This is a genomic window from uncultured Dokdonia sp. (genome assembly GCF_947492535.1).
GTDB lineage: Bacteria > Bacteroidota > Bacteroidia > Flavobacteriales > Flavobacteriaceae > Dokdonia.
In genome coordinates this window covers 1-57,671 of the sequence record NZ_CANLNH010000003.1, presented here as the reverse complement: position 1 = coordinate 57,671, position 57,671 = coordinate 1, and the positions used below count along the sequence as shown (strand labels likewise).

Below are 57,671 nucleotides of genomic sequence, written 5' to 3'. Positions count from 1 at the left end.
GGGATTTGCATAGCACTTGCTTGTAATACTGTATTTGGAAATCCTTCTCTATAACTCGGAAAAGCGAGTACGTTAGATATTGCTAAAAATGGACGAACATCTTCTTGCCATCCTATGAGAATAATACTCTTATTGGTTTCTATTTCATTTTCTGTTTCTAAAAGTAATTGTGCTGTTTCTTGATCATAGTATCCTACTAAAAGTAGTTTTGCATTTGTATGTTCTTTTTGAATATTCTTAAATGCTTTTACTAGTTCATTAATTCCTTTATCCTTTACTATTCTTCCTAAAAAGGTATATACAAAATCTGATGGGCTAATCGTTAATTGTTTGCGGAGTTTATGTTTATCGGCTTCTGAATAGAAAGAAGGCGTGAAATGGGACGTATCGATACCATTTGAACTTCCAGTTCCTATTACTTTTATTTTTTGGGGGTCTGTAAACTTATTGTTGAGAATAATCTCTCTAAGTCCGAAGGAGTTTGGATATACTTTTGTAGCACATGCATAGGTTATTTTTTCAACAAAATTAAGTAAACGTCTTCGTGCTCCTGTTGCTTCTACTAGTGGTAAACCTGCAACCGTATGTAATCTATTTGGAACTCTAGCAATTTTTGCTGCTAGCATTGCAAGTGTTCCAGCTTTTGGAGTATGGCTATGTACAATAGCGGGTTTTTCTTTTTTGAAAATCTTATAAAGTTGAAATAATGCTTTTAAATCTTTAAGAGGTGTTATTTCCCGAGTCATCTCTACAGGAATCACTCGGACATTTTCTTTCTTTCCCAGCGTATCAATAACTGCTTCTCCATCGGTTACATCACCACTACTGCCTATGCCTATCATTTCATAATAGGCAGACATAAAATGAAGCTGTCCTTGTAACAGGGTTCCTAATGAACCTGAATGTGTTGCTACTCTAATTATTTTTTTCATCACTGGATGATATTCACTCTAATTTATATTACAAATAAACTTCACATCAATGCACTATACATTATAAAAGAATGTGAAACGGAAAAAATAGGTTTTAAAAGGAATAATTGACCATTGCTTTACAGCCTTTTATATAAATTCACATAGGCATCTATCATTATTGACAAGTCGTACTGTTGTGCCCTCTCAATACATTGTTTCTGAATTTTCAGATAGTATTCTTTATCATAAAGTAATTGTTCTATGTTATTTTTTAATTGCACATGATTTCCTGGTTCAAATAAAATTCCTGCTTCACCAATAACTTCAGATAAGCCACTAACATCAGATCCTATACATGGATTTCCAGAAGCCATCCCTTCTACAATAGCAAGTCCAAAACCTTCATAATGTGAAGAAAGTACACTCACATCTGCTAATTTCAAGAGCTGGGGAATATCTGTACGATATCCTAAAAAATGAACTCTATCATCTATTTCTAAAGTACGGGCAAGTACTTCTTTTTCTTCTCTTAACACTCCATCTCCTACCAATAACACATGTACTTCTTCTGGTAATATAGACATTGCTTTAAGAAGAGTATCTTGGTCTTTTTGTGCTGTAAAACTAGCCACCTGAATGATCACTTTTGCATTTTCAGGAATACCTAAATCACGCTTTGAAAGACCTATAGATTCCCTAAATATTTCAGTAGGTATACCATTAGGGATGGTAATAATACCTTCACTTCTTTCCTTAAGGTGATTGTATAGGTTTTCTTTTACTCCTTTAGAAATAGCGATCACCTTGTCATACTTTTTATAGATATATCTATCTAGATACTTTAGAAGAATAAAATTCCTTCTTCTATTATTTGTATTATGCTCTGTTACAACAAGTTTTGCGTGATTCTTTAAAAATAATGTTGATAATGCTACCCAGTACAAACTTGGAAATAAGTGTACATGTATAATGTCATATTCTTTACTATACTTTCGTAATTGAATACTGTGAAGCGGGCTGTAAAGATTACGTTTCTTTATAGTGACTATTTTTACTTGGTATTTTTGCGCTAACTCTTTATAAAAAAATGTCTTTTCAGCATGTAATACTAGGACATCTGTAGCTATACCACGCTCTATAAATTTAGGAATCGTATCTACAAGTAGTTTTTCTGCTCCTCCAAAATGAAGTGAATTAATGACATGTAAAAGTTTCATATATCCTTCTTTTGGGTGAGACAATCTTTTAGATAAAAAAGCATTCCTACAGGAATCCACAAAAAAGAGACGTATTGCTTTTTTAATAATTGTATATGGTGAAACATACTACTCTTATCACAAAAAAAGAATCTCCAAAAATTGATATACGCTTTGCATCTATTTACTAGACCAATTTTAATGATAGCACCAAGCTCTGCGTATAAATGAATAACTCCTTTTGGGTATTTTCTTCTTAAAAGTATAGATCGTGCAGATAGTCCATCTGCTAAATATTCACATTCATATACATTTTCATTAAAAAACAACATTTGATAGTGTTGTCCTATTCGATTCCAAACAATACTTTCTGGAAGGAATTTTTCTTCTGCAAACTTTGGAAATGGGTATTGCTTTAAAATAGATGTTTTAAAAACCTCTGCTCTATCGCCTTTGACTTTATGTGTATAGCGATAATCAAATATATCGCAGATGGTATCCCTTTCTAAAGAAGAGGATCCTACAACTTGTTTGTTAAAATAGCATTTTAGTCCTACTACTCCTGCTATTTCAGTATGGTCTTTTATGTGTTGCACTTTCTTACTAAGAATTGCTATTGCATCTGAGGGTAATCTATCATCACTATCTACGATAAAGAAGAATTCTCCTTTTGCTTTAGAAACCCCAGTATTGATCGCAATATGTTTTCCTTGATTTTCTTGTTTGTAATATTGTATTGGGAAAGATGCATTTTGTATAAGTTCATTCAGTACCTGATCTGTAGTATCTGTACTTCCATCATCTATTACAATCCATTCAAAATTGGTAATTATTTGCGCTTCAAGACTTCTATAGAGTATTGGGAGGAGCTCACTTCTATTATAAGTAGCGGTACAAATTGATATGAGTATAGTACTATCCATCGCTTATAAATAGGTGAGTAACCAAACAAAAAACAGACTTACAAAGATAGCGCCTGCCATAAAATAGGATTGGTTTTTTAAATTATTAGCATATATAATTGGGTATACTATGAGTATTGGTATTAAAAACCAAGATAAATAGGCTACTCGGTTTGTGTATGGGAAATATATAAAATACAGCCAGATGGTATTTGAAATGATATAGAGGTTAAGAAGCTTTGAATAAAAAGCGTTTTTAAAGTGATATTTATAGATAAAATAATACCCTAAATAAATAACAATCCCGCTATAGATAATAAAATCTATCCTAAAAGACGATCTCGCAAATACCCCGCTATCAATAGCACTAAAATCTCCTCTATCATCTACCAATCCTATAGAGGAAGTGACTAAGAAGTTAATCACGGTAAGCAATCTTTTACCAAATAAGAAGCTTATCGGGATACTTACTAACCAAAGACCTAATAATACTTTTGTATTCTTATAAAATTGAGCAATAATAAGTGCCAATGTTGGCAGCAACATACTGGTATGAAAGCTAATAGACAATGCAATTATCGCATACATTATCCATTTTCTATTATAAAAAGCTAAAGCGAAAATAAAAAAAGAAGTTGCTAATCCATTACGCATTCCATTAATTCCAAATGGCCAGAAAGACATAGAAGTAACATACATCACCACCGCAAAAAAAGCATATTTTTTAAACCATTTTTGAAATGAAAAGTAAACTGGAAACACATACAATATGGCAGTAATTAGATAAAATGTTTGTATACTAAAAAACTTCGCCAGTAATTTCATATAGTAATAGAAACCAAAATCTTTCCCTGATTCCCATAGAGGGTCACGTTGAATATTCAGGTAAATTGTTGTGTATTTATAGGTGTCACCATAATAACGCCAACTCCCAAAAGGGTTTCTTAATCCTATGAACAGCGTTACGATAATGAGTAGTAGTATGGTTCCTACAAGCAAGTTACCTTCTGGGAATTTTTCAAGCGTTCTATAACGTAATAGAGGTAAAACCCCAATAAGAGACAGCACTGTAATTACAGTAAAGAACGTGGTCATATAATATTGATCTGCTATCACTCCGAAAGAATTTTATGTAATTGTTTAGCATAAAGTTCCCACGTACTTTTTTGAAGTACGCGCTCTCTTGCTTTTATAGCTTGTTTATCTATAAGCTCTGGAGTATCTATAATGGATGTGAGTATATCCTGTAATGCCTCCCGATTGTCTTGTTCAAATAACCACCCTCCATTTCCAGCATCTATCGCATCAGAAATTCCACCTGTGTTTGTTCCTATAGCTGGAATCCCGCAAGATTGTGCCTCTAGAAATACTAATCCAAACCCTTCTACTTGATTGGATGTTTCTTCTTCTCTTGTCGCTAGTATAAATACATCTTTTGTATTATAAAAGTTAGGAAGTTCTGCATCTGGAATAAATCCATGAAGATGAATTTGAGGTTTTATAGGAGAAGCATCTATCATTCTTTTAAGCTCATTTAGATAAGGACCTGTGCCTGCTATATGCCATTCTATTTTAGATTGTACTTTTTCAGGAAGGGCTTCAAATGTTTTTAAAATAAAACCATGGCCTTTAAATTTTAAAACCCGAGATACTGTTACAAAACGTATAACATCATCATCAGTTTTTTGCTTAGATTCCTGAGGTGTAAAAAATGTATGGTTTACTGCAAGAGGTAATGCTTCGACACGAGCATTAGGTCGAATATATGTTACCAATCCTTTTGTATAATGACTATTCGTAATGATTTTTTTGGCTTTTCCTAAGACCCATTTTGCATATATCGGCAACCAGAATCGTTTTCTAATCGTAGCATTTCCTGCTAAAAATTCAGCGCCATGTCCTAATATGTATATATTCCGCATTCCTCCCAAAAAAGCAAGCAATGCTTCTGGATGCCAAATACCACATATAACATCATAGGATTGCTTGTTTTTAATCTTACGTATAGTGCGTATGGTTGCTAATTCGCATTGTATACGTTTAGGAGGCAAGCGTATGATTTCTACTTGAGTTGTACTATAAGGTGTTGCAGTAACCGGTATATCTACTGTTAATATTGTTATCGTATCATAAAAAGAAGACATCCCTATAGTAATCTCATGACATAAACGAGCAATACCCCCAGTAGATGGAGGATAATCGTATGATAGAATTAATAGGTTTCTTTTGTCCATGATACCTTTATACGGTTCTTAATGAAGGTTGTTTAGCAACTTCCTTTCCTTCTTTCTTGCCATTATAATAACTTTTAAAAATACTAAGGTCTTTATATGCGATTGTGTAGGAAACGATCAGTTTTATGAGATATAAACCTGCTGTTATTTTATGATGCCACGGTAAATGCCTATGAATAACAATAGTACGATTTCGCGAAAGCGAATATATATATTTACGAATATCTAATACTCTGCAACCCCCAGTTTCAGCAGCTAGATGTGTCATATGCGCTTTATGATTATAAAAAATGGTATGACCTGCTTTTTTTAAACGCAAACAGAAATCTGTCTCTTCATAAAGGGCTGCTCCTTTGGTGAGTTGCTCATCAATACCACCGACTTGCGTATAGATACTTTTCTTTACAGAGAAATTTCCTCCCCCTGCGTGGTCTACTTCTTTTTGTCCTTCCAGATGAAAGCCTCGTAGGGGATTTGCAGTCAGAGACACAAATTTCCCTATCTCACTTTCTGTATTTGTTTTAAATTTTTCTGTGATTCCGCCTGCAACCATACTAATTTCTTTAGCATCTAAAAAAATAAAGTGCTGCGTCAATAAATCAGAGCCGCACCTGATATCATCATCAAGATATAAAAGATACTCATACATAGCCATAGTAGCACCATAGTTCCTAGCTTCTGGAAGTCCTTTAAAGCTTGTGATATGATGGTATTTAATAAAATCAAAATCATTGATATAGGTGAGCACCTCTTGATCTTTTTCTTCTGACTGATCTACAATAACAATCTCAAAAGGGTGCTCAAAATGCTGCACCACAAGATCTTTTAAAGTATCTAACAGAAAAGCTGTTCTATTCAGGGTTGGTATGATTATAGAAAATCCTTTCATGAGTGTAATGCTTCAAATATGTTGATAAAAGCTTGTACCTGAGAGGAAGCTAAATAACGTTTGCAGTAGGCGGTATTTGGTTTTTGAATGGTTTGTGGATTTTTAAAAATAGCTCTTAACTTCTCAACACTATCTTCTTCATTAAATTTCAAAAACGTAGCTGTATTTGCTTTCATAAGCTCTTTCTTCGCCTCACTAATTTCTGGTACAAATGCCAACACTTGTTTTTGAAGAGCTATATAGTCTATAAGCTTTGCAAATACACACCACCAATAGGCCTTATCGCCATTAATCAATAAAACATATGCCGCTTTTTCTATCATAGTATACAATTGTGATTGCGGCATATGATCATAAAAAGTAACATAATCTGAAAGTTCTAATGCTTCTACATAAGGCAATCCAACACGTTCATTGATCTCTTTATTACCTATAATTTGTATTTGAGGAATTTGCGTAATTGGGAGATCTTTTATTGCTTGTTTATAAATCTTAAAAAAGGAATCTTTGTATTCTTTTAAGTACTCTCCTACAAATACTAAGGTATTTGCTTTTTCTATTTGTGGTGTTGGAATATAATCATCATCAATTCCCGTAGGAATGAACTCAAATTTTTCATCATATTCGCCTGCGTATTGGTCATGAAATATCATTCCATAAGATGATGAAGTACCTACTATCTTATCTGCATATTGAAATGTTAGATCTTGAATACGTTTTTGTTTTGCATAGACCTTAGGAATAGATGAATGAAATCTCTTTCCATACGTAATAGGATCTCTAAAATCTGCTACCCACTGGATAGGCATTGTCTTTTTTAATTCAATTCCTATCTCATTTGCTGTAAACGGGAGTGTGGTTGTAAATACCGTACCTATATCTTCTTCTCTTATTAATTTTTTAGCGAGGGTAATAGCACCTCTTTTCCATGTCCAAAATCGATCAGGATTTTTTAGATATCTATTAAGAATATAGTGATAAAGTTTAGAGGTAAGCGTTGGTTTTGATACAGCAGTAGTATTGCTATTCGTTATATCGTTAGGTTGATCAAATATGCCTTGTTCTTTTAATGTTTTATAAGTTCTATCTGCGCCTCCTAAAGCCATTTTCACACCACGTATACTAGGTTCTATATATTTTGTTCTGTAAATAGGAATGTCTTTCAATTCTTCTAATAAAGACGGGTCTTCATTATACTCATAATTAGTCGCTACTGTAATAACATATGGTTGCCATCCCATGCGTTTTAGGTACTTCACGAGTTTATGTGCTCTAAAAACAGCAGCATGTGTTTCTGGAGCAAAGAATGGTGTGATGACTAGTACTTTCTTATTCATGCCCTATTACATTTTTGTATACATCTATATTCTGTACAACCAGCTTTTTCTGATCAAAGAAATCTATCACACGTTGTTTTGCATTTTTGCCCAATCGCAATGCATAAGAGGTATCTGTGAGTAATCTATTTATTTTTTGAGCAAAGGCTTGGTATTTATCTGGATATTCTAATAACCCAGATTTTGTATCTTCTATAGACTCGTTTGCCCATCCTATAGAGGATGCTACAATGGGTTTTTCCATCGCCATAGCTTCTAACCAGGAAATAGGAAATGCTTCTGCAAAACTTGGAAATACACAAATAGCCGATTGAGAAATCATTTGAGACATCTCTTCATAAGGAACAACTCCTTTATAATGAACATTACATAACGCAGATGGAGTTAAAATAGTTTGCATCACTTCCCAAGTAGATTTCTTTTCTATAAAGTCTACCGCATCTTTCCCTACTAGCGTTAAGGTTGCTTTGGGGTTTATGGTATGAAGTATATTAAAGATATGTGCTAATGCCATCATTCCTTTTTTACGAACTAAAGTGCCAAAATAGAGAATGTTTTGATTCTCTGAAGTATTTGCCAATAACGTACCAAAAGCATCTGTATCGATTCCATTATATACAACTTCAAAATTAAGACACGGAAACTCAAATACACTTTCAGTAATTTTTCCAGAAAACTCACTCACCGCAATTACTTTTTTAGACTTATTTATAGCCATTTTCTCTAAGTAATATAGTAATCTAGGTTTTGATATTCCTTGAAGATGGTTAAAGTATGTAATAGAACCATGGATTCTTGTTACTACCGGAATTTTGAAATTAAAAAAGGCATGTAAACCTTCCCAATCAGGAGCTTCAATAAGGTCTATCTGGTCTGCTTTGATATGTTTTTTGACGCGACTACGTATTCTAAAACGATCCTTTATTGCTGAAAATCGTGAAGGAGATACTCCTTTAATTTCTACAATACGTATGGCTTCATCAAACCATATCTTATCTCGTGAAGACAAACATAAAAAAATAGTAACCTGATATTCATTTTTCACCAATGAGGTAGCCATCATTTTTATAAATGATCCTATCCCTCCTGCTGGTGGTGTATCAGGATGTGGGTATTCTGACGTTATGTAGGCGATATGATTCACTTATGAATGTATTTTTTACGTAAATAAATATTGAGCGGTTTTTCAAAATAACGATATAGGAGTCCGCTGCCTAAAATTGAAATTATCAATGCTATAGCAATGAGTACATATCCATTTTCAAAAAGACGAAACTTATAGTTAATAATCCATAATACTTGGATCACTAACTGATGTATCATATAAAAAGCAAAACTTATTTCTCCTAACCAAATAAGTACTCTTTTCGATAAAATATGAGAGATATACCCGCGTTGGATTGAAAATATAAAAATTAAGAACGTCATAGGAATCCAATAATAAATAGACCACCTAAAATCTTGAGAAATTCCTGAACGGAAAAAGTAACAAGCTAAGAAAAAAACAATCGCAAAACTCTCAAGTAATGTTGCATTATGCTTCACCCATGCATTCTCCTTATATCGCAGATAAAAATCGTATAGTAAAATTCCCAAAATAAAATCAAATACTCTAAAAAATGGATTGATATAATACACCCAATGATGTGTATCTGTAGTAGGTTGTATCGCTATAATAACGACGGGTAATAATAGAATAAAAACGATGTATTTCCTCAATACAGCAACGGTAAGAAGTAATACAGGGAAAAGGGTATAGAAAAACATTTCATTAGAAATACTCCAAGAAACCCCATTAAAAGAAAAGAAATACTCCTTTACAGGAATAAAGCTTTGTACTAAAAGAGTATTAGATAATGACTTTAACCAAAATGTCAAATCTCCTAACCTACCATAATACGAAAGAAAAAATGCAATCCCAAAGGTGAATAGATGTAATGGATATATTCTAAAAACCCTTGCCAATATGAAATCCTTAAATTTTATACTTTTTTCTAGAAATGCTTCTTTGTATTTATAAGATAGAATAAACCCGCTTAGGATAAAGAAAAAGCTCACCCCTAAATATCCTTCGCTCATAGATAAGTAACTCGCAAAGGTGTCTGTTAAAAACCCTTCGTTATAAGAAAGAAATAGTCCTCCTAAATGGCCAGAAAAAACCATGTAAGCAAATACAAAACGAAGCGATGTTAAAGGTTTTAGCATGTTATCTCTTAAAGAGGATTTTTTTAATAAGACTTTTTAAAGGCGGTTCTAAATAATAGGTAATAACTGTCGCTATCAAAATAGCAATAGATGTAGTAAGCAAAATACTTATAGACCTAGGCATATATGCATCAAAATATAGCATCAAAATATAGCCAACAAGTTGATGTACTAAGTATAATGGGTACGATATAAATCCAAGAAATAACAGGAATTTACTTCTTCCAAATAATTCAAATTTTAAATACACAAAAACGTAGAAAAACAAGACGATAATAGGAAATGCTATCAGTAAAATTGTAAGCTCTAAATGAGGTCGCACTACACTATACAACGCAATTGCCAAAGAAAGATTTGCTATAACAAGTCCATGTAAATACAAGGGTGGTTTCTTTTTAGAGGTATACATTTTGTAAAAGCAAATACCAATCATAAACAATAATACATAATTAAGATCCAGTAATCTACTTATGATAGGAATTGGAAAAAAGTAGTGAAGTAAACAAATAACTAGTAATGCTCCATTATACCATAATACCTTATCCACTTTCTTAATTATAAACAAGAATGCCATTAATAAATAAAAAAGCAATTCGGGTAATAAAGACCAATAAGCACCATCTACATGATGAAATTTGAGTAATTCATGAAACATTGTAAAGTTGAGTATGATATCAATTATATGCCTATCAAACATTGGATCTATAGACTGAGATTTTGTAATCCAAGTAATTCCTAGAGTTATTACAATACAGATCCAAAACGTAGGATACAGACGTACAAAACGTTTCTTCAAAAACTGCCATCCACTTGTGCATCGCTCTATAGTAAGGGTAATAACAAAACCACTTAAAATAAAAAAGAAAGGAACCCCTAACCATCCATGAGGAAAATATATAGATGACTCTATACCAAAATCTTTACTGTAGATCGTTGTATAATGATACAATACAACACCTAATGCCGCTAATCCTCTAAAAGCATCCAGTTCTTTAATTCTCATGGCTAGACGTTTTTTTTATAGTAGGAATAGACTTTATACGCTTTCGCGAAAGCGTACCCAGAAAAATTCCCATTAGAAATGTGCGCTCTGTTTTACTTAGGAGCATATACACTCCAATCACAAAGAATAGGGTATATAAGATTCCTTTTAGGATAAAGAACCCCCATCCTATTTCCAAAGGTTGAAATATATAATATGAGATCAAACACACAGGAATGAATAAAAGTAGGTATGGAAACAAGGCCTTTGTAAAGTATTGTTTCATATCCAACCCTAACTTAAATTGGTAATAGCACAACACCATGACTTGAAGTATGATAAGTGCTCCAAAAATTCCATAAATAATTCCTTTGAGTCCATATAATGTAGATAAATAACCTCCTACTATGATCCCAATAATGGTCAATATTAAAGACGATAACGACTTAAATCGCATAAGTTTTTTAGCCTCTAAAATAGCGTGAGCATATCCTTGTGATATAGGCATTACATAAGCTATCATAATAAGTAATGCAACAAGCCACGCATCTTTATACGTCTCTCCTACCCATAAAATAACAAACTCTTGTCCCAAGATTAAGAAACCTCCCAGTATATAAAAGAGTATGATCATAGTAATTCTTGAAATGCGTATCATCTCTGCCGTAAGAAGTGCTGTACTGTTATTTTTATAAATAGATTGCACTGCTTTAGGCAACACAAGTCCATTAATGACATTACCAAATGTTAGAAAATATAACCCAAGTGTAACTCCAACTGCATAAATCGCGACAACAACAGTACTTGTCGTTGCTCCAAGGATCACTTGACCTGTCCGCCATTGAAACTGGTATACCATCCCAAATACAAAAATCCAAATGGAGTAACTGAAGATTTCTTTTAAAAATTTAGTATTAAAACTGTGTAACTTGATCCTTACCTTAAGTTTTGTAAATACATAATAGACGGTCGCCACTATAAATGCTACATTTAATATGCTATCTAAAATCACTAATCCCAATGCATCTGCACCTCTGTACAGAATGACAACTATCAGCAATGCCCTGATTACATATTTACAAATAGTTAATACTCGTGGGAAAACAAAGTGTTCATATCCATTACAGATTCCTGTAAAAGCACCTCCTGGCAATGCAATCGCTATATTAAAGATAAAAATCAATAACATAATCTTTGCTTTGCTCATTTGATCTAGCGTTAAGGTATCGCCAAATAAAGCATCAACATTAAGGTACATTACTATTCCTAAAATGACAACAACACTACTTATAGCAGAATAGATAATAAGACTTACGGCTAAGAAGTTTTCTTGTCCTTTATCATCTTGTTGCGCTCTATATTGAGCAACAAATCGCACAACAGCATTGGTTAAACCTAAATCTAATATAGATAAGTACCCAACAAATGCTCCAATAAGTGCAAACAATCCATATTCTGAATCTCCAAGCATTCTTACGATAAAAGGAGTCATCACAATCCCAACAATATTGGAAATCCCAAGATTGATATAAGAAAGTAAGGCTGCTTTTTTTAATTGACTCAAAATAATTGGTTGGTTTTATATTATTTTCAAGATACGTTTACAGGTGTTCTTTCAATGATTTCGTGTATAGATCGATTATCAGGTTGAATAGGAGTTGTATCTCTTAAACAGATATAATCAGGTCTATTTTTTTCTTTTCTATCTTCTGGTAAATTAGAAGTTACATTGTAGGTCATAATAGCTGTATTTCTATCATAAGGAGAAATATTTGCATTAGAACCATGATATACATTAGGGTGAAAAAAGATAGCAGTTCCTATCTTTCCAATACCTGGTTGAATTCCATCTTGATCTACCATTTTTTTTATTAATTCATTTTTAATGGTAAATTTTAAATCCCCATTCAAAGAGTTTTCCAAGTCTACATTCTCTCCTGTTAAATGCGCTTTATACTGAAAATCTGCAATACCTGTTTTATGAGATTTAGGAATAAACATCAAAGGTCCTTGCGCATGATCAGTATCTTGTAGCAATACCATTACAGAAAGCATGTTTGCATCTTTTACACCGTCATCTATATGCCAGAACGGATAATCCTGATGCCATTCCCAGATTCCGCCATCAAAGGCTTTTTTATTATTAAGCTTATACTGATAGAGATATATAGAAGGATCATTTAGTAACTGTTGCGTGGGAGTTACTAATCGTTCTTGTTTATATAACCAGTTAAACTCTTCTCTAATCGTTTGCGGTGCAAAAACAGAGCGTATCGCACCATTTTCTTCTCTAATGATGTTGGGCATAGGCTTATCATCTATTTTATGAATTCCATCTCGTATGCCTTGTACTTCTGCTTCTGTAAATATCCCATCAACGATGAGAAATCCATTTTCACGATAGTCATTTATTTGTGTTTCTGTCAATTTCATTTTCTATTTTTTATAGAGGATTTCTAGCTATTGATAACTCCATGAGGTAATACCCGCTACATTTCCTTTTACAGAAACAGCTCCGATATAATCTTTTCTAGGTTCAATAGCATGTAACATCCATTTTTCTTTTTCTTCTTTATCCCATTTTGTATCTATAAGCGTTGCTTCTTTGGTAGATTCCAAACTCACTACAAATTGATCTAGCGGAAATGCGAGTCCGCTTCCTACTGCTTTTATAAAGGCTTCCTTTCGCGTCCAGCAATTATAAAAAGCTTGGGTATGATAGTCTTGATCTAGTGCAAATAGGGAACGTACCTCTTCTTCAGAGAAAAAGTGTTCTGCAATTTTTTTAACATCTACTTCTCTCTTGGTATATTCTACATCTACTCCTATACGATGCTTTTTAATAAATCCTAATATTATAGTATCTCCAGAATGTGAGATATTAAACTTTATATCGTTAGAATGTATCACATAAGGCTTTCCGTTAGGACCAAACTGAAACTCAATGTGCGCTGGAGCTATTCCTAAATAATTTCCTAATAGCATTCTCAACACCCCTCTTGCAATGATAAAACAAGAGCGATCTTTTTGAAATCTAAACTTCAATGCTCTCTCTCTTTCTGTAGCGTTAAGAATATCCCAATAGGTAGATATTCTATCTTCATGCATGTTTTTGCACACAGACCAAAGATGTAATTGATCTGATGGCAAAGAGAGGTCTTTATTTGAAAAAGCAGTCCACATACTGTTTAGTTTTCTACAATTACTTCATCCATAGCCTGTGCTGTATATAGTACATCAGGATCTTCAAAAAATGTAGCATGTTGTCCTTTGGTGGTTTTTACATCAATTTCGCCTAGTACTAAAGGTTTCCATGAGCGTACAATCTCATTATTATAATGATCATCTCCTTTTTCTGTAAGAACAAGAGATACATTATCAATATTGGTATTCCATTGGTAGGCAGTAAATAAATCAACGAGATGTAATCGCATCTTTTCGGTGTTCTTTTCGGCTTCATTTCCAAAAAGCTTTACACGCAAAGGTTTTAAATAGAACATCACTCTAAATCCAATCATTGCATATAATGCTTTGAAAGGGTTTGAGAAAAAACGTTTTAAAAATGCTGTAGTTCTAATAACCAATCGTTCTTTATTGAACAATAATCGATGTTCAGCGATGGTATCTGCTACAATAAGATGTGCATTTCTTCCTTTAGATTTTAAATGAGCTACCATTTCTAATCCTACTGCTGTACTAAAACAATAAACTACTATATTCAAAGTTCCTTCCGGTTGTACAAGACTGATCTCATCTGCATAATCTCTTGCCATCTCCTCAATACTTTGGTGCTTATTATCTTCCCCGAAAATCCCTACAGGTTGTAATGCATATACAGGTCTTTGCGCATCTACAGCATCTGCCAAACTTTTATAAAAAAACACGTGACCTCCTCCTGCATGAATACAAAACAAAGGTGCTTTTTCTCCTTTTGTTTTGATAGGAACTAAGTATTTCCACGCTACGGTATCTGTATCCCCTTTGGTATTAATAACTTCTGCTAATGCTTGAATAGTAGGTGATTCCAACAATGTAGTTGGAGATAATTTAACTCCTAATTTTTCCTCTATAAGCACAAACATTTTGACAGACAATAATGACTTCCCGCCCAAATGGAAAAAACTATCGGTAATACTTATATAATTCATACCAAAAAGCTGTTCCCAGATTTCAACCAGTGTTAATTCCACTTTATTTCTAGGAGCGACATAGGTTGTTTCTTTCTTTTCAAAATCTTCTTGAACTTGTAAGTCATCCAGTATACGCTTTCGCGAAAGCGCACTAGGAATTATTTGAATTTGTTGCAAGGCATCATTTACTGAAGTATCTTTATTTAAAAGTAAGGTGACTGCTATCGTAGGGATCACATTGAGAAACCACTCTATGATAGAGGTTGGAATCACATCGGTATTTACTAATATATCATACTGAATACAATCTTCTATTTTAAAAATTACGGTCAAAGGATAGGTCGTAGTGATACCACTTTCAAAACCACTCACCGTAAGATCACCACTGGAAATATCTTCCCAAGGAAAATTTTCAAAAACAAATAAATTATCAAATAAAGGTTGATCTTCAGGCACATTTGCCCACGAAACAATCTCATCTATTTTACAATATTCATAGTTACGTGCTTCTTGCTGCTGAGACTGCAATTCCTGTAAACAGGATTGGAATGAATGGGAAACATCAAAAAGCGTACGTACGGGAAGTACATTGGCAAACATTCCTGCCATACGTTCTATATTTGGGAACGGGATAGAACGTCCAGAAACTGTCGTTCCAAACGTCACATCTTTGGTATTAAAACACTTAGCAAGTGCTAATGACCAAATTCCTTGAAATAATGTATTAAGCGTTACTTTATAATATTTAGCTAGTTTTTTTAAATCATTAGAGGTTTGTTCTGTAAACTTATTTGTATATGTCGTAGGGCTTTTTCCCAATGACTGTGCTGTACTTTGTTGAAATAAAGACGCTTTTGTAAAGTTGTCAAAAGTAGTTTCCCAAAAATTTGCTGCGCTATCTGATGTATTTGCCTTTAACCAATTTCTATATGATTTATAATTTGGTATCGTTGGTAATTGTGGTGATGTTCCCGAAGATAAACTTCCATAATAGGCAAACGCATCTTTTAAAATAATAGTAGATGACCACCCATCTAATAATAGATGATGACATTCCCATACCAGATAATAGCTATCTGTTGCTTTTTGAATAACAGTTATTCTAGAAAGAGGATTTTCTTCAAATGCAACCCCAAGATCTTTTCGTTCTTTTTTATACGCCTCTAGCGATACCCCTTGTTCTTCTATAGGTTGATCTCTCCAATCCAAAAATGACCACTGAATTTCTTTTTCTGGTCGTACCAAAAGTACTGGGCGTTCTACCTTTTTCCAGTGTACAGAAGTACGCATGACTTCATGACGCTTTGTAACTGTTTTCCACGCTTGTTTAAATACGTCTATATCTAGATTTCCATCAATCACACACTGAACAGTCAAAAAGCCTTGGTCTTCTCCCTCTGTTAAGTGATGGAAAAGTAACCCTTGTTGCATAGCTGTAAGCGGGTAGATCGCATCTATTTTAGGTTTTTTGATTGTTGTTTCCATGTGTATTTTCTTTTATATGATGATCGTACGTATACGCTAGATTTATTCTAAAAAGTCGAGCAGACTATCCAAATCATCTTGACTTATCTCTGCATCAGAAAAATCAGAAGGAGTATACCCACCATTTTCTATTTGGTTACAATACGTACCAATCTCTTGAATACGTTCTTTAAAGTCATTCATTAATAGTTTAATTGTTTCAGATGAGTGTACAGTACTTCCATAACTACAGCTACCATATAATTGTTCATCAATAATCTGTACATTTATTTCTAATTTATAATGACGCTCACTTCGTAAGTCTCTAAGGTTTTCAGAGAGCGGTGTCACTATAATTCCATGATCGGCTGTAGAAGTGGTTTTAGTTCCTAAAAAATTAAATACAATCTCAGGATTTCCAATAGCTCCAAATGTATTTTTGAGATAGCGTAATGCACCGTATCCTATACCTCCATTGGGAATGCTTCGCATTTTTTCTTTTACTGATACTATTTGGCTTTCTAAATCATGATAGGATGTGTGAGCAAATTTTACTGGAAAATAAGAAGTAAACCATCCTACTGTTTTAGACACATCGAGTTGTGATTCTGCAGTTTCTCTACCATGTCTTTCAAAACCAATAGCGACTTCATTTTGCTGACTCCACGTACTTATAGCTGCTACAAATGCAGTAATAAGCAGTTCTTCTATCTTTGTATTATAGGCTTGATTTGCTTCCTGTACCCCCTTAGTAACCTCTTTATCTAATGTGAAATGAAGTTGTACAATGTCTTTTTCTTCAATCACTGTATGATCTTCTTTATCAAAAGGTAAGGCTGCTACAGGTGTTATTTGAGACTTCCAAAAATCAAGTTCATTAGTAGTTATCGTATCTACATACGTCTGGAGATATGTATTCCATTCGGTTATGGAATTAGTTTTTGGTTCTTTTTTAATACTTTCCGTTATCGCTACCTGTTGTAAAGCACTTATAAAATCGTCTGTAATAATTTGCCAAGACACCGCATCTACAATTAAGTGATGTGCAATAAGTAGGCAGAAATTTGCAGTCGCATTCCCTGTATTAAAATAGAGACACTTAAATAAAGACCCTTCAGATAAGATAAAGGCATCTTGAACACGCTGCATATGTTGGGATGCTACTTGCTCATAGTTTTCTGGAGCAACTCCTGTACAATCCACATATTCTAATGCAAAAATTTGTTCTGGCTTTCCTATATCCTGAATCCATGTATCATCTTCGAGTCTAAATCGAGATCGCAATGTATCATGTTGGATAATCATATAATCGCACACTATTTGTAATTGCTTCTCTGAAAAAGCAGCTAGTGCATCTAACCGAATGCCTTGATTCCAATAATGAGGTGCATTTTTATGATCGTCAAAAAACCACTGTTGTATAGGAGATAAAGAGACCACTCCTTGTAACAATTCGTTTTTAAATTCTTTTGTTTCCGCTTTCGCGAAAAGCGATAACTCAGCAATCGTCTGGTGTTCAAATATGTGATTAGATTCGAGAATAATTCCTTCCTTTCTAGCCTTTGCTATAATCTGAATGCTTAATATTGAATCTCCGCCTATCTCAAAGAAATTATCATCTTTATGAATAGGAGAAAAACCAAGTGTCTCTTCCCATATTGTAATGAGTTTTTCTTCAACAGAAGTATCGTTATTTTGAAGAGTTTCTGCAAAAAGACATAACTCTGCAATGGTTTGATGCTCAAACAATGCATTAGATTGTAATACAACACCTTCTTTTCTTGCTTTGGCGATAATTTGAATACTCAAAATAGAATCCCCTCCTATTTCAAAAAAGTTATCTTCTTTGTGAATGGGAGAAAAACCAAGTACTTCTTCCCAAATTGTAAGTAATTGTTGTTCTGTTTTATTAGAAACACTCTTAGTTGCATCATTTGAAATAGATGCTGGCGATGTTGTTATAGATGCAGTACGTAATTGTTTTCTATCTATTTTCCCATTAGGTAATACTGGCATATGGGCTACAGGAACAAACTGTGACGGCACCATATAATCAGGGAGTTTGCTTTGAAGCTCTTTTCTTAATTGATCTGCCGAAAACGGATCACTTCCTTGCACATAAGCAACAATACGCTTACGACCTGAGGTCGTTTCATTTTTAGTTTGCATTGCAATGGCTTCTTTCGCTTTAAGCAATAACAGCTTTTTCCCTTTTGGGCTTAATGCTTCTATTCTGTCTTCTATATTTCCTACCATTACTTTATTGCTTTTACAACTACAATTGAATTTGCCCACCAGATGTCTTTTACATCTTCTGGCATGGTAAGATCAACGATTTGAATACTAAACGATGAAAAGTGTTTTAGTAATAATCGTTGATGCTCTCTACTTAATGAATCTATCTCATTAGAAAAATATGTAAATGATCCTCCTGGATTAAGATGACTAGATGCATACGGGAAGAAGTGCTCTGCAAATGTGATACTCTCCTGGACATACTTCATATACTCCTCTTCGTTTAATGGATAGGTATGAAAAAATATCCCATCAAATAATCCTAAGTCATCTATTGTATCTTGCCATAAGCCTTTTACCATACGTATATCAGCTCCTGTAAACTTCTCTTTCCATTCTTGAAAGTAATCATTGATTACAGCGTCATTACACTCAATAATTGTATGAGATTTCACACGATGTTCTTGAATCATATCTGAAGAAATACCGCGCCCAAAACCTATTTCTAGAATATCACCCTGAGTCTCACAAATCACATCAGCCATACCTTGCATAAGTGGTATTTGCCAATCTTCCATAATCTCTTGATCAGAAAGCTGTGTATGGGTTCTATCTTTTATTTCTCTAATCTCAGTAGCGACATTTCCAGGTACAAAATGCTTTGCTTGTTCATCTATCGCTTCTATATCTGCCGAAAATTCTTTGAGTGCTCTATTAATTACTGCAGATCGCTGAATAGCTCTAGGGGGGGTTATAAAATTTTCCTCCTTTATAGTAAGCTGTACTTCGTATCCTTCTGATCTTCTAACTCTTCGCATGATCTGTATTTTTAATCTAATGTATCCAGTATTACTGCTATAGCTTCTTCTGGAAGTGTTTCTATAGAAGCTAGTAACTGATGCACTTCTGTATTTGATATATATTTTGTGAGGGTGTTTGCTAGTTGTGATGCATTCCCAGACGTTAAGGTCTCCCAATCAATTGCGTCTGTTTCATTCTGTACCATGACTATAGCTTGTTGTACTCCTGTGGCGATATTAATCTGTTCTGCAATCTCATCAAGTTCTATGCGATACCCTCGTATTTTTACTTGTTGATCCTTCCTTCCTAAAAATTCTATCGTACCATCGGCTCTATACTTGGCTATATCACCTGTTTTATAAAGACGTTTTGTAACATCTGTATTAAAAGGGTGTTGTGTAAATGCTTGTGCTGTTTTCTCTGGATCATTCAAATATCCAGATGCAAGTCCTAAACCGCCTATATATAATTCACCTGGAGTACCATAAGGAACTCGCTTTGCATCATCATCTAGAATGTATACTTGTATATTTTTAATAGGACGTCCAATAGGAATGCTATTTGCATTAGCATCTGAAGGTTGTAATTGATGTGCAATACACCATACAGTACTTTCTGTAGGGCCATATTCATTGTATAACTTCACCTCAGGTAAAGTATCAAAGTGTAACCTTGCAAGTTGTGTAGCACAAGCTTCCCCAGCCACAATCACTGTATCTAATGAAGTAAGTTTTTCTACATCTCCATAGTTTACAATATGCGTATATAATGAAGGGAGCATTAACGTATGTGTTACCTTATTTTGATGTATTGTATGTACCAAACGATCTATGTCTTGTTCTAGATGTTTTTCTGATATCACTAAGGTCCCTCCTGTACATAAACTCCAGAATATTCCTGTTTTAGAACTATCAAAAGAAACCGAAGACATCACTAAAAATGCTTTAGGATCATAGCCATAAAAATCGGTTCTGGACAGTGTAGAGTTGATAATATTCTTATGTGTGATAGGAACTCCTTTAGGCATTCCTGTGCTTCCAGAGGTATATATTACATACGCAAGATCACTACTCTCTACTTTTGGTAAATTCACCTCAGCATGATTTGTTTCTAAAATGGCTTCGAGTGTGAGCGTTTGTACTGGTACATTTTCAAAGCTAACTACTAAATGTTGTTGGGTGATAACCGCTTTCGCGAAAGCGTTATTAAGAATATACGAAATGCGATCTGAAGGGTACTCTGGATCGAGCGGAAGATATGCAGCGCCTGCTTTAAGAATTCCTAACAGTCCTATAATCATATGTTCGGAACGCTCAATACACACCCCTACAATATCATTTCTCTGAATGCCTTGTTCTAAAAGTTGATGTGCAATTTGTGTTGCACGCTCATTTAACTCTTTATAGGTGATTTTTTTATCTTTAAATGCAACCGCGATAGCATCTGGTTGCTGTAATGCTTGAGCTGTTATAATTTCATGAATTCCCTGATGTGGAATTTGATATTCTTGTACAGGAGCTTCTAACGTCGTATAAAACTGTGTTTCTTGTGGTGTTTGTACTTCGATTTCTGAAAGAATCACCTCAGGATTTTGAATTACTGTTGTAAGAATTCTTTCAAAATGAGTATGCATACGCTCAATGGTTGTTGCATCAAACAGATCTGTTGCATATTCCATCAACGACATTAATGCACCTTCGTCTTCAGATATATAGAGTGTTAGATCAAATTTAGCAACACCTGCATCATAAGGTTCATAAGTGATTTTTATATCATCTCCTAATGTTGGTGTTTCTGGAACTTTGTGATACAGAAACATCACTTGAAAGAAAGGATGCACACTTAGCGACCTTGTAGGTTTTAGCGTATTTACTAGGGTATCAAAAGAAATATCTTTATTAGAAAAAGCATCTAAGGTAGTTTTCTTAACTTCTTTTACCAATGCTCTAAACGAAGTTTCTTTCTCAACTTTAGTTCGTAAGACTAAGGTGTCATTAAAAAATCCGATAAGGTTTTCTAAACGCGTCTGATCTCTTTTGGTGATAGGCGTACCTACCAAGATATCTTCTTGACCAGCATATTTTTGTAATAAAACGTAGTAAATACTAAGCATCGTCACATATGGAGTTGCTTCTAGTTTTTTACAGGCATCAAAAAAGGCTTTGGATGTTTGATCACTATATACTTGCTTATGAAATGTTCCTTTATAAGAGGGTTGTGCTTTTTTTGGATAATCGGTAGGTAGATTTAATGTTGGCAAATCTCCTGAAAGCTTTTGCTTCCAATAGTCCAGGTGTTTGTTATTGACTTCTTGACTTCCTTGCCAATGTGCATAGCTCGCGTATTGTATTTCAGGTTTTTCTATATCTGGAGTCATTCCTTTTACTAGACTGGCATAATGTGCAGCTAGTTCTTTTCGGAAAACCTTCATAGACCACTTATCAGTTATAATATGGTGCATGACTATTAAAAATAAAAAGTCATTCTCTGCAACTTTTATAACAGTAGATTGTAATAAGGTTTCATCAGAAAGGTGAAATGTATGACTTGCATGGGTACGTATTAACGCATCTGCTTTTTGAGATGCTACTTCGTAAGATGCGTCACTAAAATCATAATATGAAAACACCGAGTTTGAGGTAGGTGTTGTATGTACTTTAGGAACCCCTTCTTCTACCTGGAAATTTGAACGTAGAATATCATGCTTGTCTTCAATGAGACGTATACTCTTTTCAAATAAGGACACTTGAAGATCGCCTTGTAATCTGTATAATTCAGAATAATTATAAAAAGGATTATCCGGAAATAATTGCTGTAAAAACCAAAGTCGTTTTTGTTCTCGAGATAAAGGCACAGCAATCTCTTCTGGTATTTTTGTAATCTCAGTCGTTTCTACAGCCTTCTTATCACGATTTTTCCATCTAGATAATAAAGACGCTTTAGAAGAGAATGTGCTTTCTTTTTTCACAGTAGTATTCATTTATGATTTTATTTCAATCCAAGTTTGACAGCAAGCTCATATAACCAATAGGTAATCGTATCTTCTACTCCGAGGTTTACATCAAATACTCTTTCTATGATCCAATAAATAGAAGCTAGAATTAAAAAGATAGATCCTCCAACAAGTATTTTTGGGTATGATTTTCTATTTCTAATAAGAAATAGAATTGGAAAAATAAGTGCGATGATAACGAGTTGACCTATTTCTACACCAATATTAAATCCTAAAAGGGAATACACTAAAAATTCATCCTTAAGACCTATATCTCCTAATACACTCGCAAAACCAAATCCGTGAAATAATCCAAAAACAAAAGCAATTACCCAATCTCTTCCTTTAAAAATAGGTTTGATGTTATGAAATGCTGCCAGTCCAATAGAAAAAGCGATAATAGATTCTACAATCCATCCTGGTAAGCTAATAATTTGTAACGCAGCAAGACTTAATGTGATGGTATGTGCAATTGTAAAAAATGTTACAATTTTTATGATATATGAAAAAGCAGGTTTAAAACGAGTCACGGGTTTCCAACTCTTAAGAGGTGATAATTTCTCATCACGTCTACGCCATACAACTGCGGGTAGTATAAGAGCAATTAAAAAGAAAATGTGATCTGTACCAATCCATATATGCCAAACTCCTTGTTTGATCATCGCAACAAATCCTTTCCAAACAGAAACCTTTGTTAGATCTAATGTATCTGTAGGACTATCTGGTGTAAAGTATAATGAGATATTAGACTCGTTATTAATAACACCAGCTTTCCAATTATACTCCATCGTAAGAAATCCTCTGTGTGTAGGAGATTCTTTAAATGCAATATTATAAGTAACATCCATGGTATCTGGAAGAGGATCTACATTATCGAGATCAAAAAATACCTGTATATAATCTCCTAATCCTGTGGATAAAACATCTATCCCTTTAAATGTGACATTATGAGCCCCTGCAGATGAAGAGAAACTCGAATGCTCGAGTAAATATGCTCTCAATTCCTTATAAAGAGGTTCTATAACCTCTCTGCTATTTCCTTCTTTAAGAAGTTCCCAATTAAAAATTTTATTCAGGTCTTCTGCTTGTATTTCAAATCGACCTTCTATACCATCAGACTCATAAATTCTAAGAAATATAAAACCTTGCTCTGGAGCATGCGCATTTGCAAACAGAGAATTCAACAGTATAAAAACAAAAAGAAAACGGGTGATTATTTTTTTCATTAATAGGAATGTTTTGTTTTTAAAAAATAGAAGAGTGTGTTTTTAGCATCATAAATCAAAGCATCAATACTGCTTATTTTATTTCATTTTGACAATTACAGAAAGCTATATTCTATCCGAAATTGTTTTACCAAAAATTGCTCTTTCACTCAAGTGTTTTTAATTATCATATCAAAAGAACAACATAAAGACTTCTTATTCTATTAAATATAGATGAAGAGGAAAAAAAGAGCCTGAAAGGGAATTATATCCCATGAAAGAATTATAAAAAACCAATATTTCTATTCTAAATTTTATTCCTTTTTAGAGTCCGTTATTCTTAATTGAGAAATGAATTTAAATTATCTTAAAATTCTACTCAAATAGAAAACAAATAAACAAACAACTGAATATCAATTATTTAAATAAAAAAATGATTCTAAAAGGAATATTGATATTATGATTTAGTGATGTTTAAAGAATGTCGTTTTTTCCTTTTTAAAGGGAAAAATTCCCATTGACATAGTTTTAATTTATAATAAGGAGAGGCTGTTGTTAATTTGCTTAAGTAATTACTCAATGAGTGAAAAACAAACTTTAAAAAGGATACTATTTTGGATTTTTCTTGGACAGAAGAACAGCTACAATTTAAGAATGAAGTCATCAGTTTTGCAGAAACAAAATTGAATGATTCACATCTTGCCAATGATCATCAACTTGAATTTACAAGGAAGAATTGGCAACTGTGTGCAGATTTTGGTTTGCTCAGTTTATCGGTTCCTAAACAATATGGTATCCATACAAAAGACATCGATATTCTGTCTGCGATATTAGCCATGGAAGGGTTGGGATATGGATGTAGAGATAATGGGTTACCCTTTGCAATGAATGCACAAATATGGACCGTGCAGCTTCCTATCGCGCATTTTGGAACAGAAGCTCAAAAGGAAACCTTTTTACCAAAACTAACTTCAGGAAAATGGATTGCATGTCATGCACTTACCGAACCTGAAGCGGGTTCTGATGTTTTTAGTATGCAAACCACCGCTACCAAAGTAGAAGGTGGGTATCTACTTAATGGAAAGAAACACCTTATTACATTAGGTCCTGTTTGTGATATCGCATTAGTATTTGCTGTTACAAATCCTAAAGTAGGTAAATGGGGGCTTTCTGTTTTTATCGTAGAAAAAGGAACCGAAGGATTTGAAACCAGTCCTAATAAATCAAAAATGGGCTTACGTACAGTCCCTATTGGTGATCTTACATTCACAGATTGCTTTGTAAAAGAAGAAAATAGATTAGGAGCTGAAGGTGCGGGTTGGAGTATTACAAATCACTCATTAGAATTAGATCGTTGTAGTGTACACGCAAGTCAAATAGGTGCAATGGAGCGTCAACTAGAAGCATCTATAGCGTATGTAAAGCAACGCAAGCAATTTGGGCAGTCTGTAGGGCAATTTCAATCGGTTTCTAACAGAATTGCAGATATGAGATTACGTCTAGAAACCTCACGTCTTTTATTATATAAAGTAGCTTGGTTAAAAAGCCAAGGGAAATCGGCGATGCTAGAATCAGCCATGCTCAAATTACAAATAAGTGAAAGCTTTGTTGCATCTAGTCTCGATACAATAAGGAATCATGGTGGATATGGGTACTTAACCGAAAATGAAGTAGAACGAGATTTACGAGATGCCGTCGGGGGTGTTATTTATGCAGGAACCTCCGATATTCAACGAAATATAATTGCTAAAACTATTGGGCTATAAGCTTTCGCGAAAGCGTAAAAAAAAGATATATGTTAGTATACACACTTCCACATATTATAGAAAATGCCGCAAAGCAGCAACCTGAGAAGATTGCTTTTAAATATCTAAATGATACGATTACGTTTTCAGAATTAAACACAAAATCAGATCAACTAGCGCAGTATTTTATAAGCCAAGGAGTTCAAAAAGGAGACAGAATTGGGATTTACATGCCTAGATGTTTAGAGACTACTATTGCTATATATGGGGTATTAAAAGCTGGTGCAGTATATGTGCCGTTAGATCCTTTTGCGCCAATATCACGAATAGAGTTTGTTTGTCAAGATTGCAATATTAAACACCTTGTTAGCATTCCGCAACAATTAAGAAAGCTAAAGAAATTTTCTAGCGATGTAGGTTTGGTGTCTGTTATAGGAATTCATCAAGAAGTATCATATGCTACTTCTATTTCTTGGGAAACTATTTTTCAGGTTTCGCTAGTTCCATCAACTCCTGTAAATATACTAGGAGATGATCTCGCGTATATTTTATATACGTCAGGATCTACAGGGACGCCTAAAGGGATTATGCATACACATGCAAGTGCATTGGCTTTTGTAAAGCTTGCAGCATCCATGTATGAGATGCAAGATGCAATTTATGGAATGCATGCACCTTTACATTTTGATCCGTCAGTACAAGGATATTATGCGGCACCCTATGCACTAGCGACAACAATTATAGTCTCTGATGCACATACAAAAATGCCTGCTAGTCTTTCAGAACTTATAGAAAAAGAAAAAATAACGATTTGGTTTTCTGTGCCATTAGCATTAATACAGATGCTTTCACATGGAAATCTTGATCAAAGAGATATGTCATCATTAAAATGGGTGTTATTCTCAGGAGAAGTGTTTGCTACAAAGCATTTACAAGCGTTAATGAAGCGCTGGTCTTTTGCTACGTTTAGCAATATATATGGGCCTACAGAAACCAATCAATGTACTTATTACCACCTTAACACACCGCCTGTAGAGGATACACCTATTCCTATAGGATATACTTGGGGAGATACTGCATTTAAAATTATAGATACACAAGATCAAGAAGTTCAAGATGGTGATACAGGAGAGCTTGTGATACGTTCTGCTACTATGATGAAGGGCTATTGGAATAATCCAACCTTAACACAAGCTTCTTTTTATAAAGATGAGACCATCATTGGTGCACCACACATCTATTACAGAACAGGAGATCAAGTATGTCAAGACGAAGAAGGAAGGTTACGGTTCTTAGGAAGAAAAGATCATCAAGTAAAAATAAGAGGATATAGAATTGAATTAGGAGAGATAGAAAGCGTGCTTACCTCCTATCCGGATATTGAAGAAGCTGTTACTATTGTAACTACAGATGTGAAAACAACGCAGAAAAAACTTATTGCTATCCTTTTGCCTTCTCAACATACTACAATTGATATAGAAGCACTAAAGGCATATTGCCAAAAGAAATTACCCGTATATGCGATTCCCGATAAGATAGACATATATCATCAGTTCCCAAGAACTGCTTCAGGAAAAATAAATCGTAAAGAAATAGAAAAACGAATAACGTCATAAAGATGCAGGAAAAGATTATAAAATATATAGAAGAAGAACTTGCTAATGAAGAGATCGATGGTGGTTTAGAAATCACAGAAGATTTATTAGGAAGTGGCATTTTAGACTCATTAGGAATGATGAAACTAATTGCATTTCTAGAAGAAGAATTTGGGTGTAAAGTATTACCAGAAGAAATGGTGATCGAAAACTTTATGACCGTAGCACATATGAAAGAATATTTAATAAGTAAACAGTAATCTATTTTCTAAACGATAAAACAATAGTTATAATGAAAAACAACTACGAATCTCTAACACAAAGTCAATCACTACTTTGGATAGGACAGGAAATGAATCCTGAATCTCCTATGTATAATATGGTGATGACTTATGAGTTAAAGGTTCCAATATCGGTAGTACATTTTAAGATGGCTTTCCAAGCGCTTATCAATAGATATGATGCACTACGATCTGTTTTTCAAATAAAAGAAGGAACACCAACACAGGTGTTTTTACAAGAGCACACGCATGAACTTGAGATTATTGATTTTTCTAAGGAAGAAAACCCAATACAGGCATACAAGCATTGGCAACAAGCTAGCATCATCAAACCATTTAATATATCTGTTAGTGTACTAGATAGTGCACTTATCAAATTGAACAAATCACATTATATCTGGTATATCAATCAGCATCACTTAATAACAGATGCATGGAGTAATAGCCTTCTTTTTTCTGCGATTACACACTATTATCAAGAATATAAAAATGGTGCAGACCTCTCGGAAATACAAAATGAGACTTCGTTTAAAGCTTATATACAACAAGAGAGATTAGAAAGAACACTCTCAAAAAATGATACCGCTAAGGAGTATTGGGCTCAAAAAATAAGTAATTGCCCTCCTACTCCAAACTTATATAATAATCCTCAAAGCACTATAGGTACAGAATCCACTCGACTATATATAAATTTAGGTCTTGAACGATCTAAAAAATTAAGAGCTTTAGCTAACGAAAAAGGAGTTCGTGTCTGGACGGAACACTTATCCTTATACAATATATTCTTAACGACTCTCTTTGTTTATTTATATAGAGTAAGTGGACAAGAACAATTAACTATTGGTTCTCCAACACATAATAGAATATCAAAAAAAATCAAAGAAACAGTAGGTTTCTTTGTAGAGGTATTCCCGCTGTTTGCTACTATTGATAAAGAAGAAACATTCCTCTCCTTATTACAAAAAATACAAGTAGAGAGTAATCACTTTCTAAAACATGCTAAGCCCGGTATTTCGACATCAGATGCGCATAGAAGTTTTAATGTATTATTCAATTATATACATGCAGATTACACAGATTTTGATGGGGTTCCTGTACGTTCAGAATGGGTACATTCTGGTCATCATGACCCAAGGCATCACATACGCTTGCATGTACACGATTTACATAATACTGGAGAGATTCAATTGTATTTTGATCTGAATGATCATGTTTTTGATACCCAAAAACAAGCATTAATACCACAACATTTCAATAGGCTTTTAGATGCATTTATTACTCATAAAGAACAAGCTATAGCACTACCTTCTATCGTAAGTAAACAAGAACAAGAAAATACATTTAGCGCTTTACATCAAAACATAGATGCCACTACTGCTTATGATAGTATCCTAAGCCAGATAGAACAACAAGTCGTAAAAACACCTCTTGAACCAAGTATTGTTTTTGGAGAAGAAATAATTACGTATCAAGAACTCAATGAAAAAGTAAATCAGTTTGCGCATTACCTACTAGAACAAAATATAGGTGTGAACTCTCAAGTTGCTATATGGCTTAAGCGTTCTCCTGCATATATCATAAGTGTACTTGCCGTTCTTAAAACTGGTGCTACCTATATCCCAATTCCCTACAACTATCCAATAGATAGAGTTGCATATATGATAGCAGATAGTGAGGCTTTGTTACTTATTGGACATGAAGACAAACAACTGAATGTTCTTAAAGATTCTCAGGTAAATACGCTCTCTATTGATTCATTAGACACGACGGTACTTTCTACATATAGCAATACAAACCCTTTAATTAAGATTCCTAAAGAAACAGTAGCATTCTTGATTTATACCTCAGGATCAACTGGACATCCAAAAGGAGTTAAAATCACACATGGTGCATTAAGTAATTATATACAGTGGACAAAAGAAGCATACATCACAGCACATGATATTCAAAAACCATCTATCCCCCTATTTACAACAGTTGGTTTTGATATTACGGCAAATGCGGTATTCCTCCCGCTTATTTGTGGCGGAAGCATTCATGCCTATCAAGAACGTGATACCGAAGTAGATCTTTCAATCATTGATGTCGTAGAAGACAATAAAGTTTCTTTTATCAAATTAACACCGGCCCATGTAAATTTTATAAAGGACAAAGAACTTTCTCACAGCGCAATTGAAGTTATTGTTGTTACTGGTGATGAGTTTAAAACAGCTTTAGGTATTGATATGCTCAGTACTTTCAATAATCAAGTACATATCTACAATGAATATGGACCATCAGAAGCAACGATAGGTTGTATCTATCATAAATTCAATTCTGAAATAGACATAGCTGCTAGTGTTCCCATAGGACTCCCTATTCGTAATATGCAGGTCTACATACTAGATCGTTTTCTAAATCCAGTACCACAAGGTGTCATAGGAGAGCTATATCTAGGAGGAACAGGGCTGTCAAGCGGGTATTGGAATAGACCAGAACTTACCCGTACTAAGTTTGTTCAAAACCCTTTCCAACCCAACACTACGCTATATCGTACAGAAGATCTTGTAAGACTTAATGATCAAGGGATTATTGAATTTTTAGGGCGTACCGATTTTCAGGTGAAAATTAATGGATATAGAATTGAATTAGGAGAAATAGAGGCGTGCCTTTTATCCTATACCGCTATAAATGCATGTACTGTTATCGTTTCAAAAAATGAAGAAGGATTTAAAAGCTTAGCAGCATATTTCTCTGTAACAACAGTCGTTGACTTAAAAGAATTACAACAATTCCTTAGTCAGAAGTTACCAAAATATATGGTTCCGATGTATTATAAACAGTTAGAAAACCTTCCACTTTCACCTAATGGAAAGGTAGACAGAAAAGCATTGGCACTTATAGATGCAGAAGCGGTACAAAGTACACATGAATATATAGCCCCAAGAAATGAAATAGAAGAAGAAGTGGCTAGTATTTGGTGTTCTGTTTTTAATCTAACAAAAATTGGAGTGTATGATTCTTTTATTGAATTAGGCGGAGAATCACTTATGGCTATCCAAATCACTACAAGAATTAATGAAACTTTTGAATTTAAAATGCCGCTTAATAAAATATTTGAGTTAAAAACCATTGCCCATATAGCATCATATATAGAAGAAACATTGATTAGTTTATTACAAGAATAATAAAGTATAAAATAGTAAAAGTACAGGGTACGCTTTCGCGAAAGCGTATAAAAAAATGAAAACAACAGCATCAAAAGGCATTAAGCCATTCATCCTTAACCTCATCATAGTCACTATGAGTCTTTTGTATGTGTTTGCTCCTGTACACGTAGAAGTAAATAAACTGTTACATGCTGTAAGTCATAGTTTGGAAATGCCCGACTATATTCTCACACACCAAGATACGTCTGGTATTCATACACCAATAAGTACACATGAAAGTGAAACCCATAAAAACATCATAGCACATCACGATCATAAAGTCATCGCGCTTCTAGACAACATACTAGAGGGTGCTAACCAAAATAGCGATTCATCAGATGCGCAAACTAGTACATTAAAAATAGATAAACACATAAATAATTATACACATAATGCCAAAGAGCCCTTTGAAATAACGTTTCTAGAAACAATACAACGCTTTCCAGAAGAGATAAAAAGGGTTTGCAAAGGATATTTACAAGGTTTTAGAAAACCTCCCAAAGCATAATTACGTATACACATTTATAAAGCTTAAAAGTATCTGAATACATAATTGAGGATACACTCATTTACATATTTAAAAACACTACTCAAGCTAGTTATATCACAAGAGAAAAATCAGTGATATAGGGATTGTATTGAGTAAAAATTAAAAAAACCATGTTTAAAAACATACTTTATGTCGTACTATTCTTAGTGATGAGTACTACATATGCAACCGAAACCGAGACTAAACTAATAGATCCAATAACGACAGCTTTGCATGAAATAAATGGAGTTGTTAAGGACAGCCAGACTGATCTCCCTCTTGAAGGCATCGTTGTCTATAATAAAACATCAGGAACATATGCATCATCCAATATTTCTGGATATTATAAATTAAATGATATTTCTGTAGGTGATGTTATTACTTTTTCAGGATTGGGTTATGCAAGCCAGGAAATCACAATTACCGAAACACAACTAGATACGATATTAGACATTCGTATGGAGGAAGCTGCGGTATCTTTAGATCAGATAGTATTAGTGTCTGAAGTAAATTCATTGACAAGTCTTGTCGATATAGATGTTCAGAATAATCCTGTAAAATCTGCTCAAGAGATTTTACGTAGAGTCCCTGGATTGATCATAGGGCAGCATGCTGGAGGAGGAAAAGCAGAACAACTTTTCTTACGCGGATTTGATATAGATCACGGAACAGATGTAGCCATAGATGTAGATGGGTTGCCTGTCAACATGGTTTCGCATGCACATGGTCAAGGATATGCCGATCTTCACTTTGTCATTCCAGAAACAATAGATAATATAGATTTTGGAAAAGGCCCTTATTATGCAGATAAAGGGAACTTTAATACTGCTGGTTATGTAAGTTTAAAAACTAAAAAAGCAATAGATGAGAATTTGATTTCTTTAGAAGTAGGACAGTTTAATACTGTGAGAGCTGTTAGTCTGATTAAGCTATTAGATGGAGAATATAGCAATGCTTATTTTGGATCAGAACTGGTACTTACTGATGGTGTCTTTGACTCTCCTCAGGATTTTAACCGTATCAATGTGATGGGACGTTATAACTTCAATAATTTTGACGATGAAGAATTAACTCTTTCTGTTTCTCACTTTCAAAGTAAATGGAATGCTTCAGGGCAAATTCCACAGCGAGCTGTAGATCAAGGATTAATTTCTAGATTTGGAGCTATTGATGATACTGAAGGAGGGCTTACAAGCAGATCAAACATATGGCTTAATCATAGAAAACAGTTGAGTGAGCATCAAGAATTAAAGACAAAAGCATTCTTATCTCGATATAATTTTGAACTCTACTCTAACTTTACTTTTTTCTTAGAAGATCCAGAAAATGGAGACCAGATTCGTCAGCAAGAAGGGCGTACTCTCTTTGGAGCAGAAACGGTCTATGAACATACCTTTGACCAAAAGAATGAACGTAATAGATTGCGCTTTAATGCTGGATTAGGGTTTAGATATGACGACAATAATGATGTAGAATTATCACGTACACGTGATAGAAGAGTACTCTTAGAAAGACTTGCATTTGGTGATATAGACGAAGTAAATGCATATGGATTTGCAAGTGCTACGTATAAAGTAGGAAATTGGACATTCAACCCTGGACTACGTATTGATTATTTCGAGTTTGATTATGTAGACTTTTTAAATCCTTTTGGTTTCTTAAATCCTGATTTAGATATAGATAATATAAGTGAAGATGACGTTATTTTCAGTCCAAAATTTAATACCGTATTTACACCAAATTCGCAATTACAACTCTTTGCAAAAGCAGGTTTTGGATTTCATTCAAATGATTCTAGAGTTGTGACTGCAGGAACTGGAGAAGAAACGCTTCCTTCTGCTTTTGGAGTAGATTTAGGTACTATTGTAAAACCAGTAAATGGATTAGTATTAAATGCAACATTATGGGGACTTTCACTTGAGCAAGAGTTTGTATATGTAGGTGATGCTGCTGTAGTAGAACCAAGCGGTAGATCAAGACGATTAGGTGTAGAATTTGGAGCGAGATATCAAATTAACAAGTGGTTATATGCCAATGCAGATGTTAACTATACCTATGCCAGAAGTATCGATGAAGTAGATGGACAAGACTTTATTCCACTAGCTCCAGATCTTACCTCATCTGGAAGTATAACAGTACAAAACTTAGGAAAGTTTTCTGGAAATTTATCGTATAGATATATCAAAGACAGACCTGCAAATGAAGATAATTCTATTGTAGCAGAGGGCTACTTTGTCACCGATTTAAATGCTAATTACGCGTTTGCGAAAGGTTGGAATATAGGTTTAATTGTAGAAAACCTATTTGATACCGAATGGAACGAGACACAATTTGCAACAGAGACTCGATTATTTAATGAAGCAAATCCAGTTGAAGAGATCACGTTCACTCCTGGGACTCCATTTTCCGCTAGAGTCAAATTATCTGTGACATTTTAATAGAAGTCTAGATATTGCATCATATATAAAAGTATAAATATGGCAGTAGTAACTATAAATAACAAAACATATACAAATACAACTGCCATCTTTAAAAAAGATAAACAATCCTCATATACGCATTTTCAGGAACATCTAATGACAGAAAAAACTAGACATAGAATCATTAAAAAAAGCCTCCTTATTCGTTCGGTAGAGCAAAAGCTTTTAGAACTTTTTCAAGATGGTAAAATTAATGGAACTGTACATACTTGCATAGGGCAAGAATTGATAGGAGTATGTGCTGCAGAATTTCTAAAAGATGATGATCATGTGTTATCAAATCATCGCGGGCATGGGCATTTTTTATCTCGTAATGAAGATTTAGTGAGTTTCTTCTCAGAATTAATGGGAAGAGAAGGTGGTGTGTGTGCTGGTATTGGGGGGAGCCAGCATTTCTACACACACAATCATATTTCCAATGGTATTCAAGGAGGAATGACACCTATTGGTGTAGGTATCGCATTAGCTAATAAGATTAAGGTAAATGATAACCTTGTTGTATGTTATATTGGTGACGGAACGTTAGGAGAAGGTATCATTTATGAAGCCTTTAATTTAGCCTCCCTATGGGAACTCCCTATTGTATTTGTTCTCGAAAATAATAAAGTAGCACAATCTACTTCTATAGAACAGACATTCTCTGGATCTATAAAAGATAGAGCCATTGGTTTTGGGTTAGAATACCTAACATCCAATACGTGGGATATTGCACATTTGCTTACCACTTTTGAAAAAGCTACTACGCTTTCGCGAAAAGATAAAAAGGCCGTTTTTGTTGAAGTAGATACCTATCGTCTATACTCACATTCTAAAGGAGATGATAACAGAAATCCTGAAGAGATTAAACAGTATGAAATAAAAGATATTCTAAATAAAGAATTAGAAAAAAACAGTGACGCGTTAGTGCCTGTACTTCTAGAAATAAATACTCAAATTAATGAAGCATTAGATAAGGCACAACGTTCTCCGTTTACAAATAATATTCTTCCTATACCTTCTGCGCATAGCAAGGTAACCTATTCAAAACAAGAAGAAGTTCAAAGTGATAAAAGAATAAATGAATTAATTCATGAAGCATTGCGAACACAATTTGAAAAGGAAGAAAACACCATTATGTTAGGAGAAGATATTGAATATGTAACTCCATGGACATCATCTCCATATGGAGGTGCATTTAAAGTTTCTAAAGACTTAAGTGAGCACTTTAGTAATGTAAAAAACACTCCTATTTCAGAGGCAGCTATTACGGGAGTAGGTACTGGTTTATCAATAGGAGGCATGCTCCCTATTATCGAAATCATGTTTGGCGACTTTATGACGCTAACATTTGACCAATTGTATAATCATGCATGTAAATTTCATAGAATGTGTAACGGTCAAGTATCTATTCCTTTAATAATTAGAACTCCTATGGGAGGAAAACGAGGGTATGGCCCTACGCATAGTCAATCACTAGAAAAACATTTTTTAGGAATTACGGACTTATCTATAGTTGCGCTTAATTATAGAATTCCGCCAAAAGATATATATCAAGCTGTTTTTACAGAGACCAATCCTACCATTGTTATTGAAAACAAGGTATTATATACCAAACGTATCCAAAAACAAGCACTTATAGGCTATGACGTTGTAGTGAGTAATGAAAAGTATCCTACGGTGAAAATAACTCCTCAAAATAGAGTGCCAGATATTACTGTACTCTGTTATGGAGAACTATTAGAAGATGTTGAAAAGGCAGTAGAGCTTGCTTTTGAAGAAGAAGAAATTCTTTGTGAGATTATTTGCACTACGCAAATCAATCCTATAAATATAACACCTATTATACAATCTATAGAACATACACAAAGTCTATTAACTGTAGAAGAAGGAACAAATATCGCATCCTATAGCTCAGAAATTGCAGCATTAATTATGGAACGTAATATACCTCTCAAAGCATTTAATAGAATAGCAAACAACAATATTATACCTAGTTCATATCAATCTGAATTGAATGTCATTCCTAATGAAAATTCAATTTTAACAAAAATAAAAGAAACCTATTATGCAAAATAATGTAGCTCCCATTATTGTACGTAAAGAAGGCGTTAACGACGATTTTTATAAAGTGATAGAATTATACACAGATCATGGATCATGGGTAGAAGAAGGTGATCTAATACTCTGTTTTGAAACATCTAAAACAGCTATTGATATAGAAGCTCCTACTAAGGGATATGTATTTTTTGATGCCAATGAAAATGAAGAAATATCTATTGGTCAAACGATTGCTGTCATCGCAGAAGAAGAAACATTTTCTTATAACGACTGGTTTCGGTTTGTAAATAAACCAAAAGAAATTAAAAAAGACACCCAAGACAAAACCATAAAAATCTCAAAACCTGCACAAAAATTAATAGATCAACATACTATTGATATTGCCGTTTTTAAAGGTCTATCTATGATTACTCGTGCAGATGTAGAAGATTATATACATAGTTTACATTCCCCCAGTACTGTAGATGACATCCAATTAGATAAAGGGAGTGTGCTCATATTTGGTGGTGGAGGTCATGCAAAAGTGTGTATTGAAATTATTAAACAAACTAAAACACATACTATGATTGGAGTGGTAGATGATAATATTCCACTAAACACTCCTGTTTTAGATATTCCTGTTATTGGAAATTTACTAACCGTAGATCAACTTGCACAAAAAGGACTTCAAAATATTATTTTAGGAATAGGAGGTGTTTTACGTAAAGGAATGCGAAAAAAGATATTCCTATCGCTAAAAGAAAAAGGGCTCTACGTACCTAATATTATACACCCATCTGCTTCGGTTGAACCTTCTGTACAATTAGGTGAAGGAAATCAAATCATGCAAGGAGCCATTATAGGAAGTAATGTAACAGTTGGTAATAATTGTATTATCAATTCTGGAAGTATCATCTCTCATGACACTGTTATAGGTGACAATGTACATATTGCTCCAGGTGCTATTATTGCGGGAGGAGTTACAATCAAAGAAGATAGTATTATAGGAATGGGGGCTACTATCTTTTTAGGGCTTACTATTGGTAAGAATGTAGTTATTCAAAATGGAACCCATATATTTACTGACATCGAAGATCATAGTCATATCAAAAAAGATATTACCGGATTAGATGAATAGTTATAGGGATTCCTTTTTATGATGTATTCTAAATATTTATAACTTCCCCATAGAACTATTTCTAGTTAAAAAGTATACCTATACCCTATTCCTACACCGAAAAATGTATCTCGATTTTCGTTAAAATCGGCGCCTATCTCTGCACTAAAGACGCCTATATTTTCTACTGGAAGTAGTGTTTTAAAATAACTATACACAAAAGTATCTCTAGGAGATCTAGGCACTGCAAATGTTCCTAAATTCTCAAGATATGTAAGCTTTAATTGATAGTTTAGCTTCCAAAAACCTCCTGCGACTCCTAAATGGTGCGCTATACTTCTATTATTCGTGGCATTACTTAACCCTTCTACACTTGGAGCTATTGTTATAAAAGGCAAGCCTATAGTTCTCCCTTCATACGTCCATCCAGATCTATATGTGCCATTGATAAAGTAGTTATCGCCTCCGCTTTGTTGCCCTCCATTTTGAACAGCTCTAGGACTACCACTTTGAGATACTGTTTGAACATATTCATATAAAAATGTTTTAAACAATTTAGAAGATTTAGGAGATACAGAAATACCCCAAACCCCATCAGGGAAGTTATTGAGTTCTATACCAGAACGGTCTTCAAATAGTGATTGATAGTAGACATCAAAATCTATTCCATCAGTATTTCTTTTCTTATACTCAATACTATAAGAACCTATATGGTTTCCTAATGCATTTACTTGATCTCCAAAGCTAGCATTTTCTCCTCCGCCACTTCCAAAAAAGATCTTTACTAAATCAGATAACCCATCAGGTTGTTCTCCCCGCAAAGGAGAATTCCCTCCCCATTGTGCAACATGTTGCAATCCAAAACGTAAACTACTACTCGTACTGATATCCCAATTAAAATATATGTTTTTATAATGTACATTTACATTATCTACAAAACGATCATCATTAAGCATAAAATGTGCAATAGCACCATCTACCGATACATTTTTAAACAATGTAATTGGAGATGCATTTTGAATGATAATACCTGGTAATGCACGTGTATTTGATGAAAATAAAATATTTCTTCTTACACTAGATAATTCATAGGTGTTATCAGTAAAATCTTTGGATCCCACTGTAATATCAATCCATGAATTTTTAAAACGTGCATACAACTCAGCTCTTTGCACACTAGGATCTATTCCATCACGTCCAACTCCCGATGCTTTAATAACTATAGAACTATTAGGAGATAAGGCGTAGTCCGCTTTCGCGAAAGCGTATACCAATCCATTTGTCTCGGGTCCCAATCGTCCATATGTATTTGTAAATGTCCAAAATGGCAATTCTTCGTTAGATAGATATCCGAAGGCCTCAACGCCTCCGCTAAAGACAATATTATCCTGTTCTTGTGACCATATAAAAGTGCTAATTCCTATAGTGAAAAGTATTGAAAGGAGCCGTTTATGCATATGTAGAAAATTTTTCTAAATATAGTAATACAAACTTTTAAAATAGGTTTTTTTAGTATTTTTAAAGATGTATAGATTGTGAATAATTAACAATGCGCCACCTTAGCATGCATTTATACGATACTTTTACAAAGACTCATGACACGTGATTTTATACATATCAATGACTTTATCATTTTGGTAGAAGAAGCCCAAGCTACTACTCAAGAAGTAGATGCATGTCATTTTGAAGAGCCTCTTATTGCTGTTGCATTTTATGGTTCTGGAAATGTAGATCTTGCCGTTAAATATGGTCAAAAAAACAAAGAATTTAAACATACAAAAGGCTTGGCTCTCTCCTTTTATGCAGATGACCAAGTAACCTTTGAACATACTATCTCACCTCATAAAAACTTAGAATGTATTGTTGTGGCTACGGCATTGCGTAATCTGGATCAATTACCTCATCAAGAAGGTGAAATTTTTAAAGATGTATTGCAAGAGTTAGTGCATCCCAAAGATCATTATGTAGAAGGACCAAGCTTCTTTATGACCCCAGACATGCAACGCATTGTAGATAATATCTTTGCAAATCAATATGAAGGGAAAACAAAAATGATGTTTTTTAGAAGTCAGATTACGGCACTTCTCTCTCACTTCTTTGGTCAGCTAGCCCTTTTGCAAGAAACATCCTCAAGATCAAATCACTGTGACAAACTCAATCAAGTGAAAGATATTCTTATAGGCGATTTAGAAAACCCGCCATCACTTACAGAACTTTCTAAACAAATTGGTCTCAATACGACCAAACTGAAAAAAGAGTTTAAAGCAGTATTTGGAGTTCCTGTGTTCAAATACTTACAAAATGAACGTCTTTCTACAGCACACTCCCTTATTAGTGAACAAAAAGCAACAGTGCAAGAAGCTGCTTGGCAAGTAGGCTATGATAGTTTGAGTTCTTTCTCTAATGCGTTTGCTAAAAAATTTGGTTACAGACCCAGTCAAATCAAATAATGCACTTTTCGAACAAATCAAACTTCCGCCCGAATAAATGATTCGAGTCATCTCCCCGCATCTTTGTATCATCAAAATAACAAACAAATACAATGATGACAACACTGATAAAACTCATAATTGGGATTACACTATCACTCACTACCTCTTCTGAAACTTCTTATATAAGATCAGAAAATATAGCCGCTATAGCATCTAAAAGTACGAAAGCAGACACTACAAAAGTAGCAGCATATCGCATACTCGATAACAAATGCAACACCTGTCATATAAAACGTAATAAGAGACGTGTATTTACTCTAGAAAACATGACGTCTTGGGCAGATGATATCTATACGCAGGTATTTGTCAAAAAGAGAATGCCTAAAGGCAAGAAAATAAAGCTCACTCATACAGAATATCAACAATTACTAACGTGGATTACGACCGCACAAAATCAATAACTATGGAAGTTTCATTCAAAACCTGGATACTATTAATAAGTACCTTATGCACAGGACTAACCGCGGGTTTATGCTTTACCTGGTCTAATGCCATAACACCTGGGATAGGAAGGCTAGATGATCTTAGGTTTTTACAGTCATTCCAAGCCATGAATCGAGCGATTATCAATCCAAGCTTTCTGATTGTATTCTTTAGTCCTGTAGTATTACTTTTTATAAATGTTTTTCTACATAAAGGCACTAGCAAAGCAGCATTTTGGTCCTTCTTAGTAGCTGCTATTGTCTTTTTTATAGGCATAGGATTGATCACTATTTTCAAGAATGTTCCGCTTAATGAAATGCTGGACAAAGTTTCTTTAGAAATGCTATCTACTATCGAGTTGAAAGACTTACGAGAAACCTTTGAAAAACCATGGAACCGTTGGCATATACAACGTACCATCGCTTCTTTTACGGCATTTGCTTTATTAGTTGTAGGAATTATATACACAAAATAATAACGCTGTATACGCTTTCGCGAAATCGAGCTTGCGAGACCTGCCTGCCGGCAGGCAGGTTCACGACCAGAGGGAGAGCAAAGCGATAAAGCGTACTCAAGAGGATTCATCATTCACATCAAAAAACAAATTACATCAATTCATATTTATAAAAACGAACAAACATGAAATCAGAAAACATCTTAGTCATCGGAGGAACTGGAAAAACAGGAAAAAGAATTGTACAACAACTTCAAGAACTTGGACATCACGTACGTGTGGGATCAAGGTCTAGTGAACCATCATTTGACTGGCATCAACCAGAAGGTTGGGCAGAAGCATTAGAAGGAATGGACAAAGTGTATATTACCTATCAACCTGACTTGGCTGTTCCTGGCGCTTTAGCAGCCATAGAACAATTAGTAAAAGAAGCAAAAAAAGCTCGTATTAAAAAACTGGTATTATTATCTGGAAAAGGAGAACGTGAAGCTCAATTGTGTGAACAAGTAGTGATTCATTCTGGAATAGCATATACCATTGTACGTGCTAGCTGGTTTAATCAAAATTTTAGTGAAAGTTTCTTATTAGAGCCTATCTTAGAAGGTGTTGTCGCATTGCCTCAGGCAGAAGCTCAAATTCCATTTGTAGACGTACATGATATTGCTGCCGTTGCTGTACAGGTATTACTAGACGAAAAGCATAATGGACACATTTACCAGCTCACAGGATCACGTATCTTAACATTTAAAGATGCTATCACTGAAATTGCACACGCTAGTCATCGTGAGATTACATTTATTCCTGTATCAATCACTGAATATAGAGAAGGAATGCGCAAAGCAAATCTTCCTGAAAACTTCATATGGCTCATTGAATATTTATTTACCGAAGTATTAGGGAATCCGAGCAACTCAGAAATTACATATGATATTGAAAAGATACTGGGTAGAAAAGCTATTGATTTTAATGAATATGTACAACAAACAGCAGCTACAGGTATTTGGAATAAGGAATAACCCGATACCAATCAAATGAATGACATCCAGAAACAGCTGTATAGTTTCTGGGTATTTTTTAAAAGATTATATCATGAGAATTAAGGCTTTTCGTGATAAATAATATAGTTTATCAACGATGATGATAAATTAACCAATCTTTTACGACTAACCGAAAAATCATGTTTGATTATTAATATCTTTAGCGTATGCCAAAATCTTTACTCTTCATTCCAGACATTTCGGGATTTACAAAATTTGTCCAAACTACAGAGGCAGAGCATAGTCAGCATGTAATAGCAGAGCTTTTAGAAGTACTTATAGAAGCAAATACGCAACAATTACGACTTGCCGAAGTAGAAGGCGATGCCTTATTTTTTTATAAAGAAGGACAAGTGCTTTCTCAAGAAAAGCTCTTAGCGCAAATTGAAACGATGTATACAGCATTTTATAGTCATCTTAAACTACTAGAAAAAAATAGAATTTGTCCTTGTATGGCATGTGCAAGTGCTATACATCTAGAACTTAAAATTGTAGCACATGTAGCTGATTTACAGTTTATAGAAGTGCAAAATAACCGAAAGCCTTTTGGAGAAGCAGTCATCAAAGCACATCGATTACTCAAAAATTCAGTGGAGAGTGATAACTATGTATTATTGAGTAAAGAACTCGCTACAGAAATTAAAATGCCATTAGATTATAAAAGTTCTTTATTTAGCTTTCGCGAAAGCGTAAACACCTATGATGATTTTCCTGTACATTATATCTATTCTGAAATTGCCGTTAATACACTAAAGCTACAACCCTTTCAACAAGGACAAACAGTTAATTTTTTACACGCTCCTAATCTTCAGTTTGAACGTACATTTCCTATAAATGCAGAGAAATTATTAGAAATGATCACTAATTATAGACATAGGCATTTGTGGGCTGAAGGCGCAGACGAAATTCATTATAATGAAAATGAAGTCACACGATTGGATTCTGAGCATATGTGTGTGATAGGAGGAAAACATTTTAATTTTAAAGTAGTGAGTAAACCGCCTAAAACAAATGAAATCGTGTATGGAGAATTTACAACAAGTCCTCCTCCTGTTGATGCTTTATATCAGTTTTTTAGTATTAAACCTATTTCTGAAAACAGTGCAACACTGACCGTAGAATTATTCTGGGAAGCGCGATCTATCTTCAAAAAAATAATGATCATATTACTTGCTAAAAAAGGATTCAAAAAGAATATTAATGCCTCCTTAGATAAACTACATGAAGTAATTGTAAGCGGTATTATCTAGCACCTAAATACTATATTACCCCATAATCTTAACAAGCAATTCTTTAAGCAAATCGGGAGTTGCAAAGGCACTTGCTCCTACGCCTTTACTTTTTACATCTGCTTCTCTTAAAAGTGCTATAGCGGCACTTACACGCTTCATAGGATAATGTCGTGCAGCTGTGGTATATTCTCCTATAAAGTAAGGATTCACCCCTAAGGTTTTAGCAACAGTTCCTTTGTCTTTTTGAGGAAGTCCATGATACTTTAATAAGTTAGAGAAAAAACCATACAAAGAAGATATGGTAAGCACCAATGGATTGTCTTTTGGGTTTTGTGAAAAGTATAAACTAATACGTTGTGCTTTTACAATATCCCGTTCTCCAACAGCTTTACGAAGTTCAAAATTATTAAAGTCTTTACTAATTCCTATATTTTCTTCAATCGCTTCAGGAGTAATCTCACTACCCTGAGGAAGGATAAGCATTAGTTTTTTAATCTCATTATTTACTTTACTAAGATCTGTACCTAAATACTCTACAAGAATATGTGCTGCTTTAGGATTAATTTGATAGCCCTTTTTTGTGACTACTCCTTGTAACCAATCCCCTACTTGATTTTCGTATAATTTTTTATTCTCGTAGTGAACCCCACTTTTCTTAAGTGCTTTTGCTAACGCTTTTCTTTTATCTAATTTTTTATATTTATAACATATAACAAGTACCGTAGAAGGTTGCGGGTTTTCTACATAAGAAGCAAGTTTATCTATGTTTCTAGAAAGATCTTGAGCTTCTTTTACAATCACAACTTGACGATCTGCCATCATAGGGTATCGCTTTGCATTACCTACAATATCATCTATAGTCACATCACGACCATATAAGACAACCTGGTTAAATCCTTTTTCAGATTCATCAAGGATATTTGCTTCTATATAATTAGCAATCTCATCAATAAAATAAGCCTCTTCTCCACTTAAAAAGTAAATAGGATGTATGATTCCATTTTGAAGATCTGACAGTATTTTTTTTGCGTTTTGCACTATTGAGGTTTCCTATAAAAAAAGTAATTTGCAGTCATGCAAGCACTCGATTTTCCAGCGTATGACTTTCGACTCAAAAATAGCGAAAACAAACCGTATATTTTTGACCCTATACGTAAAAAATTTATACATCTTACTCCAGAAGAATGGGTGCGACAACACGTATTGCAATTTCTGATTCAAACAAAAGGCTATCCAGCTAGTCTTATTAACGTTGAGAAAGAAATCAAAATCTATGATACCAAAAAACGATACGATATTGTTGTTTTTAATTCTGATGGAAGCATTTTTTTAATTGTAGAATGTAAACGCCCCAATGTGACGATCACACAAACCACATTTGATCAAATTGCGAGGTATAACTTAACATTACAAGCCAAGCTTTTAATGGTTACTAACGGCTTACATCATTACTATTGTGCGATGGATTTTGAACAAGAACGTTATCAGTTTTTAAAAGAAATTCCTAATTATACTATAAAATGATGCTTGGTATGCTTTCGCGAAAGCAAAAACCCTTTTATTTGCAACGTGAAAACAGCAATTGTCATACTTAACTGGAATGGTCGTGAATTACTAGAGCGTTTTTTAGAAGGCGTGGTGATGCATAGTGCTCATCTAGCAACTATTTATGTAGCAGATAATGCTTCTACAGATACCTCGGTTGCCTACTGTCAAGAACATTTTCCTAAGGATGTAAAGATTATTCAAAATAAAGAAAACGGAGGCTACGCCAAAGGGTATAATGATGCTTTACGCCATGTAGAAGCAGATCTTTATGTATTACTCAATAGTGATGTACACGTAGAAAAAGGGTGGTTAGAACCCATGCTTTCTGTTTTTGAAACAACACCTTCTATTGCTGTAGCACAACCAAAGATTAAAGATTTAAAACGCCCTACTCATTTTGAATATGCAGGCGCTGGTGGTGGCTATATTGATGCTTTAGGGTATCCATATTGTCGAGGACGTGTTTTTAATAACTGTGAAGAAGATACTGGACAATATAATGACACAGTAGATGTACAATGGGCAAGTGGTGCTTGTCTCTTTATAAGAGCAACTCAATATTGGGACGTAAACGGTCTCGATGAAGACTTCTTTGCGCATCAAGAAGAAATAGATCTTTGCTGGCGTATTAAGAATAAAGGACATCGTATTGTGGCAGTAGGAACAAGTGAAGTATTTCACTTAGGAGGCGCAACGCTTTCTTCAGCAAATCCTAAAAAAACATTTTATAATTTTAGAAACACTCTTTTTGCTTTAGTAAAAAATAGTGCTGGCATGACATATATAGTATTGATTTTAATTCGTCTTCTTCTAGATGGAATTGCGGGCATTAAATTCCTACTAGAAGGAAAACCAAAACATGTCTGGGCGATTATAAAAGCACATATTAGTTTTTATAGATACTTCCCTAGTTTACTTAAAAAACGAAAAGTACTTGAACAACATCATGATTATTATCAAATAGGGTCTATTGTTTTTCAATATTTCATAAAAAAGAAGAAGACCTATAGCGATATTTTATAAAAACGATAAAAAACTGTTAATCGCTATTTTAACATTTTCCTTTTTGGTACTTTTGAGTATAACTTGAAATACCCAGAATATGAAACGTATACTATTAGCAAGTTGTGCAAGTTTACTATTACTTGCCTCTTGTGTATCAAAAAAAGAATATGCTGCTCTTGAAGCAAGACAACAGGAAACTCAAGACTTACTTAACTCTGCCACTGTAAAATTAAATTCTTGTTTAGAAGAAAAAGCTAGCGCAACGACACGTGTCGCTTCTCTAGAAGAACGTATCGCTGAATTAAGAAAAGATAAAAATGAGCTTATTCAAAGTTCTAAAGATTTAACAGTTCTTACGCAACAAGGCGCTACTAATCTGGAAAAGTCTCTTGAAAGCCTTAAAGAGAAAGATTTAAAAATAAATCGTTTACAAGATGCACTTACAAAGAAAGATAGTGTTACACTAGCCTTAGTAACAAGTCTTAAGAAAGAAGTAGGTCTAGATGATCAAGACATTGAAATAAATGTTGAAAAAGGAGTTGTATTTATATCACTTTCTGATAAAGTACTCTTTAAAACAGGAAGTTATAAAATTACAAACAGAGCCAAAGAGATTCTTGGTAAAGTAGCCACCGTAATTAATGGGAAACCAGATTTTGAAGCCTTAGTAGAAGGCCATACTGATAATGTACCCTATAAGAGTGGTGTGTTACTCGATAACTGGGATTTAAGTGCTAAGCGTGCAACTGCCATCGTACGTGCTTTGGTAGAATTAGGAGCTAATCCTGCACAGCTAATCGCAGCAGGAAGAAGTGAGTATGTTCCATTAGTACCAAATGACACGCCTGAAAACAAATCTACAAATAGACGTACTAAAATATACGTACTTCCTAAGATTGATCAATTCTATACGATGATAGAAGAAGAAATGAAAAACCTAGAGACTGGCGAAGACGGAGGAGAATAAGTATTTCTTAAAAATATAGTGTTAATTAAAAGACGGTTGCCATATGGTAACCGTCTTTTGTTTTATAATTATTGTACTGACTGAATATTAAACAGTTAACATCTATTATTTCTGAATGTTAATACATTTTGTACAAGCCTCACAAAACATTCATTTTTATCGTTGAAATACACAAAAAATAGGTTGAAATACAAATTTTAACATTTTTCATATGTATAGTTTCTAAATTTTATCTAGATTAGCACCACCCATATCATATATATATTATATAGTAACCCCAAATTACTTTGACTAACAACAACTACCTACTTAAAACAACTATGAAGAAAACTACCCTTAAGCGCACTGCTCTGGCATGTGCGCTATCGTTATGTTCTATTACTGGGCTTTTTGCACAAAATGGACATGATCATGATAATCATGATAATTTATCTGGCAAACGTATTCTATTAAAGAATCCAACCAAAAATCAATTAGTACAAGTTGCAGAACTTGGTTTAGACTTACACTGCGGAGCAAAACCAATTGGTGATGACTTAAGACTAGATATTTATGGAAGTGCATTACAAGAAATCAGTGCAATAGGACTTGATTATGAAATAGTAGAAGAAGATCTTTCTACCTTTTATGCTACAAGAGGTAAAGAAAAATTACCATTAGCCATACAACAACTAGAAGCTTTAAAAGTAAACTCACAAGGACAAAACAGATCTTTTAGTGAAATGGAGGCTATTATAGACAACCCAATTCAATATGATGAGTGTGCTGAATTTAATTGGGTCCCTCAAAATTTCCAATTAGGATCCATGGGAGGATGTCTTACGGTAGATGAGGCTTTAGCAGAATTAGACAGAATGAAATTATTATTTCCAGATCTTATTTCTACAAGAGCGTCTGCATCTGCTAACGGACTACAAACCAATGGAAATACAACAGGAAGTGGCACGACCGCTTCTGGTATCCCTATTGATTTTGATCCTCAAGATATCTTTTATGTGCGTATTTCTGATAACCCAGAAACAGATGAAGCAAACGAGCCAGAATCTTTAATTACTGGAATGATCCATGCACGTGAGGCAAGTAGCCTTATGAATATCATCTATTATATGTGGTATATCTTAGAAAATTACGATCAAGATCCTGTGATTAAAAACATGATTGATAATCAAGAACTTTACTTTGTTCCTATTATTAATCCTGACGGTTTAAGGTGGAACGAAATTGTTCAGGATGGAAATTCTGGAGGTGGACAACGTAAAAATTTACGTGACGGAGTAAATGACAATGGTAATGTAAATAATGGAAATGTATTAAGAGGGATCGATTTAAATAGAAATTCTGATTACTATTGGGGATTTGATGAAATAGGGTCTAGTAGCTTAACAAATAGAGACACCTATAGAGGAGACTCCCCTGGTTCTGAAAATGAGATTATGATTATGCAAGAATTTGTAGGTGATCATTCATTTGAAACAGCTATTAATCATCATGCAGGGTTGAACTCGATTGTAACAACTTCGTATAATGGAGATCCAAGTGCTTCATCAGGAAGAGAAGATGAGTTTCAAAACCTTATGCAAAATGTAACTCGTTATAATAGATATGTTCATGGTTCTGCTCCTAATACACTAACCAATGCCAATGGTGATATTAATGATTGGATGTTTGGAGGACCTGCAGTAGTATATGATCCTATAGGTCCACTTACAAGTAATCCATCTACAGGTTCAGGGCAAGGAATTATTACATTTTCACCTGAAAATGGAGATGAGTTTTGGCCAGACCCTACCGAGTTTATAACGATAGCCCAAAGAGCTATGCGTATAAATTTAATTACATCTCTAGCTGCCGGTAGATTTGCAAAATTATATGATCATACTGAAACGAATATTGATCAAATGAATGGTCAATTAGACTTTGCGGTTGAAAACATAGGACAAACCTATGATGATATTCCTAACACAACTACTAATTTCACATTACTTGTTGAAGCTGTTTCTGATAATATTACAATCACAACTCCTAGTGCTACTGCATTAGATGCCATGAATGTATTAGAACAACGTTTAGTAACTGCTGCATATACATTAGATCCTAGTATTCAAGCTAATGATCCTATAGAATATAAAGTAACACTAAGCAATGATATTCATACTATTTATGAAGCCACTTTCATAAAATATTATACCCCATCAGTAATTGTAACTGCAGATGGTATTTCAAACTGGAGTACAACTAGCTGGTCTGAAGTAACGACTGGTTTTAATGGAAGTACCAATGCAATTGCATCTACAACAACGTCATATGGAAATAGTAATGAAACGTTTGTAACCCTTACAAACCCTGTCGATCTAAGTGGTGTTGGCTCTGCAGTCATTCATTACAATGCTACTTGGGATATAGAGCGTAACTTTGACCTTGCACAATTAGAAGCTAGTACCGATGGAGGTGCTACATGGGTAGCGCTGTGTGGTAGACATACACGACCAGCTGCAACGAGAGCAACAAGTTTTCACTTAGCAAAAGGTGAAGCTGAAGAAAATTTTCAATCCCTAAATGGTACGTACATTTATGATGGAGATATGTATGTAGACACTACAGATGATGCCACAAATAATCCTACCGCAAAATGGGTATTAGAAGAGGTATATATAGACCCTACTAATAATCCTGGTATCATTGGTAATAGTAGCGTACAATTTAGATTCAAGTTTGCCTCCGATACTTCTAATAGAGCCGATGGATATAATGTAGAGTTTAGAGGGTTTAAATTTGATAATTTTAAAATTATCAATACGAGCATAGACGATAGAGATTGTTTAAATGGAAGTATTGCTGAATTTCCGTACAGAGAAAGTTTTGAAAACGGAACAGGTACCTTCTTTCAGGCTGGTGGTGATGATGGTGACTGGACATTAAATCTAGCTAGCCAAGGAACGCCTTCTGGTACAACTGGACCTGCTGGAGGCAATGGTGTTAAATCTATACACGAACAAAATTATGTATATACAGAAGCATCTACAAATGGCTTAGGATCTAATGCTACTACTATTTTACAAAGTAATTGTATAGATTTTACTAGTGAATATAATGATATAGACTTAGCCTTCCATTATCATAGATTTGGAACTAATTTTGGAAATAATAATGGAACACTAGATGTGCAAATAAGTGATGATGAAGGATTAACTTGGACGAATATAGTACCTCAGATATCTGGACCATCTGTAAATGCATGGCAAGAAGTCACTGAAGATTTAACGATATACTCAGGTAAAGTAGTTCTTATCCGATTTGTTGCCGTAACTGGCGATGGTTTCAGTAGTGACTTAGCGTTAGATAATATACGTATTACAGCTACTAAACAAGATTACATACATAGATTAGTAGGAGGGGTTCCTACTTGGGATCCTGCTGACCCGAGTGGAGTGGCTGGTCCTAATGATGATATTTTGGTATTATCAGGTAGCCCAACACTTGCAGCTAATACTACAGCTAATGATATTCTAATAAATGATGGTGCGACATTAGACTTAGGAGCAAACACATTAAGTACTACTGGTAATATAACCAATAATGGAACTTTAACAGCAAATAATGCGACAATTATTGCTCAAGGATCATTCTCCCATTCTTTTTCTGGGAATGCATTTGAAGTGGCACAATTAACAATGAATGCTGCTAGTACATCACTTAGTTTAGATACTGGAGTTACAGTGAATCAACTCTTGACATTATCTGACGGAGAATTAGTTACAAACAACAACCTTACCTTATCTAGCAATGCGACACAATCTGCAATGATAGATCAAGTAACTTCAGGAACCATAGCTGGTAATGTTACTATAGAACGTTTTGTTCCTGCGAGAAGAGCTTTCCGATTTGTATCTAGTCCAGTGACCACAACAACAAGTATATTAGAAAACTGGCAAGAAAACGGATCATCGGTTGCTGGCTTTGGAACACACATTACAGGTTCTACTACCGGTGCTAATGGATTTGATGCAACACCCTCTGGAAATCCATCGTTATTTACGTATGACAACAGTGCTACAACACCGGCATTGACTCCTATCTCAGATACAGATATGAACACCCTCACAGCTGGTGAGGCCTACCTCCTATTTGTTCGTGGAGATCGTACCATAGATGTCACCTCTAATAATGCTACCCCTACTGATACAAGATTAAGAGCAGAAGGTACTATTGTTACAGGTACAACAACTATAACAGGTGCTGATATAAACCACACTGCTGGAAATTTCAATCTCATTGGAAACCCATACCAAGCAACAGTAGAAATGAATGGTATCGTTACAGCTGCCACTAACATTAATACTAACCAGTATTATGTATGGGACGCTACATTAGGAGCACGTGGAGCATATGTGACAGTACTCCTTACAGGTACAGGTTCTACAAATGGTGCAGGATCTGATGCAAATCATTTCTTACAACCATGGCAATCTGCTTTTGTAACAACCGCTACAACTGTAGGTGACAATTCTACTTCATTAAGCTTTAACGAAAGTGACAAAATGGTAGGAGAAGACACTACAATCTTTTTATTAGAAGATGATCCTATTGCAAATAATGCACATATTATTGGACAATTATATAGAACTGAAGCTTTTAATGAAGGTGAAAAATTACAAGATAATTTTGTGATCTTATTCGCTCCTGATTTTAGTAATCAAATCACCTTAGAAGATGCGGAGAAGTTCTTTAATATTGATGAAAATATGGCCATCTCAAATGGAGATACTACACTAAGTGTAGAACGTAGAGCGATGCCAACATTAGATGATGAAATCCAATTATTTAATAATGCATATAGAACAGATGCCTATACATTACGTATAGAACAATCTGGACTTGAAGATGTAATTGCATATGCAGAAGATACATTTACAGGAGAATTATATGAGCTAGAAGAAGGAGAAAACTTTATAGAATTTACTGTAGATACATCTATAGAAGCAAGTATTGCTAGCGATCGATTTAGAATCATTTTTGAAGAAGAAGCTTTAAGCACAGAAGATACTTTTGTAGATGACATCACAATGTTCCCTAACCCATTAGAAGGTGATCAATTATTGATTACTTCAACACTATTAAGAGGACAAGAAGTTACTGTAAAGATTAATAACCTATTAGGACAAGTTGTATACAACAAGAGTCGTAGTTTTAATGGAAACAGTTTAGAAATAAACTCGCTAGCTACACTTACTGATGGAATGTACTTTGTTACCATCACAACCACTACTGGAAGTATCACTAAACGTCTAATCAAAAAATAAAAGCAATTATAATCATGAAAAATAAATATAGTATCAAATATCTTTGCTTTCTTGTATTTCTGATAAGTACACTTAGTATAACAACAGCTAATGCACAAATCACATTTCCTGACGACGTAGATGATGAAACACCAACGGCCCCTATCGACGGATTTGTTGGACTAGGAATTGCAGCCGGAATCTATTTTGGCGCTAGAAAAAGAATGACACGAAAAGAATAGCGTAATACATTTTTTCAATACATTTAAAAAGAGGGGGTTCACTATGAATTCCCTCTTTTTATGCTTTCGCGAAAGCGTATAAAGTCAAAATCGCTGTGAGATGTTAACTTTCTATTGTTAATAACTTCAAAAACATCGACGAAATACACAAATCATAGTCAAAAAACACAATTTTAACACTTTTTCTATTGTAGAGTTAAGAATTTTAGTAATTTAGTAGTCCCAAATCACTATAAAGTCCCCAAAGCTTTATAGCAACAAAACCTACAAAATGAAAAAAATTACTTCTTATAGTACGTTGTGTACTTTTATTTTAGTTGTTTTATTTTCAATTCAACCTTTATTTTCAAACAACCCAAACAGTGATTCATCTACAGATACTTCTGAAGATGAAACTTTTGCTTGTACTGGTGGTGGTCCTATCAATGCTTTTCCTTATGTCCAAAGTTTTAATAATACAATTGGCTTATGGACTCAAAATTCAGGTGATGATGACAGAAACTGGTCATTTGAAGTAAATAATACTGGTAGTACAAATACTGGTCCTGATTTTCCTACTAATGGAAGCCATTATCTCTTTTATGAAACTAGTAATCCTGTAAATACAGGAGACCTTGCTATTATAACAAGTCCATGTATTGATCTATCGGCAGAAACATCAGCTTTCTTTTCATTTGATTACCATATGTATGGTGCAAACATGGGAGATCTTGATGTTGAAGTAAGTAGTGATGCAGGGGGTTCTTGGACGAATGTGTTCTCTAGATCTGGGGAACAACAAACTGATGAGACAGATCTTTGGCTTAAAGCAAATATAAACCTCTCTGCTTATTTAGGAAATACAATAAATATCCGTTTTGTAGGTACGGCAGGGAATCCTAGAAGTGATATGGCTATAGATAATGTTAGAATAGATAGTTATTGTAGTTCAGAAGGTAGTATCGATTTTGCTAACGGAATTACTAATGTAAATTTTAATACCATAAATAGTCCATCTGCGCCTGATCCAAGTTATACTAATTTTTTAGCAATGTCTACAGATGTTACAATAGGCGATACACATACACTAACCGTAAATTTAAATACACTAGGTAATAATACTCACGTAACACGTGCTTGGATTGATTGGAATCAGAATAATGATTTTACAGATCCAGGGGAGCAATATGACTTAGGTACTGATACAAACCTAGCTGACCAACCAACATCCATTTCTCCTACTATTACAATCCCTTCTGGTGCTACTGTAGGTACAACCAGAATGAGGGTTGCTGCTCGTTTCAATGCTACCCCAAACCCTTGCGATAGTAATTATTTTGGAGAAGTAGAAGATTACACGATTAATGTCTTATCTGGTGTTCCTCAACCAGAAATGAATATCACTGGAATAGGAAATAATATACTTGATGGAGATACAACTCCATCTATTGTTGATGATACAGATTTTGGAAGTGTAGTCGTAGGAAATAATAATCCAAATACTTTTATTATTGAAAATTTAGGAGATCTAGCACTTAATCTTACGGGTGCATCTCCATATGTGACCATTACGGGTGCTGGAGCAACGCATTTTTCAGTTACTACAATCCCTAGTAATACGATCGCTATAGGAGGCACTACTACATTTGCTATTACGTATACTCCTACAGTAGGCGGAACTCACAACGCAACCATATCTATTGCTAATGATGATGCAAACGAAAACCCATATACCTTTAATATTACGGGTTCAGGTGTAGGTCCTGAACCAGAAATAGCAATTACTGGTATGGGTAATAATATTCTAGATGGAGATGTGACACCAAGTACAGTTGATGGAACTGATTTTGGTTTCCTGCTTCCAGGAAGTTCTACATTTAGTGACTTTATCATAAGTAATACAGGTACTGCAGATTTATTATTAACAGATCCTTCTCCATATGTAGCCATTACTGGTGCAGGAGCTGCAGAATTCACATTAACTACGATTCCAAATCCAACGATAAGTACGAGTGGAGGGTCGACTACGTTTAGAATCACCTATAATCCTGCTGCAGTAGGAACACATACTGCAACAGTTTCTATTGCAAACAATGATAGCGATGAAAACCCATATACTTTTGATATTTTAGGTGAAGCACAAGCTTCTTTAACCCCTGAAATAGATATTACCGGATTGACAAATCCAATTGCAGATGGAGATACAACACCAGCACTTACAGATGGTACAGATTATGGTACTATTGATGTAGGAACTATTAACACTAATGATTTTGTGATTGAAAATAATGGTTCTGGCCTATTAACTTTAACTGGGGTATCACCCTATGTAACTATTACGGGTGTAGATGCAGCACAATTCTCAATAGCGTCTATACCAAGTAACACCATTAATGCATCCGACAATACTACACTGCAAATCAGTTATGCCCCTGCACTAGCAGGTACACACAATGCAACAGTAACGATTCTTAATGACGATAGTAACGAAGGAACCTATACGTTTGATATTCAAGGAACAGCTGTGGTAAACACAGATCCATTAACCACTATTTATTATGAGAATTTTGATGTGAATGATGGAGGGTGGACTGCTACCAACCCTGGAGGAAATAGTGTTTGGACCTATGGTACCAATACAACTGAAACAGGTATAGAAGGAAATTATTGGTATACAAGTAATTATAACAATTACGCACCAAATTCAAATACGATTGTAACTAGCCCTGCGATAAGTACTTTTGGCTATAACAATCTTAAAATCCAATTAGATATACGCCATCTAACAGAATTTGACACACAAGATGGTTTCCATATGGAGTACTCTATTAATGGAGGCGCTACGTGGACACTCTTAGGGGCCTACTCTGCTTCTCCTATTGATAATTGGTATAATGTAGATGATGTAACTGCACTCGGTTCTGGAGCTGATGGATGGGCAGGTCGTAATAATGACACAGGATCTTCTGCTACACAATCATCTTTTGTAGAAGCTGCTATTGGATTACCAACATTATTAAATAATAGAAATAATGTGCGTTTTAGATTAACCTTTGCATCTGATAGTGATGGATTTACAGATGACGGAGCTTGTTTTGACAATATATTCATATTTGGAGACCCTTTAATTGCTCCTGGTGATCCAACTTTAGGACCTGGAGATGTGACTTCAAATCTGAAACTTTGGTTAAAGTCTAATGTAGGAATAGGAGAAACAGATGGGAATACGGTAAGTGCTTGGACAGACGAAGCTTTTGATAATGATGCTAGAGTTGCGAATCAAACAGCACCAACCTATTATGATAATAGTACAGAAAACATTAATCATAACCCTGTATTAAATTTTGACACTACAAATGATACAGAGTTAAAAGGAAAAGGAGGTTTTTATACAGACGAATACTGGATTGTAATGCAAGCCGATGGAAACATCAATAGTGGTTCAACACTAGAAGGTGTTATATCTGGTAGAGTAACTCCTCAGGATTTTGCAGAAGACGGAACAGGTTTCTGGATTAATCCAGGTTCTATACGTTTTAATGGTGTTGATAATATTGTAAGCCACATGATAGGATCTACCCCTGCCAACCTTGCTGGTGTTGATGGATTTAATTATGGAAGAGCGCATACAAGTAGTACAGATAGCTACAATAATGAAGTTATCATTTTTAATGTAAAGTACGATCCCATTTTAGATCAATCAGAAATCTATAAAAATGGTATCAGGATAGATGATTATACAGGTCGTACTTTTGATCAAGGTACTGGTGTTTCGGATGGGGAGTTACCATATGGTACTGTAAGAAATAATCCTTACACTATAGGCGTGGGTCGTATTACAGTAGCAGGAACACCTTTTGATTCTCACTTTAATGGGAAAATTACAGAAGTAATTAGCTATGCTGCTCCAAATTCTATTACAGATCAATTAAAAATACAATCCTATTTAGCGATTAAAAATGGGATTACAAATCATGATATCAATAGTACCACAGCTACTGATCTTGGTGATGAAAACTATATAGATTCTGATAATAATGTTATTTGGGATGTTGTAGCACATGCCGGTTTTAATTATGATATTGCTGGTATAGGAAGAGATGATGATTCAGGATTGAATCAAAAGCAATCTACATCGGTAAATCCAGGAACTCTCGTTACCATTGGGCTTACTGACATCTATGCTACCAATAATGAAAACATTACTACAAACACGAATACAATTGCGAATCAGAATTTCTTAATGTGGGGAAATGATGATGCCCCATTAGCAGCAGCCTCTCCTATTGTAGTTGACATGAGTGCTGGCGTGACGGGATTAAATTCTGTCGTAGATTTTGTATCTATAGAACGTATTTGGAAAATAGTAGAAACAGGATCTGTAGGTAGTGTAAAAGTATCAATTCCTGAGGTATCTTTATCATCTACATTAAACCCTCCTGGAGATTACTTAATGTTCGTATCAGATACACCAACATTTAGTCCTACTTCTGAGTATCGTATCATGAGTTTGAATGGTACAGAGTTAGAAGCAGAATATGATTTTAATGGAGTAAAGTATATCACATTTGGATATGCGCCAGAATATGTATTCCAACGTTCTATTAGTTTTGATGGAGTGCAAGATTACTTGGATGCAGGTGATGAGGATGAACTTGAACTTGAAGGCGCTTTTACGATATCAGCATGGATTAAGAGAATTAATAGTGATTACACCATTATCTCTAAGCGTGATGCTGCATTCTCTGAAGGATATGATGTTAGTCTAATTCCTTCAGGACAAGTAGAAATGTCTTGGTTTAATAGCTCTGGAACGGAAGATAACATACGTTCAAATACTACGATTACCGAAAATGAATGGCATCAATTTGCTTTCACCTATGATGGGACTGATACGGCTAGCGTATATATAGATGGCGTATTAGACAACACAGAATCAGGACTTAGTGCTCCTGTAGGAACTGCGCGATCTTTCTTAATTGCAGCTGCAGATGAAACAAATCCTGCAGATTTCTTTGAAGGAACGATCGATGAAGTGCGTGTATGGAATGTTGCATTATCTCAAGATCAGATTCGTTATGTAATGAATCAGGAAATAGAAGAGAATACAGATCTTACTGTAACTGGTAGAATCGTACCTCCTACGATTTCTAAAAATGAGTTTGCAACTACAGATTGGTCTGAAGTAGCTGCGTATTTCCCAATGAACATTTATACCTTTACTAATGTAAAGGATGAGTCAAACAACAATCTTATTGCTGCGATACGTAATCTAGATACGGTAGATTTTCAAACAGCACCACTTCCATATGTATCTCAAGCAGATGGAAACTGGGCAGATCAAGCCACATGGGAAAACGGAACTGGATTCCAAATTCCTGATGATGTCTCTATCGTAGATAATACAGTACGTGTAGATTGGAATATTGTGCAAACAGCACATAATGTTACTACACAAGAAAATAATACAGTGCTTGCACTAGATGTACAGGCGAATGAATTATCTATAGAAAATGATAGTAAGATTGAAGTGTCTCACTACCTTAAACTAGATGGTTTATTAGATCTTGTAGATGAATCTCAATTAATGCAAACAGAAAACAGTGATTTAGATATCACAAGTACGGGATCTTTAGAAAAAGATCAACAAGGTACAGCAGATACATATTCGTACAATATCTGGTCATCACCTGTGAGTGTTATCAATAGTTCTCAGATTAACCTACCTTATTCTGTAGGAAATATTATGAATGATGGTACAGATCCTAACAATCCATCAGTAATGAATTTTAGTGGAGGATTAAATGGCGCACCTTCCTCTCCTATCACGATTAGTGCATATTGGATGTTTAAGTATGGAAATGGTATTGAACAATTCCAATTTATTGGTCCCTTTGGAAGTGTAAGTGTAGGTGAAGGATATACGATGAAAGGTCCTGGATCAGGAGCGATTACAGATCCTCAGAACTATGTATTTGCTGGAAAACCTAATAATAGTACCGATGCACAATCTATTGTAGTGCCAGCCATTGCAGATAGAGATTATATTGTAGGAAACCCATTCCCATCGGCTTTAGATGCCAATGATTTTATTAATGATAACCCACATTTGGATGGTACAATATACTTATGGGAGCACTATGGAGGTGGAAATCATATCCAAGCAGATTACCAAGCTGGATATGCATTATATACACTTGCTGGAGGAACACCAGCGGTGAGTCATCCTGATGTATCAGATATAGGTAGTGGTACGAAGACACCAGAGCGTTACATTCCAGTAGGACAAGGATTTTTTGTTGCTGCCGATAGTGATGGTGATATTGTATTTAATAACACACAGCGTAATTTTGTTAGAAAAACAGGAGCTTCTATCTTCTTATTTGGAGAAGAAGAAGAAAATGATTCATCTATGGATCAACAACTAGATGATTCTGATTTGGATGCTCCAGACATGCGTGAGAAGTTTAGAATTGGTTTTGACTCTCCAAGTTTATATCACAGACAACTTCTTCTTACGGTAGATCCAACCACAACATTTGGGATAGATCGAGCGTATGATGGAGAAATTCAATT

The 57,671-nt window shown here is 34.5% G+C and carries 39 protein-coding genes (1 of these 39 running past the window's edge); 19 read left to right on the top strand and 20 right to left on the bottom strand.

Translation table 11 applies throughout. The features are described from left to right. The 18 genes from Q1A60_RS05015 to Q1A60_RS04930 all read right to left on the bottom strand — a co-directional run. Positions 1-932: the 5' portion of a glycosyltransferase family 4 protein gene (locus tag Q1A60_RS05015; protein ID WP_299767278.1), read on the bottom strand. 229 nt of this gene lie to the left of the window's left edge; the window shows 932 of its 1,161 coding nt (coding positions 1-932); it begins with the start codon at positions 930-932; the stop codon falls past the left edge of the window. Positions 933-1,051: 119 nt separating this feature from the next. Continuing rightward, positions 1,052-2,131 (bottom strand): glycosyltransferase, encoded by a 1,080-nt coding sequence (locus Q1A60_RS05010; RefSeq protein ID WP_299767279.1) that lies wholly within the window; start codon positions 2,129-2,131, stop codon positions 1,052-1,054. Continuing rightward, positions 2,128-3,033 carry a glycosyltransferase family 2 protein gene (locus Q1A60_RS05005; RefSeq protein WP_299767280.1) on the bottom strand — a complete coding sequence of 302 codons (906 nt, stop codon included), beginning with the start codon at positions 3,031-3,033 and terminating at the stop codon, positions 2,128-2,130. Before Q1A60_RS05005 ends, Q1A60_RS05010 begins: the two co-directional genes overlap by 4 nt. 3 nt (positions 3,034-3,036) lie before the next feature. Beyond that, entirely contained in the window at positions 3,037-4,128 is a 1,092-nt protein-coding gene (locus tag Q1A60_RS05000; RefSeq protein ID WP_299767281.1) for an EpsG family protein, read from the bottom strand. Then, a complete protein-coding gene (locus tag Q1A60_RS04995; RefSeq protein WP_299767282.1) occupies positions 4,125-5,246 on the bottom strand; it encodes a glycosyltransferase family 4 protein in 1,122 nt (373 codons plus the stop codon). The genes Q1A60_RS05000 and Q1A60_RS04995 overlap by 4 nt, the downstream gene beginning before the upstream one ends. A gap of 7 nt (positions 5,247-5,253) precedes the next feature. After that, complete coding sequence (locus Q1A60_RS04990) at positions 5,254-6,135, bottom strand: glycosyltransferase (protein WP_299767283.1); 882 nt, start codon at positions 6,133-6,135, stop codon at positions 5,254-5,256. Further along, a complete protein-coding gene (locus tag Q1A60_RS04985) occupies positions 6,132-7,472 on the bottom strand; it encodes a hypothetical protein (RefSeq protein WP_299767284.1) in 1,341 nt (446 codons plus the stop codon). Before Q1A60_RS04985 ends, Q1A60_RS04990 begins: the two co-directional genes overlap by 4 nt. After that, a complete protein-coding gene (locus tag Q1A60_RS04980) occupies positions 7,465-8,616 on the bottom strand; it encodes a glycosyltransferase family 4 protein (protein WP_299767285.1) in 1,152 nt (383 codons plus the stop codon). The genes Q1A60_RS04985 and Q1A60_RS04980 overlap by 8 nt, the downstream gene beginning before the upstream one ends. Continuing rightward, positions 8,613-9,677: an acyltransferase gene (locus tag Q1A60_RS04975; RefSeq protein WP_299767286.1), complete on the bottom strand. Its 1,065-nt coding sequence runs from the start codon at positions 9,675-9,677 to the stop codon at positions 8,613-8,615. Before Q1A60_RS04975 ends, Q1A60_RS04980 begins: the two co-directional genes overlap by 4 nt. 1 nt (position 9,678) lies before the next feature. Further along, positions 9,679-10,680: an acyltransferase gene (locus Q1A60_RS04970; protein WP_299767287.1), complete on the bottom strand. Its 1,002-nt coding sequence runs from the start codon at positions 10,678-10,680 to the stop codon at positions 9,679-9,681. Then, a complete protein-coding gene (locus Q1A60_RS04965; RefSeq protein WP_299767288.1) occupies positions 10,670-12,223 on the bottom strand; it encodes an oligosaccharide flippase family protein in 1,554 nt (517 codons plus the stop codon). Before Q1A60_RS04965 ends, Q1A60_RS04970 begins: the two co-directional genes overlap by 11 nt. Positions 12,224-12,249: 26 nt before the next feature. Next, positions 12,250-13,092, bottom strand: coding sequence for a phytanoyl-CoA dioxygenase family protein (locus tag Q1A60_RS04960; protein ID WP_299767289.1), 843 nt, complete (start codon positions 13,090-13,092; stop codon positions 12,250-12,252). A 27-nt stretch (positions 13,093-13,119) separates the two neighbouring features. Then, entirely contained in the window at positions 13,120-13,842 is a 723-nt protein-coding gene (locus tag Q1A60_RS04955) for a 4'-phosphopantetheinyl transferase superfamily protein (protein ID WP_299767290.1), read from the bottom strand. A gap of 5 nt (positions 13,843-13,847) precedes the next feature. Then, the gene (locus Q1A60_RS04950; RefSeq protein WP_299767291.1) at positions 13,848-16,274 is read right to left on the bottom strand and encodes a condensation domain-containing protein; all 2,427 of its coding nucleotides are present in this window, start codon (positions 16,272-16,274) and stop codon (positions 13,848-13,850) included. 42 nt (positions 16,275-16,316) lie between these two features. Next, positions 16,317-18,509: a condensation domain-containing protein gene (locus Q1A60_RS04945; protein WP_299767292.1), complete on the bottom strand. Its 2,193-nt coding sequence runs from the start codon at positions 18,507-18,509 to the stop codon at positions 16,317-16,319. Further along, complete coding sequence (locus tag Q1A60_RS04940; RefSeq protein WP_299767293.1) at positions 18,509-19,306, bottom strand: hypothetical protein; 798 nt, start codon at positions 19,304-19,306, stop codon at positions 18,509-18,511. Before Q1A60_RS04940 ends, Q1A60_RS04945 begins: the two co-directional genes overlap by 1 nt. A gap of 11 nt (positions 19,307-19,317) precedes the next feature. Continuing rightward, positions 19,318-22,269, bottom strand: a complete 2,952-nt coding sequence (locus Q1A60_RS04935; RefSeq protein ID WP_299767294.1) for an amino acid adenylation domain-containing protein — start codon at positions 22,267-22,269, stop codon at positions 19,318-19,320. Between the two features lie 8 nt (positions 22,270-22,277). After that, positions 22,278-23,507, bottom strand: coding sequence for a HupE/UreJ family protein (locus Q1A60_RS04930; RefSeq protein WP_299767295.1), 1,230 nt, complete (start codon positions 23,505-23,507; stop codon positions 22,278-22,280). Between the two features lie 593 nt (positions 23,508-24,100). Here Q1A60_RS04930 and Q1A60_RS04925 point away from each other — a divergent pair. The 8 genes from Q1A60_RS04925 to Q1A60_RS04890 all read left to right on the top strand — a co-directional run bounded on the left by Q1A60_RS04925 (position 24,101) and on the right by Q1A60_RS04890 (position 36,458). Beyond that, positions 24,101-25,252, top strand: a complete 1,152-nt coding sequence (locus Q1A60_RS04925; RefSeq protein ID WP_299767296.1) for an acyl-CoA dehydrogenase family protein — start codon at positions 24,101-24,103, stop codon at positions 25,250-25,252. 29 nt (positions 25,253-25,281) lie between these two features. After that, entirely contained in the window at positions 25,282-26,847 is a 1,566-nt protein-coding gene (locus Q1A60_RS04920) for an amino acid adenylation domain-containing protein (RefSeq protein WP_299767297.1), read from the top strand. A 2-nt stretch (positions 26,848-26,849) separates the two neighbouring features. Then, positions 26,850-27,086 carry an acyl carrier protein gene (locus Q1A60_RS04915; RefSeq protein WP_299767298.1) on the top strand — a complete coding sequence of 79 codons (237 nt, stop codon included), beginning with the start codon at positions 26,850-26,852 and terminating at the stop codon, positions 27,084-27,086. Positions 27,087-27,118: 32 nt separating this feature from the next. Further along, positions 27,119-30,274, top strand: a complete 3,156-nt coding sequence (locus tag Q1A60_RS04910; protein ID WP_299767299.1) for an amino acid adenylation domain-containing protein — start codon at positions 27,119-27,121, stop codon at positions 30,272-30,274. A gap of 55 nt (positions 30,275-30,329) precedes the next feature. Then, positions 30,330-30,803, top strand: a complete 474-nt coding sequence (locus Q1A60_RS04905; protein ID WP_299767300.1) for a hypothetical protein — start codon at positions 30,330-30,332, stop codon at positions 30,801-30,803. A gap of 152 nt (positions 30,804-30,955) precedes the next feature. Next, positions 30,956-33,262 carry a TonB-dependent receptor gene (locus Q1A60_RS04900; RefSeq protein ID WP_299767301.1) on the top strand — a complete coding sequence of 769 codons (2,307 nt, stop codon included), beginning with the start codon at positions 30,956-30,958 and terminating at the stop codon, positions 33,260-33,262. A 39-nt stretch (positions 33,263-33,301) separates the two neighbouring features. Next, positions 33,302-35,359 carry a thiamine pyrophosphate-dependent enzyme gene (locus Q1A60_RS04895; RefSeq protein WP_299767302.1) on the top strand — a complete coding sequence of 686 codons (2,058 nt, stop codon included), beginning with the start codon at positions 33,302-33,304 and terminating at the stop codon, positions 35,357-35,359. After that, positions 35,349-36,458 (top strand): NeuD/PglB/VioB family sugar acetyltransferase, encoded by a 1,110-nt coding sequence (locus Q1A60_RS04890; RefSeq protein ID WP_299767303.1) that lies wholly within the window; start codon positions 35,349-35,351, stop codon positions 36,456-36,458. Before Q1A60_RS04895 ends, Q1A60_RS04890 begins: the two co-directional genes overlap by 11 nt. Before the next feature lie 65 nt (positions 36,459-36,523). Here the strand turns inward: Q1A60_RS04890 and Q1A60_RS04885 are convergent, their stop codons facing one another. After that, a complete protein-coding gene (locus tag Q1A60_RS04885) occupies positions 36,524-37,894 on the bottom strand; it encodes a capsule assembly Wzi family protein (protein ID WP_299767304.1) in 1,371 nt (456 codons plus the stop codon). Between the two features lie 138 nt (positions 37,895-38,032). Here Q1A60_RS04885 and Q1A60_RS04880 point away from each other — a divergent pair, with 138 nt between their 5' ends. The 5 genes from Q1A60_RS04880 to Q1A60_RS04860 all read left to right on the top strand — a co-directional run bounded on the left by Q1A60_RS04880 (position 38,033) and on the right by Q1A60_RS04860 (position 42,093). Further along, positions 38,033-38,887 carry an AraC family transcriptional regulator gene (locus Q1A60_RS04880; RefSeq protein WP_299767305.1) on the top strand — a complete coding sequence of 285 codons (855 nt, stop codon included), beginning with the start codon at positions 38,033-38,035 and terminating at the stop codon, positions 38,885-38,887. 92 nt (positions 38,888-38,979) lie between these two features. After that, positions 38,980-39,330, top strand: a complete 351-nt coding sequence (locus tag Q1A60_RS04875) for a hypothetical protein (protein ID WP_299767306.1) — start codon at positions 38,980-38,982, stop codon at positions 39,328-39,330. Between the two features lie 2 nt (positions 39,331-39,332). Next, entirely contained in the window at positions 39,333-39,827 is a 495-nt protein-coding gene (locus Q1A60_RS04870; RefSeq protein ID WP_299767307.1) for an anthrone oxygenase family protein, read from the top strand. A 164-nt stretch (positions 39,828-39,991) separates the two neighbouring features. Further along, a complete protein-coding gene (locus tag Q1A60_RS04865; protein ID WP_299767308.1) occupies positions 39,992-40,822 on the top strand; it encodes an NAD(P)H-binding protein in 831 nt (276 codons plus the stop codon). 188 nt (positions 40,823-41,010) lie between these two features. Further along, positions 41,011-42,093 (top strand): DUF2652 domain-containing protein, encoded by a 1,083-nt coding sequence (locus Q1A60_RS04860; protein ID WP_299767309.1) that lies wholly within the window; start codon positions 41,011-41,013, stop codon positions 42,091-42,093. A 15-nt stretch (positions 42,094-42,108) separates the two neighbouring features. On the opposite strand, the gene holA is transcribed toward Q1A60_RS04860, so the two are convergent. Then, on the bottom strand, positions 42,109-43,113 hold the full coding sequence (gene holA / locus Q1A60_RS04855) for a DNA polymerase III subunit delta (protein WP_299767310.1): 1,005 nt from the start codon (positions 43,111-43,113) through the stop codon (positions 42,109-42,111). 36 nt (positions 43,114-43,149) lie between these two features. Here holA and Q1A60_RS04850 point away from each other — a divergent pair, with 36 nt between their 5' ends. The 6 genes from Q1A60_RS04850 to Q1A60_RS04825 all read left to right on the top strand — a co-directional run. Then, positions 43,150-43,599 carry a type I restriction enzyme HsdR N-terminal domain-containing protein gene (locus Q1A60_RS04850; protein WP_299767311.1) on the top strand — a complete coding sequence of 150 codons (450 nt, stop codon included), beginning with the start codon at positions 43,150-43,152 and terminating at the stop codon, positions 43,597-43,599. Between the two features lie 45 nt (positions 43,600-43,644). Continuing rightward, the gene (locus Q1A60_RS04845) at positions 43,645-44,646 is read left to right on the top strand and encodes a glycosyltransferase family 2 protein (protein ID WP_299767312.1); all 1,002 of its coding nucleotides are present in this window, start codon (positions 43,645-43,647) and stop codon (positions 44,644-44,646) included. Positions 44,647-44,725: 79 nt separating this feature from the next. Next, positions 44,726-45,595 (top strand): OmpA family protein, encoded by an 870-nt coding sequence (locus Q1A60_RS04840; RefSeq protein WP_299767313.1) that lies wholly within the window; start codon positions 44,726-44,728, stop codon positions 45,593-45,595. 320 nt (positions 45,596-45,915) lie between these two features. Beyond that, a complete protein-coding gene (locus tag Q1A60_RS04835; protein WP_299767314.1) occupies positions 45,916-50,895 on the top strand; it encodes a M14 family zinc carboxypeptidase in 4,980 nt (1,659 codons plus the stop codon). A gap of 14 nt (positions 50,896-50,909) precedes the next feature. Continuing rightward, complete coding sequence (locus Q1A60_RS04830) at positions 50,910-51,116, top strand: PID-CTERM protein-sorting domain-containing protein (RefSeq protein WP_299767315.1); 207 nt, start codon at positions 50,910-50,912, stop codon at positions 51,114-51,116. 271 nt (positions 51,117-51,387) lie between these two features. Continuing rightward, the coding region (locus tag Q1A60_RS04825) for a choice-of-anchor D domain-containing protein (RefSeq protein ID WP_299767316.1) at positions 51,388-57,671 on the top strand (6,284 nt) is incomplete at its 3' end.

Coding starts and splice junctions, on each gene's coding strand:
- Q1A60_RS05010 (WP_299767279.1), bottom strand. CDS start 2,131: ATGAAACTTTTACATGTCATTAATTCACTTCATTTTGGAGGAGCAGAA.
- Q1A60_RS05005 (WP_299767280.1), bottom strand. CDS start 3,033: ATGGATAGTACTATACTCATATCAATTTGTACCGCTACTTATAATAGA.
- Q1A60_RS04995 (WP_299767282.1), bottom strand. CDS start 5,246: ATGGACAAAAGAAACCTATTAATTCTATCATACGATTATCCTCCATCT.
- Q1A60_RS04990 (WP_299767283.1), bottom strand. CDS start 6,135: ATGAAAGGATTTTCTATAATCATACCAACCCTGAATAGAACAGCTTTT.
- Q1A60_RS04985 (WP_299767284.1), bottom strand. CDS start 7,472: ATGAATAAGAAAGTACTAGTCATCACACCATTCTTTGCTCCAGAAACA.
- Q1A60_RS04975 (WP_299767286.1), bottom strand. CDS start 9,677: ATGCTAAAACCTTTAACATCGCTTCGTTTTGTATTTGCTTACATGGTT.
- Q1A60_RS04970 (WP_299767287.1), bottom strand. CDS start 10,680: ATGAGAATTAAAGAACTGGATGCTTTTAGAGGATTAGCGGCATTAGGT.
- Q1A60_RS04960 (WP_299767289.1), bottom strand. CDS start 13,092: ATGAAATTGACAGAAACACAAATAAATGACTATCGTGAAAATGGATTT.
- Q1A60_RS04955 (WP_299767290.1), bottom strand. CDS start 13,842: ATGTGGACTGCTTTTTCAAATAAAGACCTCTCTTTGCCATCAGATCAA.
- Q1A60_RS04950 (WP_299767291.1), bottom strand. CDS start 16,274: ATGGAAACAACAATCAAAAAACCTAAAATAGATGCGATCTACCCGCTT.
- Q1A60_RS04945 (WP_299767292.1), bottom strand. CDS start 18,509: ATGGTAGGAAATATAGAAGACAGAATAGAAGCATTAAGCCCAAAAGGG.
- Q1A60_RS04940 (WP_299767293.1), bottom strand. CDS start 19,306: ATGCGAAGAGTTAGAAGATCAGAAGGATACGAAGTACAGCTTACTATA.
- Q1A60_RS04935 (WP_299767294.1), bottom strand. CDS start 22,269: ATGAATACTACTGTGAAAAAAGAAAGCACATTCTCTTCTAAAGCGTCT.
- Q1A60_RS04930 (WP_299767295.1), bottom strand. CDS start 23,507: ATGAAAAAAATAATCACCCGTTTTCTTTTTGTTTTTATACTGTTGAAT.
- Q1A60_RS04920 (WP_299767297.1), top strand. CDS start 25,282: ATGTTAGTATACACACTTCCACATATTATAGAAAATGCCGCAAAGCAG.
- Q1A60_RS04915 (WP_299767298.1), top strand. CDS start 26,850: ATGCAGGAAAAGATTATAAAATATATAGAAGAAGAACTTGCTAATGAA.
- Q1A60_RS04910 (WP_299767299.1), top strand. CDS start 27,119: ATGAAAAACAACTACGAATCTCTAACACAAAGTCAATCACTACTTTGG.
- Q1A60_RS04905 (WP_299767300.1), top strand. CDS start 30,330: ATGAAAACAACAGCATCAAAAGGCATTAAGCCATTCATCCTTAACCTC.
- Q1A60_RS04900 (WP_299767301.1), top strand. CDS start 30,956: ATGTTTAAAAACATACTTTATGTCGTACTATTCTTAGTGATGAGTACT.
- Q1A60_RS04895 (WP_299767302.1), top strand. CDS start 33,302: ATGGCAGTAGTAACTATAAATAACAAAACATATACAAATACAACTGCC.
- Q1A60_RS04890 (WP_299767303.1), top strand. CDS start 35,349: ATGCAAAATAATGTAGCTCCCATTATTGTACGTAAAGAAGGCGTTAAC.
- Q1A60_RS04885 (WP_299767304.1), bottom strand. CDS start 37,894: ATGCATAAACGGCTCCTTTCAATACTTTTCACTATAGGAATTAGCACT.
- Q1A60_RS04880 (WP_299767305.1), top strand. CDS start 38,033: ATGACACGTGATTTTATACATATCAATGACTTTATCATTTTGGTAGAA.
- Q1A60_RS04875 (WP_299767306.1), top strand. CDS start 38,980: ATGATGACAACACTGATAAAACTCATAATTGGGATTACACTATCACTC.
- Q1A60_RS04870 (WP_299767307.1), top strand. CDS start 39,333: ATGGAAGTTTCATTCAAAACCTGGATACTATTAATAAGTACCTTATGC.
- Q1A60_RS04865 (WP_299767308.1), top strand. CDS start 39,992: ATGAAATCAGAAAACATCTTAGTCATCGGAGGAACTGGAAAAACAGGA.
- Q1A60_RS04860 (WP_299767309.1), top strand. CDS start 41,011: ATGCCAAAATCTTTACTCTTCATTCCAGACATTTCGGGATTTACAAAA.
- Q1A60_RS04850 (WP_299767311.1), top strand. CDS start 43,150: ATGCAAGCACTCGATTTTCCAGCGTATGACTTTCGACTCAAAAATAGC.
- Q1A60_RS04840 (WP_299767313.1), top strand. CDS start 44,726: ATGAAACGTATACTATTAGCAAGTTGTGCAAGTTTACTATTACTTGCC.
- Q1A60_RS04835 (WP_299767314.1), top strand. CDS start 45,916: ATGAAGAAAACTACCCTTAAGCGCACTGCTCTGGCATGTGCGCTATCG.
- Q1A60_RS04830 (WP_299767315.1), top strand. CDS start 50,910: ATGAAAAATAAATATAGTATCAAATATCTTTGCTTTCTTGTATTTCTG.